Here is a 57,671-nt window from a genome sequence, read left to right as displayed (position 1 = left end):
CGAAGCTCTCGTTTTGAAGCTTCCCGTTTTTATATTTAAGCCGTACGGCGGGCAGGAACGCGAAAATGCGCGGTTTTTCAAACGAAGCGGTTTAGGCGATATCGCTCACGACATCCGGGAGTTAGGAGAAAAAATAGTCCGCTTTTTGCGTGACCCTGCCGCCTCGGATCGGATCAGAAACAACATGACTATCCTGCACAATGGGGAGGCGGCCGAACAAATCGTCGAAGATACGTTGTTAACGATTGAGGAGCAGCGCGATCTTCGCCGATCTCCGCATTTCACCGCAAGAAAATGATGCATCCAGTAACAACAAAAATGCCGGCAAGCAGTAACAAATAAAGGGTCCGCGGATATGCAGCGGGCTCTTTTGCCATGGATGAAGGGAAGATTTGGAGGCGGTCATTTTGTTTTAACAATCCTCCATAGGCTGCCGGTGTTTGGTTTCGGATGTCTCCCGGTTTGCAAGGTGCCCATGATTCCGAAATCAACAAGGTAAAGCTCATCCCCCGCAGCGTTAAATTTGACGTCAATCGGCCGTACAGGGCCTTTCGTTGCGAAGTCCCCTTGGGGATTCGTGAAGAAATCCGAGATTTGCCCCGTATCCAAATCCACCCTTACAACTTTAAAACCGGGAAGCTCCTCCGTTTTTTCAAATCCCGTTTCGCCAAATTGGGCGATGAATATTTCTCCTGGACGGCCAAAATCCGCATGGGTACAAAAATCAAATTTCATCGAGGCGCTGTGTGAATGGAGTCTGACGAGCGGTTGAGAAGAAAGAGGGGGGTGTTCCTTCAACAGAAAAGTTGGCTTTGCTTGTTCATCGGCATGAAAATGGGCAAGGGTCGCAGGCAGGCCGCTGAAAAAGTCAGGAAAACCGTACCAGCCATGCGGAGCGACCTCCCACACCTTATCCCAGTCCAACCGGATTTGCCGGCTGCCCCGCGGGTCCGCGCCGTGATCGATGGCAATCAATTTTTCGCTAAAAGGAGAGAATTTTTTTAATCCGAACGTATTCCGAAAACCGTCTGCGACAATACGCAAATTGCTGCCATCCGGATTGCAGCAATAGATAACCCCGTTGGATAGCAATTGGCCCCGGATCATTTCACCTGGGTAACTGGGTTCACCAAAAGGTTTATAAGCCCCCGTAACCGCCGCGCCCTGTTGTTCCGGCAACGGATTCCGGGAGACGAAGTTGGTTCCGGCTAACTCAATATCTCTGGCCGGCGTATCATGAAACCCGGGATGATGTTTCATTATCAGCATATCGTCGGGACCTACAACGGCAGAATTCGTAGCGGTTCCAACCGAGAAATATAACTTTCCGTCCGGTCCGAAGATCACATCTCCGGTAAAATGGTCGCCGCATGTTTTTAGTCCGGTAACGATGGTTTCCTTTGCGCCGTCTAACGATAGTCGGATAATCTGACCGCATCCAGCCGCATGCTCTTCCCCAATATCTCCCGCCGCTACATAGAGATACCCGTCATGCCAGGCGATCCCCGTCACGGGTCCGCCAAAACCGCCTGCAATTTCCGTAAAAGAGCCGTCCGGCTTCATTCGAACGACGCGCCCTTTTCCAGGTTGGGTTCCGTATGCAAAACCGGCCTCCGCCACGTAAATCGTCCCTTGCGAATCAAATGTCATGACCGTGGGAAAAGTTAAACCGGATGCCACGCGCTCTAGTCGATACCCCTTTTCAATGAGGTAATCCGGTTTTTCTGCATGTTGTTCCTCCTTCGGAGGGTTGGACAGGGCAAGTTTCAAACCAACGAGCGTATTCACCTGGGAGAGCTGGCTGTGGATAAGGTCATGGATTCCAAGGTTTTGGAAGGAAGCAGACAGGAAATATTCGGCATAACTCAAATATTCTTGCAACAATTGATATTCCCGGTCGTACAGTTCCTTCACGCACTCCTGATACGGCTTATATTTCACGTAGATGGTTGCCGGAGAAGTGGATATCCCGTTGGAAATCGCGATTGTCTTCAATAATGCCAATTGTTTTTCCTGCTCATTCAGCAGTTTATCAAAAACCGGTTGCAATGCCGGGATGGAATTGTTTTTCTGCAAGTACTGGTACAGGCAATAATGAATCCATTCCCACCGAAATTGTTGTTGCACCATTCCTTGAGGAATGTACTCGTTCATTCGTGAACCCCCTTTACGCCACGCTGATCGGCACAGCTGCCAGAAGTGATTTTCAATAAAAGAAAAGTAATATATATTCCATCAAGGATTTCATTAGAACAAAAAACGATTTACCGCTGCATGCCGTCGTTATTCCCGATTTAACAATTCCATTGCATTCTATTGATTTTCGTAAAATATTTCTATGAGATGATTGTTGGCGGAAAGGAAATCTCGATCAGATGTACAGCCAGAAACAATAGGGGAGAGAACAGATGAAAACAACAAAACCTTGGATCAGCGGCATGTTCGCGGCGGTCATGTTGACCGGAAGCTTGGCAGTCAGCCCGATCACCCATGCCGAAACGGACGGGGGACAAAATACGGTCAAAAACGTCATCATGGTCATTCCGGACGGAATGGGCAACAGCATCACAGGTCTGACCCGCTGGTATCAAAACGGAAAGCCGCTGGAAGTGGATTCGTACGTGAACGGGCTCGTCCGAACTTACGCCTCCAATTCGATCACAACCGACTCCGGCGCCGCGGCAACGGCTTATGCGACCGGACACAAAGCGGTTACCGAGTCTTTAAGCATTCTTCCGCATGAAGTGACGATGCCGGGTGTTCCGGCAACGAAGGCGGAGGATAAGAACAAACCGGTGCCTACCCTTTTGGAGGCGGCCAGACTAGCAGGGAAATCAACGGGGCTTGTCTTTACCTGCACGTTGGATGATGCCACGCCGGACGCTTTTGTCAGCCATGCCGTCAGCCGGAACGAATCGGAGAACATTACCAAGCAAATGGTATACAGCGGAGTCGACGTAGTGTTTGGCGGCGGATCGGCGCTGCTGAAACCGGAAGGGAAAGACGGAGGCGCGCGAAAGGACGGCGCCGACCTGACGAAAGCGCTCCAAGCTCAAGGTTATGATTATGTGACAAGCAAAACCGGAATGGATCAATCCAAGGCGAAGAAAATTTGGGGATTGTTCCAGCCTTGGAACCTGGAGGCCGATTTCGACCGCGATCCTAAACAGCAGCCCAGCTTGGCGGAAATGACCTCCAAATCATTGTCGATCCTGTCTTCGAATCCGAACGGATTTTTTCTGATGGTCGAAGCGAGCGACATCGATACCTATGGCCACGAAAATGATCCGGTCGGGATGGTAAGCGAAACCCTCGCTTATGATAAAGCTATGAAAGTCGCCATCGATTTTGCCAAAAAAGACGGTCACACGGCTGTCATTTCCATGGCCGATCACAATACGGGCGGGCTTTACCTGACAAATTACGATTCGGCCAAGCAGTTCAATGCGGTGATGCAGAAAGCAAAACATACGAATCATGCGATCCGGGAGAAAATCAAGAAAGACGGATCAAACCTCAAACAGGTGTTGGAGCAAGACTACGGCCTTACAGGATTGACCTCGCGGGAACTCGCCGAGATCAAAAAAGCCTGGAAACAGGAAGACGGCGACTTCTCCGGCGTGATCGGGCGCATGCTCGGGGAAAAAGCGGGAATCTCTTTTGCGAATGAAGACCATACGTCGGAAGAAGTCGTTCTGTACGCTTATCATCCGAACGGTTTTAAACCAACCGATTTTGCCAAGAGCGGCGTGCTTCAAAATACGGATATCAATAAATACGTTCAATTCATCATGGGATTTCATCTGGATGAGCTGGGCAAAAGCTTGTATGCCTCCGGCCACGACATTCGGGCGCTTGGGGCGACCGTGACGTTCGATAACTCCAATAAAGCGTTCCCGGTTGCAGTCGTGAAGAAAGGCGGAAAGCAGATCCGGCTTGCAGTCGACAAAAATTACGCGGTCGTAAACGGCCAGAAGAAAACGCTCAAGATCCCGACGCTGTTGATCGACAATCGTTTGTGGACGGACCGCGCCGTATTGGATTTGCTGAAATAATATGAATATAGTGTAATTTCGTATATAAAAAAGCTTAACCTCCTGTTGTGTGCAACAGGAGGTTTTTTATGAAATCATCGTGCGCGAAGCTTCTTCGGCCGCCCGATCGCTGGATAACGAAACAGCCATGTACTGAATCTATGAAAGATGAGGCCGGTCGTGTATCATTGGTTTGGAAACCGCGGCTGGACCGAGCATTTTGATGATAAAATAGGGGATCAGCAGCAGCAGCGCGATGGTGCCGTACAAGCTGATGGTGTAGCTGTCAGCATATGCGATGCCGAATCCCTTATAAAACAGGAAAGTCATAAGATGGATCGACATGTTCGTAAAACAAAAGGCGTAACTGCGGATCATCCAGTTTCTATGCGGGGTGATCCGTTTCTTTTTGATCTGGACCAGCGCCGTGGCGGTAATAAGCAGCCAAATGATGTTTAACACATTAAACCCCATGCTCGTTATTTTTCCTCCGGTGGCGTATGGCGCCATGTATCCCGAAGTGACCACGACGCCCAGCACGGACGCTAAGTAAACATAGCCGTTCAAGCGATGGAATTTGCGGCTTTTTTCAAAGATCCGGTTGGAAAAATTGACGAGCCCTGCCGCCATGGCGATGCAGGCAAACGCAACGTGGACGTACATCACGTTTAACCAGGCGGGAAGATGCAGTTCGCGTTTCAGGCCGGTTTTATGGCTTAAAAACGCCTCGGCGCGCGGATCGATAATATAATTGTTAACCAGCGCGTAAGCGATAAATAGAATGCTGACGCAAACCAATAGGACATATAGTTTGTTCCGTTTTTTCATTTTTCCAAAACCCCCATAGCTTCATGTGTTAACGATTGTGAGATGGAAACCCGCAAACGCTCTGCTTTACATACTGAATCTTAACAAACGAATATCTCAAATATAGGCGCTAAAAAGTCACAAAACAATAAACAATCGATCACAACCTGTTTTAAGGCACCGGTTTCGGCGGAAAAAATGCTAAACTAGAACAGCAAAGGTGGGATATTGATGAGTGCAGTCCATACGATACTGGTTGTGGATGATGACCCTAGCATCGTCGAGCTGTTGAGGGATTTTTTGGAGAACGAGCGGTTTCGCGTCATAACCGCTTGCGATACCGCTCAGGCATGGGCCATGTTTAAGGAAAACCCGGTTCATTGCATAGTTTTGGATATTATGATGCCGGGAGAAAACGGATTCGAGTTCTGCCGCCGGATTCGGTCGGAAAGCGACGTTCCGATCCTTTTCTTGAGCGCCCGCAGCGATGATGTGGACAAGATTCGGGGACTGACGCTCGGCGGCGACGATTATATCGTCAAAACCGCTTCGCCCGGAGAGATCGTCGCAAGAGTGAAAGCCGTCCTGCGGCGATCCGCTTCCCGGCAACCGATGGAGGAAAGGGTGCTGGATTTTGGCCGCATCCGCATCAATCTGTCCGCCAGAGAAGTGTCCGTGGATGGGAAAGCCGTCGTGCTTACGCCGAGGGAATACGAGCTGCTGCGATTATTCGCCGAGCACCCGAGACATGTGTTTTCATATGAACAATTGCTTGAGAAATTTTGGGACGGGGTAGGCGACCGGCATACGATTCGGGTCCATCTCAGCCGTCTCCGCGAAAAAATCGAATCCGATCCGAACCATCCGCAATATTTGGTCAATGTATGGGGAGTAGGGTACCGCTTTGAGGGAGGTTAACATGAGGACGCTTCGCATACGTACGTTTACCTTGCTTTGCTTCGTTCTCCTGCTTATACTGCCGTGGATTTTTTATGTCGCGGGACACTTTATGGAGACAAAAACGCTCCGCTTCTCCGAAAGCAGAGCGCAAAATGAGGTTTTGCAGCGGCAATTGTCCGGGATTTTGCACCAGATCGAAACGGGCGCGGACCAATGGAAGGACCCGAATTGGCAGCAACGGCTGAATGGCAGGCTTGAGCAAGCGAAGATTCATGTGGTGATCGCTTCCGCGGCGGATCGGGAAATCTACCGTTCGAGCCCGAAGCGCCCCGCTTTGTCTTCAACGGAACGGTATACGCTCCTCGAGAACGGTCGGGTGATCGGAAAGGTCGTCCTTTACCTGCCGAAATCCAGCGCGATGCCCATGATGGCGGCGTTTGCCGGACTTCTGTTGGCGTTTTTTATCATCGGGGTCGAAATGCGCAGATTCCTGCTCAAGCCGCTTGAGACCATGAGCCATTCGGCGCGGCAAATTGCCGAGGGGGATTGGGATGTAAAGCTGCCGGCTTCCAAGATTACGGAAATCGCGGAAGTCCGCGACGGGTTTGACGTGATGGTGAAGGGGCTACGGACATCGTACCGGAAACAGGCCGAGCTGGAAGAAGAACGCCGTTTCGTCATCGCGGCCGTCGCGCATGATTTACGGACGCCGCTGTTTGCTTTGCGAGGGTATTTGGACGGGTTGGAGCAAGGGATTGCGCGATCCCCGGAGAAAATTTCGAAATACGTGGCGGTGTGCAAGGAAAAATCGGCCCAGTTGGACCGGCTGGTCGAGGATCTGTTCACGTTTACAAAAATGGAGTATGTGGAGACGAAACTGCATCATCGGCCGATCGATTTTAGCCACATCCTACAAAGGTCGGCCGACAGTCTGAGCCCGCAAGCGCGGCAAAAACAGATCGCGATTTCGATTGAAGCCGCGGACGGATGTATCATAAGCGGCGACGAGCATTTGCTGGAGCGCGCCATGAACAATCTGCTTGATAACGCGGTAAGGCATACGCCGGCCCAAGGAAAAATAACGGTCGAATGTTATCAGGAAGGCCGCAGCATCAAGTTTGCCATCCGCGACACCGGAACGGGATTCACCCCAGAGGAGCTGGAGCGGGTATTTGATCCTCTATTCCGCGGCGAAACATCGAGAAACCGATCAACGGGAGGAAGCGGGTTAGGGCTCACCATTTCGCGAACGATCATCAGAAGGCATGGAGGGGAGCTTGCCGCAAGCAATCATCCGGAAGGCGGAGCGCTACTAGCGGGCTTTGTCCCTGCAGCCGATCCGGAATGAAAAAATGACTGGCTTCATTGTTTACGATAATTGTGCAGTCCATATGGATCAACCATCCGTGCCGGATCGATAAACGCCTTGCAAGAAGTGGCCCGTTATAGGACGAGCGTACGCATATTGAACTGCATCCATACCGGTTTTTGGATGCAGTTTTTTATTTTTTCATATGTTTGCTGGCCCTGTCCCGGATTTGCGATACGAAAAACGCGGCTTTTTTAGAAGAGTCCTTCGTTATAATTCGGCCGGGAGGAAAGTATAATCAAAACCAAAATGCCAATATCGGATATCGATCGGTCGTGGAGGTGCATAATGAAAATTCACAACGCCATTCGGTGGCAGGATAACATGTACTTATTCCAATTTCGCAGCGTATATACGGAACCCGTCGAGTATTTTCACGCCCATGAGGGATTGGAAATCTTGTACGTTCATGAAGGGGAGGGAACCTACGCCATCAACAACGAGATTTTCCCCCTGAAGCCGACGACGCTCATTCTCGTCAAACCGTTTCAGATGCACCGGATCAAAGTGCAGGTTCCTCCCGCTTATGTCCGGACTTTGTTGAAAATTAAAGGCACTGTCATGGACCGGTTTTCCAGCACGCTGCCGCAGCTTGCATCGGCCTTTGCGCCATTTTTGGAGCAAAAGCGGCCATGCCAGGTTTATTATTTATCGCCTGCGGCTGCTTCCTGTTTGGAAGAACAATTCATGCAGTTAAAGGAGACGCTGGCGATCGTTTCGCCCCATCTCAGAGCCGATGCCGTCACCTTGTTTTCGTTTCATCTCCTGCAATATTTCGTCAGCCGGATTTATTCGCCACCCCGAAGTGTTTTGCCGCAAACTTTGGCAGCCAATGATTCTACCGAACTGCTCGGCAGGATTGTGCAATGGATCGACAGCCGATGCGGCCTTCCCTTTACGTTGAATGATATGGCAGCCGATTTGCATTTCTCCCCGAATCATTTGTCCAAGACGTTCAAAGAACGGATGGGCCTTAGCATCACGGCCTATGCAAACGAAAAAAGGCTCGATGAGGCCCGGATGCTGTTGGTCAACACGTCGCTTGCGATCGAAGAAATCAGCAGAAGAGCCGGCTTCAAGTATCCGTCGTATTTTATTGCATTGTTCAAAGCCAAGTATGGCGCAACCCCTCGCCGGTATCGCATCCGAATGGAAAAGTGATATTTTTGCACCGCTTTTTGGCATGCCGTCTCGTTTATAATTAAAGCGCTTTAACGAAGGCGAGGATTTCCGAGGTGAAGGGGTTGGTGGGTTTTTATCATCGATACGAAAACACGGCAAGATCCTCGCTTGTCCGAAAGCGAAGCAGTTCACTTTTTCGGGGAGGTTTGAAATGCATGGTTAAAAAAACGTTCAAACTCGGCATGATTTCCCTATTTTGCTTGGCTCTTGTTTTGGTTTTCTATCCCGGCGGCATGGCGCATGCGGCTACCAAATCGGTTCCGGCCGGGGATGTCGCGACTTTGCGGAGTTACTTATCCAGCGCGAGCCCCGGCGATATCATCGAAGTTTCGGGCGTTTACAACGTCTCGAACGGAACCATTGCGACAGCTATCGGCGGGTCGGCGGGCAAATACATTACGATCCGCGGCACCGGCAGCGGCGCGACCTTCAATTTTATGGCTTCGGCCGGCAATGCGGCGTTTCATATCAAACACAATTATTACAAGCTGGAAAACGTGACGATCAACGCCAACTCCCAATCCAACAAAGGACTGCTGATCGAAGCTTCGCATGGATACGTGACGAACGTGACCGTTAAAAATACGAAGGGGGAAGGGTTCAAAATCCGCAAAAACAGCCAATATTGGCTCATTTCGAACAGTACGGCGCAAGGAACGGGGACGGGCGGCAAATTCGGCGAAGGCTTTTATGTCGGAGATGCCGATCAAAACTGGACGACAAGCCCGAATCCCGATGAAAGCGGGTATATCACCTTCTTGAACTGCAATGCCATCCGGACGGTCAACGACGGCTTCGACTTCAAGGAAGGCACGCATCACATCAAAGTGGTCGGCGCAAACATCGATTTTCAGAACACGGTGCCTGAGTCGTCGGTAGGGAACAACGGCATCTACATGCGCGCCAATCACGTGCAGATCATCAACACGACGGTCAAAAACAACGCGTCCACGGGTCAGGCTTTTCGGGCGAATAAAATGACGGCTTCGGACGGGGTCTCGTACGGCAGCGACCTGGAACTGAAAGGCGTGAACGTGTCCCAAATGTCGGGCGCCATGATTCATACGGGTTATACCTCTAACAAGCTTTATTCCGACTATACGATGTCCGGCGTTGCCGGCGGGCTGTACGCTCCGGGTTCCAAAACCGCGTCTTCGGCCGATCCCTCCGCGTTTGCCGAGATGACATGGACCGGCGAAGGCGGAGATCCGGTGTTGTGAAGCTATAGTTATGCCAAAGCCCCGGGCAAGGATGCCCGGGGCTACTGGTTCGCAGCAGCTACTGTATGGTTACGCCCGGAAGGCGGCCGGCAACCTCCCTGATGGAGGCGGCAGGATTGCCCTTGACGTACCGATCGAAAAATGCGACGGTAAGCGCGTTGATGGAGGCCTGCATCTGCCTCGGTTCGGCTCCTTTCGGGTGAAGCAGCGGCGAGAACAGATAAAAATCGGTGAAGCTCATATGGTTCGCATGGGCGAAAGTGACCGAATACGCTTCTCCCTCGGCGGCCCGCTTGCGCCGTGTTGCGGACTCGTCCCAAAATTGTTCGTAATCCTCCCGGCTGCGGCCGGATTTTTGAACCGCCTGATCCAGCGATTTTTCGAAGACGTTCCGGCTGACGCTCAGCTCCGCGTTCATCTGCAGATAGGGTTTGCCAAAACCACCCTCCGGCACAGGCTGGCCGTATAACGTTCCGTCCATGTTCAGGGCCGCTTTGACCCGATCATCCGCCATGAGCATTTGCGCGGCCGCGGCTCCGCCGAAGGAATGGCCGAACATGCCGACCTTGTCCAGATCGAGCCTGCCGGAAAACATCCCCTTCGGGTCCGCAGCGTTTAAACGTTCCAATTGATCCAGCACGAATTTGGCGTCTTGGACCCATACGTTGCTCTTATCCTTATAAGCCTCGAAGCCGGATAAATTTTCAAGCTGTAACATGGCCGTATGGTCCGGGAAAACGACGGCGGCCGCATCGTAGGCATGGTCGATGCCCACCACGACATATCCGCGGCTGGCAAGCTCCACGACCTGAAACGTGTTTTGGTTCCGGAAGCCGGTTAATCCGTGGGAAAACAACAGCACGGGGTAACGCTCCTGTTCCCCGGACAGCAACGCATTTTGCATCGCATCGGTGTGGACGTATTTGAGCTGGCCTAACAGGAACGGGGGAACGGTGATTGCCTGGCGCAAGCCGTCCAATACCTCCGGCAAATGCTCAATATAGGGCGTCGGACCGGTTCCGGTACCGGCTTTTGCCGGATACCAGATTTGAATCATGAGCTTTCTGCGATCGTCAGGATCGGCCGTGGCCGTTTCTTCCCTGTCGGGATCCTCTAATATTAGCGAGGTGGTTCCCACAGAGTACGGGCCTTGCGGTTCGGCGAAAGAGAATACCGGCAGAAGCGTCGGCAGCGCAACCGATACACCTGCATACACAAGGAACAAGAGCGCGGCGATTCCATGACGGATTCTTTTTGCTGGTCTATGCGGTTTTTCCGGTTGTTCATCTGTTCTTGCCTTCGACTGTCGAGATTTCTGCCGGCAGCGCAGAGCCAGAACCCCCGTGACTAAGCTTGCCGCATAGACCGGAATCGTCTGCCACCGGTAACCTTCCGTGATCATTTGAACCAAACTAAGAACTGTCGTTACAGCGGTTGCCCAGGCATACACATGAAACGGTCGTTCCCGTTTCCGGGCAAACAGGATACAGCCGAGAATCACCGCCATGTTCGCAATGTATAATGCCATTTCGTAGATTCGCATGTTTTTCCTCCTGACTATGATGTAACCTTAGCGTATCAATCGAAACTGTAGCAAATCTGTAGCCAACCTTACATAAACCTTACAATTAAAAATGGCTTCCCATAGACCGATCATTACAGTGTATATTTTTATATGAACAAGGCGGCCAAGCCTAAACAAACAATGGAGGAAAAAATCATATTGATGCATGAACGAAGGGACATCGAGGAACGTACGATTCTCGTCGCGGACGACGAGCCGGAAATCGCGGAACTGCTGAAACTGTTTCTTGAGCGTGAGCATTGCCGCGTGATCGTGGCGGGAACAGGACGGGAGGCATGGGGGATTATTCAACAAAAGCAGGTTGACTTGGCCGTGGTCGATATCATGATGCCGGAACTGGACGGTTATCAGCTGATCGGGCGGATTCGGGAGCAACATACGATCCCCGTCATTATTTTGTCGGCCAAAGGCGGGGACGCGGATAAGGTGACGGGGCTTGGGATCGGAGCGGACGATTACATCTCCAAGCCGTTCAGCCCGATCGAAGTGGTGGCGAGAATCAAAGCCCAGCTTCGACGTTATTATGAGCTGAGAGGGGCCGACGGCGACCGGGCTCGGGCGAAGCTCGCAACGGTCTGCGGTCCGCTGAAGCTGGATCACGAAGCCTGCACGCTGTACAAACGAGGCGAAGAGGTTGCGCTCGGACCGTTGGAATATAAGCTGCTCAAGCTGTTGATGGAATCGCCGGGAAGAATATTCACGAAACGGCAAATTTACGAGAATGTCTGGAACGAGCCTTATTTGGAGGACGGCAACACCGTCATGGTTCAGATCAGCAGGCTAAGGGAAAAACTTGAGGACGATCCGAGGGCTCCCCGGTTTCTCGTTACCATCAAAGGACTGGGATACAAACTTGATCCGAAGGACGTGTCGCCATGAGAAAAATGCGAAGCGTTCATGCGGGCTTAATGATAAATTACGTGCTTTTTTCCGTTATTCTCGGCATCATTGGTTTCCTGGTGTATAAAGGCATGTACGATGCACGGGACCAATACTTGAACCGGACGCTGCCCTTGGTAGAGGCGAACCATCTGATCCGGGACGATTGGGAAAAGATCCCTTATGATACCGTCCAATCCTTAGGCGGATATATTCAAGTGCTGGACCCTGATTTCAACGTCGTTTTTTCGCGCGGAAGCGGCATTGAAAAAGCCAAGTCCTCTTATACGGAGGAGGAAATATACGCGATGTTTTATGACGGAAACCGTTCGGCGTATCACTCTTTGGCGCCTATCGCTACGCCTTCCGGCGAGACATACCGACTGCTTGTCACGATACCTGGCGGAGCGGTTCAGAAGGAGAGTCGCTTGGCAAAGACGAACGCGGAGATTACCGGCGTATTTGTCGGTTTACTGCTGCGAGGATTGCTGTGGTTCGCCGCTGCGTTTTTGGTTAGCTTATGGCTTTACAGCCGGATCACGGCCAAACGAATTACCAAGCCGCTTGCGGCGGTCACCCGGGGACTCGATCGCATCGCGGAGGGCAAGGAAGATGGGCGGCTTTTTTATCGGGCCGATCGGGAGCTGATGGATCTTCAATTTCGTTTCAACCGCATGGCCGACAGGCTGAAGGAGGCTGAGGCGGCAAAACGCAAGCTTGAAGAAGGGCGCCGCCGGATGATGATGGATATTTCCCATGACCTGAAAACGCCGATTACGACGATCCAAGGTTATGCGGAAGTGCTTCGGCTTGGTATGGAAAAGGACGAACATCAACGGTACGATTTCGCAAACCGCATGTATACGAAAGCAAGGTTTATCGCTTCGCTTGTCGATGATTTGTTCGAGCTGACCAAGCTTGAAAGTTTGGAGCCGGCGTACGAGCGCAAGACCGAAGATTTGGCGGAGTTGTGCCGTACCGCGGCCGCCGATTTATACGATTCATTCGAGCAAAAAGGCATCGACTTCGATATCCGGATTCCGGAGACGCCGGTCCCGGTGCGCTGCCACGAGGGGCTGATGCGCAGAGCGGTCGCGAACCTGTTGTCCAATGCGCTGAAGTACAATCCGGGCGGTACCCGCGTATGGCTAACGCTTGAAACATCGGAAGAAAACGTGCGGGTGACGGTAGGAGATAACGGGCCGGGGATCGCGGAGGATGTGAAAGAAACCGTGTTCGAGCCGTTCGTCCGAGGCGACCGGGCCCGCCGGAGCGACGGCGGGAGCGGGTTAGGGCTTTCCATCGCGAAAGGCGCGGTCGAACGGCATGAAGGGCGCATCTGGCTCGATCCGGAAGCGAAAGGCACCGTCATTCACATCCTTTTGCCCACTCAAAATCGTAAAAGCCGCCAAGGTTGACCGACGATCGGAATGCTAACTTGAACAGTTCCAACGTATTCTGCCGGAAATTTTTTTCGGCAGTTTTTTCAATTTGTTCAAAACCTTTGGGTACTCCCGCGTATCTAAAAGATGTGCCAATGAACGACAGGTTAAATACGGTCAAAGGAGCAGAAAAGTGTGAACGTAAAACAAGAAGTGAAAAAAGCGAGGAAGGGGGACCATGAAGCATTCATCCGGCTTGTGCTTGACATCAAAATGAAGATGTACGGGCTGGCTTTCTCGATTCTCCGCAGCGACGAGGATTGTGCGGACGCTATTCAGGAGACGATCCTGAAAGCGTACAAATCGCTTCATACGCTGAAAAAAGCGGAGTTTTTTCAAACCTGGATCTGTAGAATACTGATCAACGAATGCCACCAGGTATTGAGAAACAAGAAACGGCTGGTCCCCGTGGACAACATGGAAGAGATGGATCAAGCGAAGCCCGCATCCGACTATGATTCGCTGGATATCCGGGATGCCGTCGAACAACTGGACGAGCCGCTGCAGACCGTCATCCAGCTGTTTTATTTTCGGGATATGCCGCTGTTGTCCGTAGCCGAATTGCTGGGCATCACGGAAAATGCGGTCAAAGGGCGACTGTTCAGGGCCCGCCGGAAGCTGCTTCAAATATTGGGCGATACGCCGGAGAGGAAGGAAAAGCATGGATCTGAACGATATCGAGATGAAGCTTAAGAACAGTCGGGTGACGATCCCTGACGAACTGCCGCAAATGGTGGGCGAGCGTATGGCTGCGGCGTTTGAGGAATTGCCGTCTTTACCCGTAAAGCGCAGGAACAAGTGGCTATACGTTTGCGGATCGGCCGCCGCCGCCTTTGCGGTGTGCCTTGCTTTGCTCGGTTCCGCGTTTGTTTCGCCTGCTATGGCCAAATCGCTGAAAGGGATTCCCTTTATTCAGGATTTATTCCAATTAACTCACCATATCGGTTTGCAAACCGCCGACGAAAAAGGCATGATGGATGAGCCGAACGCAAGCGTGACGCATCACGGGGTGACGCTTCGGATTCCGAAGCTGGTTTATTCCGGATCAAATATCTATTTCGTGCTGGAACAGGATACCGACGACCACCTTTTTACCAATCGAGATTACAGCGTCAACGGCAAGGTCAATGGGGAAATCGTCGATATGACCGTAAGCCAAGGGACGATGAAGAATTGGGGGCGTACTGGAACTCCTTCGGCCTCGGTGGTGACGATCAGCCATCAGGAATTCAGTTCCAAGGACCACACCCCTTACCGATTCCCGGACGAATTTACGCTAAACCTGGAAATCACTCTGGCGGGGATGGAGAAGGATCCGTTCATTTTTGACATTCCCGTCAAGAAAAACGAAGCGGCGACCAAAATCGTAACCTCGAACGATCCGCCGAAGGAATGGAAGCAATTCAAAATTTCGCTGGGCAAAATCGAACTTACGCCGGTGATGACCAAACTGACGATCAACGAAGATTATGCGAAGCAAGATCTGACCCAGCGGAGAGAGAGACTTGGATACGTCCTTGAGGATCAGGACGGCAATCAGTTGGATTGGGCCGGCGGCGGATATGGAGGCGGCATTCCGGGCACGACCATGGCGGCAATGAACATGGATATGGACCCGTTTGAACGGATGCCCAAACAAATCAAAATCAAGCCGTACCTTATTTCGCATGAAACGCGCAAAAAGATGTTCATCCCGGAGCTGGAGATGACGGTGCCGGTCGACGAATAATGAGGTTCGGAAGCGGCAAAAGCCTTTAGATTGTAAGGGGAGTTATTAAAAGGGAAGGAATCGTTTCTGCTGCATAACATTTTCGGTACCTGTTCCATCTAATCTTATAGAGGGCCCTCAAACAAAACGATACAGGCAACGTTTAGGAGGAACTATAAGATGAAACCGATATATAAAGTGATGAGCGCCGCCGTCTTGGCCGGCTGCGTATTGGGAGGGGCCGCATGGGGGACAGCTTATGCAGCCCAGGTTCAGGCACCCAAATCTGTTTCCGGTACCGCAACTCAGCAAGACATTTCCCTTCGCATCGCCAAGGCGACATACGACGGCAACGTCGTTCGGCTGGAAGTCGAACGTAACGGAAAGGGCCTTGTCGGAGGCATTACCGATTGGAAATGGGATGATCAAAAACAAGACAGCGTTCGGGAAAAAGGAGCGATTACATCCATAGAGCTCTTTATTAACGGTATCTCCGCAAATGTATACGGCGGGTCCAAGTTATGGGAGCGCCCAAACATTTCGTGGGTGCCGGGTTCCAATCCGGACAAGATGCTGATCACGATGACCGATGCGAGTTATCTGGGAGAGAAAGCCAGTCTGAAGGCTTTGCCGGACAACTTTAAACTCACGGCGAAGATTACGCTGAAAGGCGTAAACCAACCTTATACGCTGAACGTTCCTATACAAAAAAATGCAGGCTCGGTGATCAAACTGAATCCGAACATGACGAAAAAATCGGGTAAAGTCTCCATCACATTAAAAAAAGCTAACGTGACTTCGTATTCCACGAGACTGCAGCTGATCGTTACAGGGGTGGACGCGAACACGACGATGCTGTACGATTTCTATGACGATCAAGGCCGTAAAATCGAGCCGTTATCGGGTGGAAGAGCTACCGACGAAAACGGGGCCAAGGGGGTCATGTACCACGACTTTTTCCTGAATACGCAGGGGAAAAACATCAAGTCCATTACGATTAAACCGGGCAAACCCGTGTTTGAGGAGCCTGGCGTCACATCCGGTCGATTCAAGGTAGATGATCATGGTGAAGTGGTTATGGAATACATGAAAGATCTCGAAATGACCGTAAAGATAAAATAGAAGCGGCAAAATAATAAGTTTTTTTCTACACTGTTTTAGGGTTCAATGAAATCGGAAAAATCGCGGTCCCTTTCCGGCAGGCATGGTTCGCCGGGAAGGGATTCTTCGTTTTGGCGCAATGATCAGATAACATTTCACGCCTCCGGACCATCTAATCCATAGAGGGCCCTTAAAAGGAGATGAAAGCAACGTGGCAACCATGGCACTTGAAGTCAAGAAGGCGCAGAAGGGAGATCTGGATGCGTTCGTCCAAATCATGCGTGATCTGGAGCCCCGGCTGTACAGCTTGGCAAAGTCCATTTTAAGAAGAGACGAAGACTGCGCGGATGCGATGCAGGAGGCAACGCTTAAAGCCTATAAGTCGCTGTCGACATTAAAAAAACCTGAATATTTCAAAACATGGATGATCCGGATTCTCATCAACGAATGCAATCAATTGCTCCGAAACAGGCAGCGGATCGTAGTGATGGACGAGGTCCCGGAAGCGAAAACCTCAGAAGCATATTATGGCAGCTATCAGAAGATGGATATTCAGGAGGCGGTAAACCGGTTGGACGAATCGCTCCGAATCGTCATTCACCTGTTTTATTATGAGGATCTTCCGATAAAGCATATTTCGGAAATTCTCGGCATTTCGAACGGTGCTGTCCGGGCACGCCTGCACCGGGCAAGGGGCATTTTGGCGGATCAAATGAAAAACGGAAAGGAGGGGGATTTATCGTATGAGCCTGTTTGATTTGGAACGTGAACTGACGCAGTCCGGCAAGAAGCAAATCGCCTCGGAGGTTCCGGAGCTGATACGTCGCAAGCAGGATGAGATCTACGCCGCTTTGGCCGAATTGGAGGAGGGCACCCGGCCTGAAAGGGATCGTCAGCGAAAGAAAGCCGGCAAAATCATAGCAGCGGCGTCGGCTGCCGCCTTGATCGCGGTTATGGGAAGCGGCTTCGTTTCCCCGGCGATGGCTCAAACGATGAAGCAGATCCCCGTCGTCGGCGGCATTTTTAAGCTTGCGGATGAATTGGGTTTACGAACGGCGGAAGAACAGGGGCTTGTATCGAATCCCGAGGCTTACGACGAACAGGACGGAACGGTTCTCAAAATACGCGAGGTCGTATTCGACGGAACGCTTTTGTCGTTTTCCCTTCAACGGGAGGGCGGAGATTTTCACGGGGGGATAAACGATTATAAAGAAGTTCGTTCGGGCGGCGAATCAAATATCGTCCACGAAAAGGGAGCGATCAAAGATGTCGAAATGTTCGTGGACGGCGTTGCGATGAAGGATTTTCCGGGAGCGTCCCGACCGGATTTGACATGGGTACAGTCAGCTGACGACGATGCGGTGTTGTTCCATGTCTTTAATAACGGCAATGGATCGACCGCGAATTCCGCGCATTTGCCGGACGAGTTTTCGCTCACATTGAAGATTACGTTGGAAGGCTTCAAGGATCCTTTTGCAATCTCGCTCCCGGTCCAAAAACAGGCGGATCGCGTGACGGTTTCGTCCGGCGAAAAGAAAGCGTGGAACGGACTATCCATGACGGTAAAAGAATTGGAGTTTTCGCCGGTTACTACGATCCTGAGGCTTGAAGTCCATGCCGACCATGAATTGACCGATGCCGAGAAGGGAACCCTGCTCTTTGAAGTCGTAGGAAAAAACGGGGAAAAAGGAAATCAAATCGGCGGCAAAGGGATTTATCCGGACCCCAAAACGGAAACGATCGATATCGTGCTGGATCGCTTCAAGGAAGCGCCGGATTCCGTCACCATCAAGCCGTACATGCCCATCTTTGCAAATCCTGCGGCGACCACGGGCAGGTTTGCGCTTGATGAAAACGGAGAAATTCGTAAAAGTTTTATGCAGGAATTGAGCATAACCGTTCCAATCGATCGGTCGCGAATCGACAAATTGTATAACCTTCAATGAATGATTGCCATCCTCTGAACCCCAGCCGGAAAAGGTTCCGCTCAGATGTTTTCCGGAGCCGGGTGTTTCAGAGGATTTTTTGCGTCGGCACGGGCAGCTATTTTGCGCGCAAATACCGTTTGTCCTTTAAGAACAACCACCAGAACAAGACAAATACCGGCAGCAAAATGACGGTTCCGAAGCCGTACCCCCACAGCAGAGACACAAACATGGCATGGTTGGTAAAACCCGCCTCTACGGTTAAATCCGGGTATATAATATACGGCAAATGCGCCCTGCCATAAGCATAGCTGGCCAAGGCGAACTGCACGATGACGGCGACGACCGAAAGCCGAAGCCAACCTTTCCGCCCGTTTTTTCTGCGGATCCACAAGGCACTGTACCCAATGGCGAATGCAATGACGGAAAGCAAGAACCAGACCGATTGTCCCTGCATCCTTTCCACGATCCACAGCGCTTCCGGAACCATCGTGAAGGTTGCCAGGACGGCCATCGCAAGGGCAAGCGGACCGAGGACGATCGCGATGGAGCGGTAATGCAGCGAAACTTGTTCGTCCCCCGCTTCCCGCCCGTAGTCGGAGAGGAACAAGGCGGACAGAAACAGCTCGGTCAGGATGCCGAAGCCGACATGCGCGTACAACGTTGGGCTGAGCAGCAATTTCCCGAATTCAAGCTGTGGAAAACCTTGCTTCATATGAATAAACCCGCCGAGCGAGATCGGCAGCACACTAACCAGCAGCCCGGGAATGAGCAGACCGGTGATGCCCGAAACGACTCGGAGCGCCAGCTCATGTTTCTGGACCGAATACGAATAGACGATAAACGCGCTTCGGAACAGCAGCAGCACCAGCACCAGGCTGACCGGCACGAGGAGGAGCGTTCCCAAGACGAAGGCGGCGCGGGGAAAAAATCCGACAAGCGCGACGACCATCAACACGAGGAAGACGTTCGTTACTTCCCAGGAAGGCGACAGAAAACGGTTGGCGATATCGGCCGCCTGCGGATTGCGTTTGCTGAAGATCATCGACCAAAAACCTGCGCCGAAGTCGATCGATCCCGCGATGGAATAAATGAAGATAAAACACCAAAGAATGGTGATCGCTAACGTCGTATCGCTCATAAGCTTCTCCCTTCGGCATTTCGGCCGTCCGGCATGTCCAGATTGACCGGATGCCGCTTAAAATAATAGAACATGACCACGGCCGTGACCACCAGCAAAAAAGCGTACAGTCCGATAAAAAGGACAAACAGCGAGCCCAGATGCTGCGCCCTTGTTGCGGCGGACGCCGTCGTCTGGACATGGTAAATCGTCCACGGCTGCCGGCCTGTGCAGCTGAACACCCAGCCCGTCTCAATGCCGACCATCGACAACGGACCAGCTAGCAGCAGCGAATATAACAGCCATCTGGGATACGGGCGTTTGAAAATAAGGCGAAGCGCCACCGTGAAAGCGGATATCGCAATGAGCAGCATGCCGATGCCGACCATCAGGTCAAAAAGCATGTGTATGATCAACGGAGGCCACTCTTCCTCCGGGAAATCATTTAATCCTTTGACGACGGTATCGAACCGGTTGCCGGCAAGAAAGCTGAGCGCCCATGGAATCTCGATCGCCCCTTTGATGCTGCGTGTTTCTTTATCCGTGACGCCGCCGATGGCCAGCGGGGCATAAGCTTTGGTTTCGAATAGCCCTTCGGCCGCCGCCAGCTTTTCCGGCTGATGCGCGTGCAGCATTTGAGCCGTTTCGTGGCCGCTGAACGCCGTCAGCAGCGAAATGATGCCGCCCACCAGCAGCGACAGAAACAAGCTCTTTTGGTGATACGACCGTTCCCGTTCCGAAGATTGGCGTCTCAGCAGCTTAAACGCGGCTACGGAAGCAACGGCGAATGCGCCGGTCATGTAAGCCGACAACAAAACATGCGTCGCCGTGGTCGGCAAACTCGGGTTGAACACGGCCGCCCAAGGATGGACGTCCACCACGCGGCCGTTTTCCATCCGAAAGCCGCTGGGAGTATTCATCCAGGCATGGGCATCCGTAATAAGCACCGCCGACATGCTGGATCCGATGGCGACGAATATGACGCTTAAGATCCGAACCGTCGGGGGCAGCCGATCTGCCGCGTATACATAGATGGACATGAACAAGGCTTCCAGAAAAAACGCCCAAATCTCGATCTGAAAGGGGAGGGCGATGACTTGGCCGACAATTTCCATGAAACCGGGCCACAACAGGGAGAGCATGACCCCTACAAGGGTTCCCGACGGTATGGCGACGCCGAGCAAAATGGCAAGGCCTTTCGTCCAGCGTTTGGCCAGCGTGGCATAATCCTTGTCTTTTTTGAATTGGTACAAAATTTCGGCGATGACAATCATGAAGGGGATGCCTACCCCGAGCGTCGCAAAGATGATATGAAACGCCATGGACGATCCGAACAACGACCGAGCCAGCACAACGTTATCCATGGGATGCCTCCGTTCTGAATACGAAATCCCGTATAGTGTGATCTGAATATATCCAAAGTATTCCTTAACTACGGAAAAATGGAGATTGGATCGCGGCGCCGCAATGCCCGAATAGAATTTTGATTGCCTGAATGCCCATACGCGTTTGCCGATAAACCCATAAAATACATTGTATTTAAATTCAAGGAGGAATATCTGATGAGCGAAGTCAAAGGACATGGTTATGGCCCCGCTTATGGTTATGGTCACGGTTATGGATTATTTGGAGGAGGAGTAGGAGCGATTCTCGTCCTGTTCATCCTTTTGGTCATCATCACCAGATCTTTCGTATGGTAAGCAGAATAGATGAATGAGAGTCCGTTTTCCTGACCGTACAGGTCAGGTTTATTTTTGTTAAGATAAAATGTCAGGTCATGACCTATGTTGAAATCTTGTAAAAGGAATCCGATGCGTATATAATAGACATTGCAGATCTATAATAAAAAAGGAGGAAGCGAACATACAGTTTTCCAAAAGCACAGATTACGCCCTGCATGCTCTTATACATTTGGCGAACTCTGAGCGCCGGCAAAACATTGGAATCAAGGAATTGTCTTCAACGCTTGGCGTTTCCGAAAGCTACCTGTCCAAAATTATGTCCAAGCTGAGGCAGGACGGCATCGTACGCGCCGTGTCGGGAGTGAACGGCGGTTATGAACTGGCCCGGCCGGCAGAGCAGATTACGTTTCTCGACGTCATCCAAGTCATTGAAGGCAGGCAGGAGCTTTTCGAATGTTCGAACTTGAACTCGGAGCAGCATCTATTGTTGGCCGAAGAGAACCCGCAGGAACACGATTCCCAAAGAAAATGCGAATGTTTGGTCAAAAAGGTCATGGACGGCGCCGAACGGCAGCTGAATGAATATTTGCGCGAGCATTCGATTCAGACCGTGCTTGACATGGCTTCCCATCGTTGTATGGATGCTGGGGACAAGAAGTGAACAGCTTCTTGTATTTTAATTATGGATATTGAAGATCTACGGAGGTGTTTTTAATCGATGGAAAAACAAATTCTCGATGTAGCGATTATTGGCGGGGGTCCGGCTGGCTTGAATGCCGCTCTTATGCTGGGGCGGGCGAGGAAAAATGTGGCGGTGATTGACGATGGCCGTGCCCGCAATGCGGTAACCCGCGAAACCCATGGGTTTCTCACCCGTGACGGGGTAAGCCCGGGCGAGTTCCGGCGGATCGCGAAGAAGGAAATCGGAGCTTACCCGTCCGTCTCTTTTGTGGAGGACACGGCTGTATCGATCGAAGGCGCGGACGGCAGGTTTGCCATCTCGACAGCGCAAGGAAACAGTTTTGTCAGCAGGAAGGTGCTGTTTGCCGTCGGAATGAAGGATCGGCCGCTGGACATTCCGGGCTTGGCGGAGACTTACGGAAAAAGCGCCTTCGTCTGTCCTTATTGCGACGGTTGGGAACTGCGGGACCAGCAGCTTGTCGTCATTGCGAAAGGGGAAGGGGCGATGCATTTCGCTCCGTTGCTATCCGGATGGACGAAACGGTTTACCATCTGCACGAACGGCCCCGACGAGTTGTCGGAGGAGCAGCGCGAGGAGCTTCGCAGGCACGGCATCCCCGTTTTTGAATCGCCGATCCGCTCCATTGAATCGAACGCAGGAATCGTATATCAGGTCGTGCTCGAAGACGGGACGACCATTCCTTGCAGGGGAATCTTTTTTCAATCGGAGTTGGTGACTGGGTCTGATTTGCCTCGATCCATCGGATGCAGCATCACGGAAATGGGAGCGGTCGTCGTCGACCAGTTCGGCAAAACGAACGTTCCGGGCGTCTACAGTGCCGGCGATGCCGCCTCGCGTCAGTATCAGGCCGTTGCGGCCGCAGCCATGGGAGCATTTACCGCCGCCGCCATAAACAACGAGTTGAATTTGGAAGCATGGAAGCGTGAGGGATGAATCCCGCGCATGCCAGCATGGTTCTCACGCGGCTTAGCGTTTAACCCTAATCACGGCTTTTAATAAAAAACTGCCCGATTCCCGAAGCATTGACCGGAAAAGGGCAGTTTCTGTTTTATCATGCGTAATCGAACGTGAGCTTGCAAGCAACGTTTAATACTTGATTTATTTAGCGTCACCGTTCGTAAAATAAAGCGTCTGCGGCCCGGCCGCGCCGCCGGTTAGGCTGAGTTCGGCCGCCACGGTTTTGCCTTTTTTGTTGACCGTGAACTCGGTAAATTTCCAAGCATTCTGGTAATTCACGTACGGCGACTGCAGCAGGTACTTGCCCCAGCCGATGACATAATGGCCCGCGCCGCCGGAGGGGTTATCGTAAACCGAAATGACCCGCTTTGCGTCCGTTTCGTTATGAATGGCTACGTTCAGACGGTACATCACGCCATAGTTTCCGTTGTTGATGGCGCTTCCGCCGTCGATCGCGTTCCAGCCTTCCTCGTATTCGCCGGGCATGCTGTCGCTCCATGGGCCGGAGGCGGCCGATGAAATGCGGATCAGCGAATTGCCGTCGGAAGTATTGTATTCCAGCGTGCCGGTCCGGTCCATGTGCGGAAAGGTGCCGCGAACATGCATATCCTTCGGCAGGATCGGAACGTCGATCGGGTTTGCCGGTTGTTCTTTATAGCCCAGCGTCGTAACCGTGACCGTGGCGTCTTTATGGCCTTTTTGCGTATAAGCGGAAAAATTGGCGATGCCGCTTGCGGTATGTGTGTGTTCCGTCAGGGCGGTCAAGTAATAGCTCTCGCCCGGCTGCAAAATCGCTTCCTTCTTCTGAGCTGCGCGGTTGTTCATAAATCCGGCAAGCGCTGTTTGTCCGGCGACGTCGGGATAATAGTCCGTGGCCAGTCCGATTCCGTTCGAAAACAGCATGACGGGCTCATCGGACTCGTTGGTCACCGCCACTGCCACGGTTAACGGCTCCCCGGTCATGTTTTGATGATGCCAAAAGACTCGGAATGAACCGGTGACCGAATCCCGATAATACGCGCCTTCCGTTTTCGGAGATTCCGGAGAGTCGCTCAGGATCAGGGGACCGCCGGTTCCCGTCAGCACCGGTTTGACCATCGGAACGGCGGGTTTCAGCGATTCGATCGGCACAAGCTCCGCTTCGTCGGCAGATGCCGCGACCGATCCGGAGCATAGCAGGGTGCCAAGCAGTCCAACGAGAAGCAGGCATTTCGTTTTTTTCATCTCATTTTCCCTCCTGAATTTGTGGTGATATCCTTCCAGGTGGCGATCATGCGATGTGTTTTTCGGATGGTTAACATGTTCGTTGGCACGGGGCAGATTCCTTTTTTTCGTTCTGCGGCTAAAGGATCATTTATTGAAACGAATATTCATTGAATCGGCAGGTACTTTTGGCGGATAAAAAAGAAACCAAAGCCCCACAAGGTTTCGGTTTCTTTCAAGGCGCCCGCAGCTGCAGGCCGTATCCCGTCTTGTTTTTCTTTGCCTTCATAGATCCATTTCCATAGCTGCGATGTTTTAAGATCAAAAAAAGTCCTTGATATTCAAGGACTTGGAGTGATGGTAACGGGGGGGGGGTTGCACGGGAGTTTTAGGTTTATTCCTCCTCCGGTCTTTTTACTTGCAATGGGGGAGGGATCAGCCAGCCTTTTTCCTTGCTCATATGCAGGATGCGAAGCCCGATCGCTGCCTTGGTCGCATGGTATTTCATGAACAATGCCCCGATATCTTCCCTGATGCATTGGCCGATGACGGAACTGCACGCTACAAGGCACGCCGCCGTTTCAACGGCGATTTTAGCCGCAATTTCCTGATCGGCAAATCTGGCGCCGACCGGAATATCCTCGAGTTTAACCTCTGGCCTTTCGGGCAAAACCGGCGCGGGAGCGATACCGTTATCGGTCAGAAGCGCGTCGCATTCCTTGATTTCCAGTTTGGCTTGATCGATCAATTCTTTCAAAACCTTTTTTAGATCCTTGTCTCCGGCATGATTGAGGTAAGCCTGGTAACAGGAAACGGTACCCTTAGCCATTTTCGATGTTTCCCAAACGCTGAATATTTCTCCATAATGCATCGGTTCGTCTTTCGGATTTCCACTCAGAATGCCCATTATGAATCCCCTTTGGTTTGCAGATTTTGTTATGATTATTTGCCGATTGCTGGGGGTTTATGTGGAGATGAAGGATTTGGAACGGAAAAGTGGTGTTTAATGTAAAATTTTGGCCGGATGAACCCAATCATGAATGCAGCCGGGTAAAGATATCGTTTCAGGGGGATGATAACGCAGTTCGATGTTTTTCAAAGAGGGGATATGTTATGGCGCAAACGAAAAAGTCGAAGGCGTACGAAGGGAATGGAAAAACAGACGACAAGCTGAAATGGTGGCAGCTCTCGCTGTTGGGGGTAGCGTGCACGGTGGGCACGGGCTTTTTTCTAGGCTCCCATATCGCCATTCAGATTGGGGGACCTTCGGCTCTTGCGGCATACGCTTTGGCGGCTTTCGGCGCCTATTTGGTGTACGACATGCTCTCCCGAATGACGGCGGAGGACCCGATGGAGGGTTCGTTTCGCTCGTATGCCCGGAAAGCTTTCGGACGTTGGGCAGGCTTCAGCAGCGGTTGGGTTTACTGGTCCTCGGAGCTGCTGATTATGGGGAGCCAGTTGACGGCGCTGGCTTTGTTTTCGGGATTCTGGTTCCCGCAAGTGCCGATGTGGTGTTTTGCCGCCGGATACGGGGTCCTCGGATTGATCGTCATTTTCGTTGGGACCAAAGGGTTTGAACGGATGGAGAGCGTTTTGGCGGTGATGAAAGTTGCCGCGATTTTCATGTTTCTGATCATTGCCGTTTTGGCCGTTAGCGGGGTGCTTAAAACTTCCGCCCATGGTCCGGCGATACCGAAAGACTGGCTTCCTAACGGTTTCATCGGCTTCTGGGCGGCTCTGATTTTTGCTTTTTACGGTTATGGGGGATTGGAAGCCTTAGGGCTGATGACGATGAGGTTAAGGGAACCTAAGGATGCCCCGAAGGCCGGGAAGGTGATGCTGCTTTTGCTGATGTCCATTTACGTTTTGTCGATCGGGTTGGCGTTGATTCTTGAGCCCTGGAAATCGTATGGGGTTGAAAAGAGCCCGTTTGTGGTTGCTCTCGTTGATTACAAGCTGCCTTTTGTGCCGCATTTGTTTAATGCCGTCCTGATCATTGCCGGATTCTCTACCATGACCGCGTCGCTGTTTGCGGTAACCACGATGATCGTCACGCTTGCAAAAGACGGGGATGCGCCGCGATTATTCGTCAAAGGCAAGAAAAAGGAAGGTAAAAAACCGCTGCCGGCCATCGGCCTGACGGCGGCAGGGCTGCTTGCTTCCGTCGTTTTTTCCCTCTTGATGCCAAAAGGCGTCTACGAATACGTCACCACGGCCGCAGGGATGATGCTTTTATATAACTGGCTGTTTATTTTGCTGACGTCAGGGAAGCTGTTAAAGCTCACGCTTTGGGGCAAAGCCAAGAGATATATGGGCATGGCGCTTGTCGGCTTCACGTTGGTCGGAACTCTATTTCACGGCATCAGCCGGCCCGGTTTTTTTATTAGTCTCGGTTTTATCGTTACCATCGGCTGCGTCACGCTTGTAATGCGTCATTTTTGGAAGTCTGACGAACCGCAGGCGGATTCGCCGAATGCAGTCACGGAACACGGAATGCCGATCAGCGCCCGGACAAAATGCGGCATGCCTCGTACCCGAAATAAAGGCCGAATCCGATAAGGGATAACCCCGAGATGACGGAAATGAAAGTAATGATTCGTCCGGTAAGCATTTTTCTGAACATGCTGGCAACCAAAGCCATCGCCGCGTCCCACAGCAGGATGCCGGTCATGATGGCACAACTGTATAGAAGCACCTCTTTGGCGTTGTACTTGGCGATCATGTCGGCCAATACCGAGCCGTAGATGCCCATCCAAAACAAGATCGACAGCGGATTGGAGATGGACATGATAAAGCCGGCGCTGAATGATTTCATATGGGATTCCTGGCTGTTTCGCATTTCCGGAGACGTTTTGCCGGCCGTAAACAGGCTTTCCACTCCGATGTAGGTGAGAATGAAAAAACCGAAAAGGAGCAGAAACGTTTTCATAAAAGGGACGCTCAAAAAATGAATCACCCCGAAATACACCAGCAGCATAAAGATCCCGTCCGCCGCCATTGCCCCAAGCCCGACCAGCCATGCATGGAAAAAACCTCCCCGAAGCCCCCTGTCCATTTGGGCGGCGTTGACGGGACCGATCGGAGCCGCAAGCGAAAGGCCGAGCAGGAAGTGGCTGATCCAAACATTCACTTTCGTTTACCCCCTCATTAAAGACCTCTTTAATATTCTATGAAGAAGAAGGACTTGTACAACTAAAAAATGATTATTAGATCACGCCGCGGAGAAGCTCGCCAGCGGATAAACAGATTTCTGAGGAATGATCAAAAAATGGAGCGGGAAAGACGGGGCGGATGGGCAGCAAAGTTTAAAAAATGCCGAAGAAAAGCGACCGTTTTGCCCGTCGAGAACGGTTACGGTCGCTTTGTTTGTCGGGATTATATTGACCTTATGGCGCTTTGAATTAACGACATGGCAATTCGCTGTTGTGGTTCATCCCCGCCTTTCCGGCATTGCCCTCATGATACGGCTTGCCTGATTCCGGGCTCTCGGCGGGTACGTTTCACGCCAATCAAAACCATGCCGGCGATCACGCCCAAACCTCCGATCCACTGCGGCAATCCTGCCGGTTCCTTTAAAAAACAAACCGATAAAATGAGAGCGGTAAAAGGCATCATGCCGGAAAAGGCTGCGGCCGTGGAGGCGTCGGAACGCCGAATTCCGGCATACCAGCACACGAATGCCAGGGCTGTGATTGCAGGCCCATACCATACTAAAGCCAGCCATCCGCTCCATCCGATGCCGACCAATGAGGGCAGGGGACGTTCCAGCAAGCATGGGATAAGGCTTAACAGGAACGCGATGGCCGAAACTAAAGCCGTTTGAACGACGGGATGGATGGATTCGGCTTTGCCTTCTTCATTTTGGACGGCTGCCGCCCTCGAAAGGACGTTGAACACGGATTCGCATCCGGCCGCGCAGAGGACCAGAATGTTTCCGGGCAGATGCGCCCAAGTGAATTGGTATCCGGGCAAAAACAGCCCTTGAATCAGCAGGATTCCGCAAATCGTGCTGAGTACTCCGGCGATTTGGTTGCCTTTCATTTTTTCGCGCAAAAAGACCATGGCAAGCGTCACTGTAATCGCAGGAGTGACTCCGGTCAGTATTCCGGCTTCCGCAGAGCTCGTCAGGTTCAGCCCGTACAACAGGAACATGCGGAAGAGGAAGACGCCAAACAAGGCTTGACAGAACAACAGCAGCCATTCCTTTAAAGACAAAACACGAATCGTTTGCAGCAGTTTGCGCGAGCAAAACGGAATCATCGAAAGCAGGGACAGCAATAATCCCATGGACGTAATCGTAAACGTTCCGAGCCTTCCGTTGACGAAAGACGCAGCAATGACGGAGGTGCCGGCCAGTCCGAATGCGCATGCCAAACATAAGTATCCTTTTAATCGTTCCATTATTTCACTTCCTCCGGTGGTGTGGATTCGAAATGATTGTTACAATCGTATTGCAATCCACAAACAGGGAAAAGAACCAGTTGAACTTCATTTGTTACGATCCAGTGGGAGGACTTATGTGGGGAATTCATTTGAATCGCGAAAGCGAAATTCCGTTGAAACGGCAATTGTATCAAAGCTTGAGCGAACGGATCATGGCCGGAATCCTTAAAGCGGGCGAATCGCTTCCTTCGACGCGGGCGTTGGCTCAAGAGCTGAACGTTTCCCGAAATACGGTTAACGAAGCATATGATATGCTGGTTACCGAAGGATATGCGGAAACGCGGCAGGGAGCGGCCACGCGAATCGCCGGGGGGCTTGTTCTGGATAAGCGCCCCCAAAGCAAAGCCCAGCGGCTGGAAACGCCGCCGATCCCTTCATTTTTGGCGGATTTCAGGACGGGACAGCCGGATTTGCGCCAATTTCCGCGATATGCCTGGCAGCGGTTATCGCATCAAGCTTTAGGCGAAATGCCCGTCGATCTGCTTGGATATACCGGTCCGCAGGGTTTGCCGCGGCTGCGCCGGGAGATTGCCGCCTGGCTCATGCGGAGCAAAGGGCTTGTGGTTAAACCCGAGGATATTTTTATTACTGCAGGGGCGACGCAAGCGCTGCACTTGATCGCGGATCTTTTGTACGACAATGGCAAAGAAATATTGGTAGAAGATCCATGCAACATCGAAATGATTCAGACATTCATCGGAAAAGGATATGCCGTCAAGCCCGTTCCCGTTGACGAATATGGGCTTCAGACCGATGGATTGGCCGCAAAATACGGCAGTCCGGTTTACGTTACGCCTTCGCATCAATTTCCGCTGGGGGCGATTCTTCCTGCGGCAAGGCGCGCGGCGTTGATCCGATTTGCCCGGCACAACGGCAGCTTTGTCATCGAAGACGATTATGACAGCGAATTCAGGTACGTCGGCGAGCCGGCATCGCCCCTTTATGCCATGGATCCGGATCGGGTCATCTATATCGGCACGTTCAGCAAGGTTCTGTTCCCGGCGCTTCGCATCGGTTACGTGATTTTGCCGAGGGAGCTTCAAAGTGCTTGGAGCAGGTTGCGGACGTATACGGACGTTCAAAATCCTCCTTTTGAACAAGCCGTTTTGGCACAATTTTTGCATACCCGAAAATTTGATCGCCATATCGTAAAAATGAGCAAATTGTACCGGGAACGGCGTCAGGTCCTTTTGGATTCGCTTCAAGCCGGCTTCGGGGAGAAACTGCGCACATGGGGGGACGCGGCGGGGCTGCATTTGGCCGTCGAATTCCCGGGGCAGACATTTGACGAACATTTTCGGCAAGAGGCCCGACGGAACCGAATCCGGGTAACTCCCGTGGAGTATCATTGCGTTCGAAAAGGAAGGCATAACAGCAAGCTGTTGTTTGGCTACGGCCATCTGGAACCGGATCAGATCCGGGAGGGAATCCTTTTGCTTAAGGCCTTTTTGCATGAAAATGGAAAATGAGCATTGAAGCGCGTATTACATCCGAATCACCGTTTATGGTCCGACCCAAATACGAAGCAGAGAATCGATGTTACAGCGAGAGATACATCGAATACAGGGATTGTAAGCGATGCCACGAAGGCCTTTTGCGCGTTTTCAACCCTAAATTTGCTTCTTTGCCTCTTTACAGCAAATGTCCCGAAGGAGTAAGATTTCATTCGTAATCATGAACATGTAAACCTGATTTGAAATATTCCTTAATCGCTTAATCCTGAAACCAGGAGCGGGGGAACCATCGGGATGAAGGGAGCACTTCGTCGCTTCGTCCCAGGGGTGAATCACTTGATGATGCATCGATTCGAGTGTAGGGATACTTTCGGTCCCGAATCCGTCAGCTAACCTCGTAAGCGTTATGAAAGAGGATTTGTCGCGCGTTTTATGAAGCCGCGGGAAAGTCCGACTTTTCTGCGGCTTTTTTTGGTGCGCAAAATTTGGCGAAATGGGTAACAATAAGGATACATCCATGATCATTCAACTTACACAGTGGCGGTGAAATCATTTATGGCGGCATTGAAAAGGCTCCTTATCGGACGGCCTCTTAAGTCCACGGAATTGGGGGAGCAAAAGCTAAACAAAAAGAAGGCCCTTGCCATACTATCTTCGGATGCGTTATCATCGGTCGCCTATGGTCCGGAGCAAATTCTGTTGGTGCTGATCACGGTCAGCTCGGCGGCATTATGGTATTCGATCCCGATCGGCATCGGGGTTCTCGTATTATTATCGGCACTCATTTTATCCTACCGTCAAATCATTTTCGCTTATCCGCACGGCGGGGGAGCCTATGTCGTTTCCAAGCAAAATTTGGGGCTTTACCCTGGACTGATCGCCGGCGGATCTTTGCTGGTGGATTACATTTTGACGGTGGCGGTCAGCGTGTCGGCAGGGACGGATGCCATCACGTCGGCCTTTCCGGTGCTGCATGAGTACAAGGTAGCGATCGCCGTTACGTTCGTTATCCTGATCACTCTTTTGAACCTTAGGGGCGTTACCGAGTCGGCAACCATCCTGGCGTACCCGGTCTATTTATTTGCCGTTGCGCTTTTCATTTTGATCGGCGTCGGGCTGTACAATATCGTTTCCGGCCATGTTTCGCCTCATTTGCATACGCCGATCGGCACGCCGGTGGCGGGCATCAGCCTGTTTCTGCTGTTAAAAGCTTTTGCGTCGGGAAGCTCGGCGCTGACGGGCGTTGAGGCGATATCCAACGCGATACCTAACTTCAAGCATCCCGCACCGAACAATGCCGCGAAAACGTTAATGGCGATGGGGATCCTGCTGGCTCTGCTGTTCTCGGGCATCGTGTTCCTCGCTTACTACTTGGGGATTTCGCCGAATGCCAAAGAAACGGTCGTATCCCAAATTGCCGAAGAAACCTTCGGACGCAATTTTGTGTATTTCTTTATTCAAGGAACGACGGCTTTGATCCTGATCTTGGCCGCGAATACGGGCTATTCCGCTTTCCCGCTTCTTGCCGTGAATCTGGCCAAAGACCGGTTCATCCCCAGAATGTTTACCGTAAGGGGCGACCGTCTTGGTTACTCCAACGGAATCATCATACTCGGCCTGCTCTCGATCGTCCTGATCATTGCCTTTCATGGGCAAACGGAGCATTTGATTCCGCTTTATGCCGTAGGGGTGTTCATCCCGTTCACGCTGTCGCAGACCGGCATGATCGTGAAATGGGTGAGGGAGAAGCCGGCCGGCTGGATGACGAAACTAACGATCAACACCATCGGCGCGCTGATCAGCTTCACGGTTTCGGTGATGTTTTTTGTAACCAAGTTCCCGCAAATTTGGCCGGTTTTAATATTTTTGCCGTTGATCGTTTACCTGTTTCACCGGATCAACAAGCATTACGAGGCGGTTGGGGAGCAGCTGCGGCTTTCCACTTGCGAACCGGCGGTACCGATCGAAGGGAACGTCGTCATTCTTCCCGTATCCGGCATCACGCACGTTGTTGAGCATTCCTTGAATTATGCGGAATCGCTGTCTGCGGACCAGATCATTGCCGTTTACATTCCTTTCGAGCGGGAAGAGGAAGTCCGGTTCGAGGAAAAATGGAACAAGTGGCGTCCCGATGTTCGCCTGGTAACGCTGCATTCCCCTTACCGGAGCATCATTCAGCCGCTCAGCAAATTCATCGATACGGTCCATCGGAAGGCGAGCGAGTCCAATTATCAGGTGACGGTCATCATTCCCCAATTCATTCCGAAACGAAGCTGGCAGAATCTGCTGCATAACCAGACGAGTTTAATGATCCGTACCTATTTGCTGTATCGCAAGGACGTCATTGTGACAACCGTACCGTATCATCTGAAAAAATAAAGAATGAAGCGGCGGCCCAAAATATGTAGAGGCATCAGCTGAAAGTTTACAACAAAAAAGGATCCCGGCGAGTACACTCGTCCGCGATCCTTTTTGTCGTGAATGGCTGCAGCTTCGTTTTGTTTTCCGCTAGGACTCCACCATCTCGCCGCCGCCCACGTGAAGAATTTGGCCCGATACGTACGAAGCGTCGTCGGAGGCCAAATACACATAGGCGGGAGCCAGCTCAAAAGGCTGGCCCGCTCGTTTCATCGGCACCTCGGTGCCGAAGTGTTTGACCCGGTCCGGTGTAAAAGAAGCCGGGATCAGCGGGGTCCAAATCGGTCCGGGGGCGACGCCGTTCACGCGAATTTTTTGGTCGGTTAAATTTAAGGATAACGAGCGCGTAAAAGAAACGATGGCTCCTTTGGTCGAAGAGTAATCGATCAAAGTTTTTTCTCCCCGGTATGCGGTTACGGATGCCGTATTAATGATCGAACTTCCTTCTTTCATATAAGGCAGCGCCGCCTTGGTCAAATGGAAAAACGAAAAAATATTGGTTCGAAAGGTAAACTCAAGCTGTTCCTTCGAAATGTCAAGGATGCTGTTCTGTGGAAATTGAACCCCATGGTTGTTGACTAAAACGTCGATCCTTCCAAATGTCTCCACCGCTTTTGCGATGGCATACCTGCATGCCTCTTCTTCCTTCAAATCGGCGGAAATCAAAAGGCATCGCCTTCCGGTGCTCTCGATTCTTTTTTTCGTCTCCGCTGCGTCCTGATGTTCGTCAAAATAAACGACAGCCACATCGGCGCCTTCCTTTGCAAACGCGATGGAGACCGCACGTCCAATCCCGCTGTCACCGCCGGTAACGACTGCGATTTTGTTCGCGAGTTTTCCCGATCCCCTGTAATTCGGGTTTTCAGCGATGGGTTGGGGAACCATGAGGTACTCGAAACCCGGCTGCCGACGCTGCTGCTGCGGCGGGAACGTAATCGGAATCTGTTTGCACTGTACTTCGGAACCGTAGTACGGATAGGATGGGTACATTTGGCAATCCCCCTTGCGATACGTTTTTTATCCGATGCAATGTCCCGATTTTCATTGAAATCATTATGCCGAACCGCTTGGTCATTATGTGCAAAGAATGATCCTCTCGGATTTATTTTTAAGAAACACTTGAATCAAATGTACCTCTTAGATATAATACAAGACATAACAAATAAAAGCGTTTTCAAATGGAGGTGGATCCATGGATATTGCGGGGATGAACATTACGTATAGGCATTTTTCGTTTGGGCATTTTCTCGATTCCATGTCGGAGCTTGGGGTGGATCGCATCGAGTTGTGGGCGGGCGAACCCCATTTCTACGCGTATCGGGGAGGACTCGGCCAATTACGGCGAATCAGGCAAGAACTCAGGTCGAGGCACATGAAAGTGATCTGTTATACGCCCGAACAATGCGTTTATCCGTACAATCTGGCTTCCTCGGACCCTGATCTGCGGCAAAAAAGCGTGGATTATTTTATGGAAAACCTGTATGCCGCGCTGGAACTGGATTGCAGCATGATGCTGGTCACGTCCGGGATTGGGGATTTTCATGTTTCCCAAGACGAATCCTGGAAGTATTCGGCCGACTCGATCGGCAGACTGGCCCGGGCAGCCGAGAAGGAAGGAGCAACGCTCGCTTTGGAGCCTCTAACCCGCTTCGAATCGAACCTGATGACCGACGTTAAGGGGATCCGGAAAATGATGGATGAAGTCCGGTCCCCGGCGCTCCGGGGAATGATCGATGCCGTGGCGATGCAGCTGGCCGGCGAAACGCCGGGGGATTATTTCTCCACGCTGCCGGAACTATGCCATTTCCATCTGATCGATGGAGACGGAACGTCGGACGCCCATCTGGCGTTGGACGATGGGAGATTGGATTGGAGGGAGTATCTGGCTGAGCTTCAAAGCCATGGTTACCAAGGGGCATGCACGCTTGAAATTATGGGATTGCATTATTATCAACATCCGCACGACGTTGTCAAAGATTCCATCAGGAAAATAAGGGAACTGAACATCTTATCATCTTGATTTGGAGGAACTTACGATGAGCAATGGCACTCTTACAAGAAAGCTGGGTTTTTGGTCAGCCTTGGCCCTTGCCGTGGGAACGACCATCGGCTCCGGGATCTTCGTCTCCACGGGAGATGTGGCCAGAGCGGCAGGCCTGCCCTCGGTATCGATTCTGGCCTGGATTATCGGCGGCGTGATTGCCATTCCGCAGGTCATGGTATTGGCCGAGCTGTCCACAGCCTACCCCGAAAATGGAAGCGGTTACGTATATCTGAACAAGGCGGGCTGGCGTCCGCTCGCCTTCCTGTACGGCTGGGCCACGTTTTGGGCATTGGATCCGCCGTCCATCTCGATTATGGCGCTGGCCATTGTGACGTACCTCGCCAGCTTTTTCCCGTTCTTCACGGGAATTCCCGGCAAACTGCTGGGCATCGCGATTATTCTGTTCATCACCTCCATCCACTACCGAAGCGTGAAGGAGGGGGGGCGTTTTCAAATTGTGATTACTTTCATCAAGATCATTCCGTTTCTTATCGTCATTGGGCTGGGCTTCATGTACATGAACTACGACCACTTCTCCTATACGCCCGTTAAGGGATCCGGCAGCGGCAGCTTCATCGGCGGCATTTCGGCGACGACCTGGGCTTATACGGGGATGGCTTCGATCTGTTTTATGGCGGGGGAAATCCGGAATCCGGGCAAAGTGTTGCCGAAGGCGTTGATCAGCTCCGTCCTGATCGTCCTTGGATTGTATACGCTGCTTTCGGTCTGCATTACGGGTCTTATGCCTTTTGACAAACTGATGGGTTCAAGTTCGGCCGTTTCCGATGCCGTCAGCTATATCCCGGGTCTCTCCGGCATAGCGTCCCCTTTCGTGGCGATCACTGCGATCATCGTTATTCTCGGTTCCTTGAGCTCCTGCATCATGTTCCAACCCCGCTTGGAATATGCGATGGCCAAGGACGGGTTGTTCTTTCAAAGGTTTGCCAAGGTGCATCCCAAACATGAAACGCCGAGCTTTTCGATTCTGGCCCAAGTAACGTATGCCTGCATTCTCGTCTTTTTCAGCGATTTGACCGCGCTGTTGGGTTATTTTACGCTGATCCAGCTTGTCATTAACATTTTGGACTTTGCGGCGATCTATAAATGCCGGAAGAGAGAGGATTATAAGCCGATCTATCGAATGCCTGTTTGGAGAATCACGACGATTTTGGCGATCCTCGGAGCGGGGTGGCTGGCATGGGGCACCTTCACCTGGGCTCCGCTGGAAGGGATGATTGCGGCATTGGTCGTGATCGCAACCGGTCTGCCCGTCTATTATTATTGGGAAAAGAAATACGGACGGCATAAGAATCAACGCAATAACCCCGATATTGTCGCTTAAAGGGGAAACAAAAAATGATTGTAAAATATGTATTGTTTGAATATAATACAAGACATAACAAATAAAAACCGGAGCTGTCCATCGCTTTGGTCAGGAGGGAATGGAAACAATGTTTAATTTTGACGAAGAGCTTTTCCTAAAACTGGTTGAAAAAGAAGGATTGGCATATCGGAACCGGATCGAGGAAATCGTCGACGGGATCTGCCGCAAAGGGTACAGCAACATCTTTATGATTGGCGCAGGCGGCACCATCGCCATGATGTACCCTTACGAATATATCCTGAAATCGAACTCCAAGATCGACGTGCACGCCGAAATCGCCGCCGAATTTCTGGTCATGAACAACAGGCATTTCAGCAAAGATTCGGTGTGCATCTTCACCTCGGTATCCGGAACGACGAAGGAAACGATCGAAGCGATCGAATACTGCAAAAAGCGGGGCGCAACGACCCTTGCCCTGGTGGCCGAGCCGGATACGCCGATTACGAAGCTTGTCGATCACTGCATCACCACCGGATCGGAAAAGCACTCCTTTGATACGTTCTTCATGCTGCTGTACATGGTCGTGTTCCGGTTCATGCATAACAATAACGAGTTCCCTCAATACGAGCGGTTCACGAAAGAAGTCGCCCTGCTGCCGCGTGCCATCCTCGATGCCGTCAAAGCATTTGACAAAAAAGCCGAGGCTTTCGCGATCGAACATAAAGATACGAATTATCACATGATGGTCGGTTCCGGGAACCTGTGGGGCAACACGTACTCCTATGCCATGTGCGTGCTGGAGGAGATGCAGTGGATCCCCGCCAAATCCATTCATGCAGCCGAGTTTTTCCACGGAACGCTCGAGCTTGTGGTGGAAGACACGAGCGTGATTTTGCTGAAAGGCGAAGATGAAACGAGACCGCTTGCGGATCGCGTTGAACGTTTTGCAGAGAAGGTGACCAAACGGCTGACGGTCATCGATACCAAGGATTTTGCGATGGAAGGAATCAGCGAAGAGTTCAGGAAGCATTTTGCCGTAAGCATCAACTGGGCGTTGCTCAGCCGAATCAGCGTCTACCTCGAACGCGAAAGAAATCATCCGCTGACCCTCAGAAGATACTACCGCAAAATGGAATATTAATATATGTACGGGGAGTGCTGCGTTGTTGCCCGCAGTACTCTTTCTTGAACACGGGGAAGGTGGGGGAAAATGCGAATCGTTACCGTCGGAGACAATTGCATGGATGTCTATCAATCGACCGGAAAAGCTTATCCTGGCGGGAATGCGGTGAATGTGGCCGTCTATTTGGCCGAGTTGGGCGCAGATACGGCGTATATCGGCTGGGTCGGTACCGACCGGCATGGCGGGACCATGGTTCAGGCCATTCAGGAAAAAGGCGTGGATACCTCCAGGGTTTCGGTAAAAGAGGGCAGAACGGCGGTTACCTTTGTCGAAATGGCAGGCAATGAAAGGAAGCTGGGAGATTACGAGGAAGGCGTGATGGCCGGATTCTCCTTAAGTCCCGAGGATCTTCGTTTTACGGAGTCGTTTCATCTCGTGCACTCTGCAATATGGGGACATGCCGACGCTTGTTTTGCGTATTTTAAGGAAAAGGGACTGCTTACCTCCTTCGACTTTGCCGATAAGCTGGATCATGAACTGTTGACGACGTTGACGCCATACGTGGATTATCCGTTTTTATCCTATACGCAGGATGACGGCTATATCCGCGGCTTAATGAAAAAGATCAAGGACCGCGGGGCCAAAATGGTTGTCGCCACCCTTGGAGAAAACGGGTCGTTGGCCTATGACGGCAAAACGTTTTATAAACACGGAATCGTTGAGGTTGAGGTCGTAGACACGCTGGGGGCGGGCGATTCTTTTATCGCCGGGTTTATTTACGGCGCGTTGAAAGGGTTTTCGGTCGAAGCTTGCCTGGAGCAAGGCGCGCAAAGGGCCGCGAAAACGATAAGCTATTTTGCCGCATGGTGACTGGACGCAACCATCAATGTATAATAAAGGGATAAAGAATACGATCATTGATGGATAAGGATGAATGTTCGATGAATTTAAATCCTTCAACGCCTCAGCCGCTGTACATGCAGATCAGGCAAATGTTGAAAAACGATATTCAGCAGGGACGTTACAAGCCGGATGAGCAGATCCCCACGGAAGCCGAACTCTGCGATATTTATAACGTAAGCCGGATTACGATCCGCAAAGCGATCGAGGAGCTGGTCCGGGAAGGGGCACTTACCCGGATACCGCGGCGGGGGACGTTTGTGGCCTCCAACAAGTTTCACAACGAACTGCTGTCTGTAAGCGGATTCTCGGAGTTTAGCCATCAGCTCGGCATGATTCCGAATTCCCGCATTTTAAAGAGCGACGTCATCGAGGCGACGGAGGAGATCGCCGGGTATCTTCGCATCGAGGCGGGAAGCCCCGTGCTGGAATTGGAGCGGCTCATGTATGTCAATGACCGTCCGCTGTTTTACGACATCGCGCATTATTCGCTTACCCGGTTTCCCGATCTTGAGAAAAAGATCGCCATGAACGAATCGACCTACAAAATTTTGGCGGCGGATTACGGCACGGAAATCGTGAGCAATGATAAGGAGATCGATGTCATCAGCGCGACCAAGGATACCGCAAAATTGTTGGAATGCGATGTCGGGGCGAATTTGTTTCGGATTTTGAAGGTCGCATTTGACGCCCATGACGAGCCCGTGCATCTTTCCACATTTATGTGCGAAACCAATCGGGTTACCCTGACGGTTCACCGGGCCAAGCAGGCGCATGGAGCCGAGCCCTTTTGACGGTCGAAACGGAATATGCGGCTTCAATGAAGTTTTGATGGAGCCGGCCGGGTTGAAGTTTGATGTATGAATTGAATGAGTTGGGCCAGACCAGGCAGGGGGCGTCTTTTGGGACGCCCCTTTTTTTCTTGAAGTTCAAGCCGAATGTTTTGGGTCCAAAAAAATAAAACGTTTGGAGGTTTGCTTGCCGTCTATAAGACAGATCAGCATTTCGCTGAAAGCTTGATTATTGGGAGGGCATCATGGAAGAACACAATCTGGCCGTGGCTGCTTGCAGGGGAGATGAAGAAGCCTTCTTCAACTTTCTGTCGCTGCACAAACGAAAACTCTACGGCGTTGCATTCAGCTATATGCACAACGAAGCGGATGCGCTGGATATGCTGCAGGAAGCCGCGTACAAGGGGTGGTCGAAATGCCGGACGTTAAAAGACCCCGACGCCATGCTGCCTTGGGTGATCCGGATCGTCATCCATTGCTGCATCGAAGAATTGAGGAGGCAAAAACGCAGACAGCGCATCGTCCTGGAACAATCCGGCACGTATACCCCTGAAATGGTTAGCGTTGCAAAGCTCGATATGGAAAAGGCGCTGAACCGCCTAAAGCCCAAGTACAAAAATGTGATCATACTCAGATACTACAACGATATGACCGTACCGGAAATTGCGCAGATTCTCGGGAGGGCGGAGGGAACCGTCAAAACGTGGCTGCATCAAGGACTCAAGCAACTGCGCTGGAAAATCAATTATGGAGGTGAATTGCAGCATGACCAATCATGAGGACTGGATGATCGAGATGGGCGGACAGGAGGTACGGCAGGCGGTAGGCATGGCGTCGGATCGCATGCTGGACGAAGCGCTGCGAAAAGGAATCCGGCGGGCGGCGGCAGAACAAACGGGTCCAATGTCCCGATTCCGGACTGCGAAGCGGGTCCGCGTTGCCTCCGCGGTCCTGGCTGTCCTGCTGGTCGGTGGGGCGGGCGCGGCTGCCGGCTATAAGCTGTACCCGGTTCCGGCGGCAGGGGAATCGCAGACGAACGTACAGATCCCTGCTTATGTCGAGAAGATGTTCGACAAATCCGATAATTTTCTTGTCATGCTGAAGCAAGCCGCCGAACACGGATTGTATCACAAGCTGAATCAATCCGTCTCTACGGGAGGTTATACACTCAATATTGAGGGGATGGTTTCGGACAGCAGAAGAATCATCCTGTTTTACACGACGGAGAACGGCAATGAATCTCTTCCTTTGCGACTAAGCTACAACCATCCTCCGCAGCTGCTGGATGGGCAGGGGCGGCCGCTTGAGGGTTCGTTCACATGGGCCACCTACGCCAAGCTGCCCAAGGATCAGCCGCTGACAAAAGGGATCATGATATTTGATTTTAAAGAGAGCGGGCAGATGCCGGAAAAATTGCAGATCCAAACGACATGGTCCCAGTTAAAACCTAAAGGAAGCAATGTCAGCATAAAAACGGAAAGCCTCATTATACCCGTTACGATACAAAACGGCCCGCACGCAAGGGATATTGAAGAGCACCCGATTCATGTGGATATTTCGCAGAGCGGACAACAGATTACTTTTACCAAAATGATTCAAAGTCCTTTGAGAACGGACCTGGAGTTCGACTTGAAAAGCAGCAACGGCAAGAAATTGGAAAAGATCGAAGCCACACTGAACCTTGCTTCAGAGGAAAAGCAGGCGAAGCATCGGCAGAATTATGATACGATGTTAAGATTTGATCGAACGCTGGTGACGCCTGAAGGCGGAGCCGTTTATCTGACCAGCAGTTTTTACTCGGAGCACAGGGAGCTCTGGCTGAAATTTTATCATGCGAGTTTCGAACCCGATCATGAAGTGGAGATTGCCATCGATCCGAAGCAAGGCGCTTTAGTGCAGACGCCGGATTCGCAAATCTCCTTAAAGCAAGAACCGGAGAAAAGTTCGGATCAAAAACTGGCCCTTCGCTTGATGTATGGTTCGCAGCAACCGGTTCAGGACGGATATTTCGAACTGAAGGATACCTTTACGGATGCTGACGGCCAGCCTCATCCTTTCGTTCAGGAGTATCAAGCCGCCGAAGGGACATATCTCTCCATTCCAAATTACCAAAAATACCCTGGCCCCTTTACATTCGAAATCGTAAAATATTGGGGGAACGTCCTTGAAATGCATGAGGAAAAGGAGCAGCGCATCCGTTAGTTTCGAACATGAAACGAGACAAGCGGGGATACTAAGTAGAATACGAGGTTAGTGACACATGAAGATCCGAACGATGGACGATAAAGATATGGATGCCGTGATCGGCATATGGCTGGCCGCCTCCAAGGAGGCCCACCATTTTATTGAACCCGGCTACTGGGAGGCCAAGCAGCAGGACATGCGAAACGTGTATTTGCCTATGGCCGAAACCTATGTGTTGGAAGAGATGGGCCAACCCGTTGGCTTCATTTCGACGGTTCAGGATTACTTGGCCGCTTTATTCGTACACCCTGACCATCAGGGCAAAGGATACGGCCGGGCTCTCCTTCAATTCGTGAAGGAACGGAGCGAAGAACTGAAGCTTAAGGTATACAAAGACAACGATAACGCCTACCGCTTTTATTGCCGCCATGGCTTTACCGTCATGGAGGAAGCCGCCGACGAGGACACGGGGCATGCAGAATTCGTCATGTCCTGGAGCCGGCGGTAAGCTTCATATTCTGGTACTTGAATGCTTGATAGATACAAGGCGATCGTTCTTCAATTAACAAGCCTGCCAACAAATAAGAAGAAACTGAATATCTTCGTAATACGGCGAAAAAAAAGCGTTTCTCGTAACGAGAACGCTTTTTTTCATGCTTATCCAATCGATTCCGCCCGGCAAGGGACCCCCGACGGGCAATGTGTCCACACGGGGATTAATTCCGGATTCCGTTTGCCGGCAAGGCTTGAAGGGAATAGAATTTTCCTTTTTTATTGATTTTTCCGATAATGGTGGTTGCGCCTTTTTTAGTGAACGTATATTCATTTTTGTTTATCTTCACGGTATATCCGTTCATTTGAATCCCGAAGATCGATTTGACCTTGGATTTGACGGCGGCAAGGGCCTGATTTTTGCTGAGCACCGGCTTGGCGAACGATTTGGCGTAGTCCTGGTCGTTGGCCCAATCCTGTCCGTACAGATTTTCAACCTCCCACACCTTTCCGGTCTTGACTCCGATGACCACCCGATTGTTGGCTTCATCGTCCCGGTAATTCCATACAAAATCCTTGTCCGCTTGTTTTTGCCGAACCGCATAATCAAACGGCTTGACGGTGCCGATTCCAAGCGACTTGAGGGAGCGGTTTGCTTTGTTGTTGAGCTCCGCTTTCATTGACGTCAAAGAATACATGATGCTGGCCGTTATTTCGCCGTTTTTATCCAGATCGATGTACAAGCTTTGTTTGTTTCCCCAGAGGACCCAGTAGTTCCGGGGAGCGTTGTCCTGATAAGGGGAGTATACGCGCCAAATGGCTTCCGTCTTAAACTTGTGATCGGCATCGAAGGTTTTCAGGAAAGCAGCCGCTTTATTGGAGAATGCCGCACCCAATATGGCATTCGTATTCGAGGATTTGTAAATAATGCTAGTCGATTCCACGCGTTTTTTTGCCGGATTGTACTGCTGAATAATCTCCGCGTTTATCGGGCCGCTGAGGTTTCCGTTGACAAACAGGGGCTGTCCTTCCGCATCCGTATCGACGCTTGTAAATTCAATTTTGGCGCCCGCTGCGAGCTTATTCAGAACTTTCGTCAATTGCTCCTTAATTGCAGGATCCAGGTTGACGGTCGATGATTGTTCAACTTGAGTTGAAGCAGGCATGGATTGAGGTGCCGCATAGATTGGCGCGGCGGACAGCAGCAGCGAAAGGGCGGCGGCAGATAAGGCGATGTTTTTCCATTTTTTCATAAATCGTTTCCCTCCTATGTCTGATAACAATGTTGTTTAGGCATTCCATGAATTAGACGTGGTTGAAAATGAAAAGGTTTCAAGAGTTGTTATATTTTGCGTTTCATTTGTCGTTGTCGGGTTAACTCAGATAAAGGGATGCAGCTGATTCGCGTAAAAAGCAAGCTCGCTTTCAGATTCCAGATCCCGAATCAACGCCCGCAGCAGAAACGTCCTTGGATGATCTTTTGCGGATTCTTCCCGAAGCATGGCCGCAACTTCCGCCAATTCCTTTTTTCTCTGGTTCGGTACGGCGATATCCGGAATAATGGAAGAAATTCTCTCGATCAGTTCGTCTTTTCTCCCTTGCCTTGAATCCAACACGTTTTTCAGGTCGATCCGGGAATACTCCGTCATAAGCTCGTCCGTAAGGAGAGAAGGCGCGGATCTTTTTGCCAATCCCTCCACAAGATCGTCCATCCGTTCAGCGATGAACAAGGCCAGCTCTTTTTTGCCGATCGGCTTGCCCTCAAACAGCAGGTGAAACGTATATTCCCGGATTAACCCGCTTAGCAGCGCGGTGGCATCCCATTTCCATTTATCGATCGCAGGCCCATAGTGCCTGATCAGCATGTCTTGATAATAAAGAAACATGCTTCTTCTCATTCGGGTCAGAACGCTTTCGATTTTATCGTTGTTGACCGGTGGAAGTTCGTTATGGTCCCTGGATATGTAGTAGCCGTGTTTCACGTAAAAGTCGAACTGGTACGCGATTTCCTCCAGGTAGGTTTCTCTTTTGGGCAACTGCATGATTCGGATTCGATCCACCGCGTCGACCATGTCCTCTTGACGTTTCTCCAGAATGCTGATGTACAGCTCTTCCTTGGAGCTGAAATGTTTGTACAGGGAACCCTTGGCGATGCTGCAATCATCCGCGATATCCTGTATGGAAGTCGCCTGATATCCCTTTTCGGCAAAAAGCCGGATCGCCGACTGCAAAATTTTTTCCTTTAAAACGCTCATCCATGCCGCCTCCTTCGTGACGTCAAACATGATGACGGTATCTTTATGCTCCCAACGGCAGCTCCGTCATCGCTCTGTTATGAACCAAATCGGATCTATCTTACCGCTTTTTGCCCATGCCATCCACAATCTTTGCGTCACATCCAGGCAGGGAGGCCGGGAACCTGATCTTTAAAATACGGCGTGGTAAAGCAGATACAGATGCAGCAGCGCCAAGAAATAGATTCCCCAAGCCGTCTTAAACTCGAATTTGTGCAAAATGAGCGCAACGGCCATCAGCACCGGAAACAGAAACAGCCCGAGGTATTTATTTACGAACCGATCCGCATGACCTCCGCTAAAATGGATGGGGATATAAAGGGGACAAAATCCCATTGCGGCAATGGACAATAAAAAAGCTAGAATGACGATCACGGTCAATGTTTTGAAATCCAAAAGCGGGCTCATGATATTTTCCTCCTGATAATTGATGCTGCCCGGTAAACGATAAGGCCATTGCAATATTGCAATCCAAGGTGAAGCCGGACTTACGGCATTGGGATGGATGCTTTAGAGTTCTGCGTCGTCGGTCAGGACGGAGCCTGCCATTTCCGTCTTGGCAAGCTTGGGCTTGCGGATGAAGAAGCTGAGCAAAAGCCCCGCGCATGCGATGCATGCAGCCGCAAAAAAGGTTTCCGCGAAGGAGGTTATGCCTGCTTCCAATGGGCTTTTTTCTACGGATATCTGATTCAAGTTCGCCGTCATGCGGGAGGACAAATAACCGGTAAAACCCGCGATGGCAAGCGAAGTGACGACCTGCTGCGATGCGCTCGTAAGCGGCGTGACCCGGCTGACCAAATGAGGCGGCGTGGCATTAAGCACATGCGTGTTTAACGACATCATGGACAATCCCATGCCGGAGCCGAGGAAAAACAAGGTTGCCATCATATACGCCAGCGGAGTATCGGGACGCAGGAACGACATCGCAAACAATCCCGACGAAATCAAGATCATTCCGGCAATGAGCGGCGGACGAGCTCCGACTTTGTCGAACATCCGCCCGGCCAAAGGCATGAAAATCATCGAACCGGCAGCCTGCGGCAATAGAATGAGTCCGGTGGCGAGCGGCGAGTAATGTTTAACCTGCTGGAGCAGGAGCGGAAAAAGCAGCACCGTACCGAACAAAGCCGTTTGCATGATCCATGATGCCGCGATGCCGCGGGTGAAATCCGACGATTTGAACACTCTCAGCTCCAGCAAGGGCTGCTTTTTCATCAGGCACGAAATGATAAAACATGCCAAGGCGGCTCCGCCGATGATCAGGCCGGACAAAGTTCGGGTCGAGGTCCAGCTTACGCTTCCTTCGCTGATGCCGAACGTGATCAAAGCAAAAGCGAATGGACCCAGTATCATGCCCGCGATATCCAGGGCGGGTGCTTCATGCTTCGGAAAAGAAGGCAGGAATTTGTTCCCGATGACGATTCCGACGATCCCGACCGGCAGATTGATCAAAAAGATCCATTGCCAGCTTGCGTATTCGACCAGCCATCCCGATAGAACGGGACCGAGAGCCGGAGCAAGCAGCATCGGAATGCCGAACATTCCGATAATCGATCCCCTTTTTTCCGGCGGGGCGATACGGTAAACCATGGCCATCCCGATGGGGGACACCATGCCGCCCCCAAGGCCCTGCAGAATCCGGAAAAATATGAGCTGCTGCGGGGTATGGGCAATAGCACACAGGACCGAACCGGCGGTAAACAGGCCGATGGAGACGAGAAATACCCGTTTCGCTCCCAATTTATCCGACATCCAGCCGGCCAGGGGAATGACGGCGGACAAGGATAACGTGTAGGCGGTCACGGACCATTGAAGAATCCGCAGCGAACTGTCGAAATAATCGACCAGCGTGGGAATGGCGATATTTACGACCGTGCTGTCCAATATGACCATGAAGGTGCCGATAACTACGGCGAGAAGCGAGGCAACGATCTTCTTCATCGAAAAGCTCTCCTGTTCGCGAAGGGTCTGCGCTGCGAGATGATTTGACATACGTTCTCCCTGCTTTCTTAAAAAGTAAATAATCGACCGGATCCAACCTCTTTCCCCTTTAAGCAAGCCGAATCCGACCTGGAATGACCTATGGGTTTTTATAAAAACCATATAGTCATTACAAATACATCATATCGAGGCAGAACGTTTGTGTCAAATATCAATAAAACGGTGTAAAGCCTCCACAAGCATTTCGGCATATGGAATGAATAAGGTTGGCGATATGGCCAAAATCGTAACATTGTACCCCAAAAACATGCCGATTGTCGGTTCCATACCAAAAAGGCGCATATTACACTGTTAAGCGAAAGCCCTCTGAACAAACACGAGTAGGAGATCATGGATGAGCGAATATGGAATATACGGAACGTTGAATGATGATTTGTTGACGGCGGCCTATACGGAAGCCCTTGCTTTATGGAAAAGCGCCGCCGAAATTGAAATAGAATTTCTTCATGCTTTGTATAAGGAAATTTGCCGAAGGAAGCTGGATCAGGTTCTGGCAGCTCCTCCGATGAAATAAAGAATAAGCGCAAGGGTCTGGAATGTTTGAACCAGGCTTCCGCATGAATGAGCCCTTTGAGGGCTCTTTTTTTTTGGCCATCCCGCGATTCGCAATCCTCCGTCATAACTTTCTGCACCTATCGTAAGATCTTCCACCCGCAGCAGATTCGACCGAGGTTAACATCTGTGAATTGTTCCCCAAGGATCGGCTTTTTGTCGGTTCTTGGCCGGCGCAAGTCCATGTAAAGTAAGGGATGAAGAAAGCACTTACACCAAGTTGAAAGGGCTTTCCGAACCCAATACTTTGCAAGAAAGGGATGGTCAAATATGAAGATGAAAAAGAAATTCACGGGCGTTCTGGCGGCCGGGTTGACGCTGGCGCTGGTCATGTCGGGATGTTCATCCGGCACAAAAGACGGAGGGAAGGACACGTCGGCTGCGGATAAGCCGAAAACGGAAAGTGCAGGCGGCAGCCCCGTCGAGATTACGTTCTGGAATATGTTCGGCGGCGGGGAAGGCGACTTCGTGGATCAGATCATCAAGGGCTTTAATGATTCCCAAAAAGAAGTTACCGTGAAGCAGCTGCGTCTCGAGTCCAACGAGTATTACGCGAAATTGGGAACGGCACTGTCCTCTTCCAAAGGACCGGACGTTGCCGTGGCGCACGTGGACCGGATTTCTCCTTTCGTTAAAGCGAAGCAAATCGTTCCCGTGGACGAACTCGCAGGCAAGGTCGGCTTCGATCTGAAGCAAATTACCGAGTCCAATCTGGAGAGCGTTACCTATGACGGCAAACCATACGCCGTGCCGCTGGATACGCACTTCCATATGTTCTATTACAATAAGGATATTTTGAAAAAAGCGGGACTGCTGAATGAAGACGGAACGCCGAAGCTTGGCGAAATGACGCCGGAAGGATTCGAAAAGACGTTGGCGGATATCCATGCGAAAGTGCCGGACGTGCAGGCGCTTGCCGTGAATACGCCGTATTTCCAAGAACCGTTCCTGAACCTGTACTACGAAGCGGGCGGAGACATCCTTAATGCGGACATGACCAAAGCCGCCATCAATAATGATAAAGCGCTGAAGGTTTTGAACTTCTACATGGATCTCTATAAGAACAAGTACAGCGACCTAAACGACAAAAATCCTTGGGATACGTTCCTTAACGGCAAAGCCGCGTTCTGGTTCGGCGGTGTCTGGGAAGCCGGATTGCTGCTTGGAGATCCATCGAAGAATATCGGCGCCATGCCGCTTCCGCCGATCTTTGGCAGCCAAACGCATTGGGCGAGCTCCCACACCCTTGTCATTCCTTCGTACGTGTCGCCTGAGAAACAGGAAGCCGCAGCCAAATTCATGAAATACTTCTCCGAAGTCGGCGGCAAAACATGGGGACAGGCCGGGCATGTACCGGCGAACAGCAACGTGACGGCTAGCGAAGAGTACAAAAAACTTCCGTACCGCAGCGAATTCATTGAAGCGCAGAAGACGGTAAAATTCGCACCGCCGACGGACAAATACACGACGATCATCACGACGATTTCGGAATCGCTGCAGAATATCATTTTCGGCAACGAGACGCCGGAAGACGGACTCGCAAACATGGAGAAACAGATCAACGAAGTGCTCGATAACTAGAATCGTTAAAGGAGAGAAAGCCGTGTGACCCGCGTGGTCCCGGAGCTTTCTCTCCATTTAAAGATCAGAAGCTACAGCCAAGGAGAATGACCAATGGAGACGAAGTTGAGAGAAGGCAAGGGGTCCGCTGCTCTGCGCAGGTCAGAGCCTTTGCGTTTGCGTACTGAACTGAAAGCCATCATATACCTGATTCCGTTCCTGGTTCCTTTCGCCGTGTTTTATCTATGGCCGGTGCTGCGGGGGGCATGGATGAGCCTCCATGTGTGGGGCATCCAGGGGATGGAAAAGTATGTGGCTTTCGCCAATTACAAGAAGATTTTGACCAATTCGGATTTCTATACGTATTTGTGGCACTCTTTATATTTCGTGCTGCTGTGCGCGCCGACCGTGATTATTTTGGGGCTTGTGCTGGCGCTGATCATTAACCAGAACATCTGGCTGCGGACCTTGATCCGTTCGGTTTATTTTCTGCCGTACGTATTGTCCGTCTCGGTAATCAGCTTTATCTGGCTCCGCCTGTTTGACGCAAAAAACGGGCCGGTCAATGCATTCCTGCATTTGCTGGGCCTTCCGCAAGACATCCACTGGCTTACGGATCATCGGTTCGTGTGGTGGGCCATTACGATCGCGACCGACTGGTGGACCGTCGGCTTTGTCATGGTGCTGTTTCTTGCGGGCTTGCAGGAAATTCCGGCCGACCAATACGAAGCGGCCAAAATTGACGGCGCAAATGCGTGGAAGAGATTTCTGCACATTACGCTGCCGGGATTATCCAGAGTTTTGAAAATCCAAATCTTTTACCAAATTATCAGCTGCCTGAAGCTCTTCGGACAGGTGCAAATCATGACCGGCGGCGGGCCGGGGGATTCCACGAATACGATGATACGCTATATTTACGTGACCGGATTCAAAAAGGACATGTTCGGCCTGGCTTCCGCGCAGTCCATCATCTTCTGCATCATCATGCTGCTGATTGCCGTCATTCAATTTAAAATCACCGATCGCAGCAACGGATGAGGAGGGAAGAACATGAATAAGATCCTTTTAAACTTGATCGCTATCGTACTTGCGCTTTTATTTATATTCCCGCTGTTCTGGATGCTTCTCGTTTCTTTAAAACCTGACGGGGTGAGCGTTTATACGCTTGCGGACTGGGTGAACTGGTCCGACCTGAACATCGACAACTATGTCAAAGTCGTCCGCGATTCGCATATTTTGCGCTGGACCTGGAACAGCGTCGTCATCGGCGTTTTGACGACCGTCATCTCGATTCTGATCAGCTCGCTGGCGGCGTTCGCTTTCTCGAAGCTGCCCTTCCGGACCCGGGGGATATTCTATCTCGTCATCGTTTCGGGCCTGCTGATTCCGACGGAGGCGATTTTGATCCCGCTTTATGAAACATCGCTTCATTTGAAGCTGATCGATAACATGTGGGCGATCATTTTGCCGGGACTGACGAACCCGATCGGCATTTTGCTGTTAAAGCAGTTCATGGACGGCGTGCCGAAGGATTATATCGAAGCTGCGCAAATCGACGGCAGCCGCAACTTCCGTTTATGGTGGAGCATTTGCCTTCCGCTGACGCGTTCGGCGATGGTGTCGGTAGGCATCTTCTTCTTTATCCTTTCCTGGAACAATTTCCTGTGGCCGTACCTTTCGATTACGTCGGAAGAAAATATGATTCTCTCGGCAGGGCTTCCCACTTTTTTGTCGAATAATACAATGTCGTTGAACTTGATCATGACGGCAAGCGCCATCGCGGCGATTCCGACGATAATCGTGTTTATTCTGCTTCAGCGCCACATTGTCCAAGGCGTGTCGATGTCGGGCGTGAAGGGATAAGCCGACACCGGCAGATTTCTGCTAAAGAAAGGGCTGCGCGCATGACCCATCCGCCTGTAGAACGATCAAAGCGGTCCTGGATTCGGGTTCGATCTTGGCCGCATATATGGAAAAGCAGCATACGTTATAAATGGATGCTGCTTTTATTTCTGTTCTCCTTGACGCCGCTGGTCGTCATGGGGATTATTTCTTTTTCCATCTCCAAATCGACGATCAACGATAAAGTCACCGAATACTCCGAGCATTTATTGAATCAAACCGCCGACAATTTGGATACGCGGCTTGGTATATATAAGGACATGATGATGCAGGTGCTGAACAACAACGAGATCGTGGGCATGCTGCGGGCACTTGATCAATCGGATCCCGCCCGGTACGATGTGGATAGCCTGTCGCTTACGACGAAGCTGTCGACCATTGTCGCGATTAATCAGGACGTGCAGTCGATATCCTTCGTATCCGGAAAGCATTACATTAAAGGGATTTACCGTTGGAGCAAACGGACCCCGAAAGAAGTGGCACCATTCCTGCATACGCTGGAAGACGGCAGCAATTTCCGGTGGTATCCCACCCGCTACGGAACGTATGTCGACAGCCTGAATACCCAGAGCACGCATGTCTTTTCCTTGGCCAAGCAGCTGTACAAAACGTCGGACGACAGCCCGCTCGGCATCGTGGCCGTCCTGGATATCCGGGAAGACGTGATCAAAGAGCTCGTATCGAAAGCCGTGAACAACAACCGGGATTTGCAAAGCTTCGTCGTAGACGGCCGCGGAAACTTGGTTACATATCCCGATAATCAATGGATCGGTAAAAACGTAAGCGAAGTGCTCGGCCAAAGCGGTTATGAGAAAATTATCGGCTCAGGTTCGGGGGAGCAGCGTTTTCCGCTGATCCATAAAGGCAATCATCTCATCGTCAACGTAAAAAAGCTCCATACCAATGACTGGATGGTCGTCAACGTCATTTCCAAAGCGGCGCTCTACCAGGATTCGAGCCGCCTGCTGCAAGTCATTTTAATCATCGCCGTGGTTTGCATCGCCTTTTCGATCGTGACCGCGATTTTGCTGGCCAACTCGATCACGAACCCGATTCTGAAAATGATCCGTCTCATGCGGCAGGTGATGTCAGGGGAATTGAGCGTCCGTTATAAAGCGAAGCGCCGCCACGACGAATTCGATGTTTTGGGCAACAATTTCAACTATATGGTGACTCGCATCGATGAGCTGTTAAAGGCCGTTTATGCAGAGCAGGACCAAAAGCGAATCGCGGAGCTGAAAGCTTTGCAAGCGCAAATCAACCCGCATTTCCTGTACAATACGCTCGATATCATCAAATGGACGGCGCTCATCCAGAAGGCGAACAATGCCGCGGAAATGGTAAGCCTGCTGTCGCGGCTGCTCCGGATCAGCCTTGGCAAAGGGGAGGAGACCGTGACCGTCGAAGAAGAAATCGAGCATGTCCAATGTTATTTGGGCATCCAGAAGTTCCGTTTCAACTTCAACATCGAGACCGTGGTTGAGATGGACCAAGATGTAAAATCGCTGCGAACGCCAAAGCTGATCCTGCAGCCCATTGTCGAAAATGCGATCATGCATGCTTTCGGTGAACGGGAATCGGGAGGCAAGATCCACATTCGCTGCTTCAAGGTGCCCGGCGAAGGCTTGCGGTTCGAGGTGGAGGATAACGGCAAAGGAATGGAGTCGGCCTTGGCGCGCAGTTTGCTGACAGAGCAAGGTTTCGGAGGAGAAAAATCGGGCGGCATAGGATTGGCCAACGTGGACGAGAGAATCAAGCTCATCTGCGGAAAAATGTACGGCATCGAAATCCGGAGCGAGCCCGGAATCGGAACCGTCATTCGGATCCGGCTTCCGCTGATGACATAGAGGGGGGATGCCGCGTGTATCGCGTCATGATTGTCGAAGATGAATTTATCGTCAGATATGGGATCCGTTCCATGATCGATTGGGAGAAAATCGGACTGCAGCTGGCGGGCGAAGCCGCCAACGGCAAAGAAGCGCTGGAGCTGATGGAGGCGGGGATGCCCGACATTCTGATCACGGACATTAAAATGCCGGTCATGGATGGAATCGAGCTGATCGCCAAGGTGCGCGCCGCCTCTCCGGAAATCAAGATCATCATTTTAAGCAACCTTGAAGATTTTCAATATGCCAAGGAAGCGATCAAGCATGGCGTGTCCGAATATTTGATCAAATCGGATATGATGCCCCGGGATTTTGAGCAGTCGCTGCTCGCATTAAAAGAAAACCTGGATGCGGTCCGAAAGGGGCGGGTTGCGGAAGGAAAATCGGCTTCGCCTGAGCCGGTATACAAAGAAAAGTTCCTGCTCGACATCATCGAGGGGCATATGTGGGAAGAGAATCGAGAAGAACAAGCCGAAACATTGGGCATGGCACGGCTTCATTCCGCATATTTGATGCACGTCAGCCTGAATGCCGCGGAGCATGGATACACGGAAAGGCAATCCTCGATCCGGCGCGCGGCGGAGCAATTGCGGCGTGAAGATCATTGGAGGTACGAGCTTTTCCCGGACAAACAGGGCGACATGAATATGTTATGGACACAAGCTTTAGGAGAGAGGGAACCAAGCGACGGCATGGCACCGCTGTTGGACCTGGCTAACGACTTGATTCTCCGGCTGTCGGAGGCGCACGGGCTTCGGGCAACGATCGGGATCAGCGGCCGGTTCTCGGATTGGGCCGGCATGAAGGAAGCCTACGCGCAAGCCGTTCATGCCGCCAAACAAAAGATGTTTCTCGGCAGCGGACGCGTGATCGTGCACGGAAGCGACGACATGCGGGAGCCTGAATCGCAGGCGGAGCATTTCAAAATCAGCACGCATCAGATCCAATCCATGGTATATGCGTTTCAAACCAAAGAATTAATGGATGATTTGGAGGATGTGTTCGAACAGCTTGCGGCCCGCCGGGACGTGGAGCTGGTGCAGATCGTCTCGCTTGAGCTGCTTATGGTCCTGACGACGTTGTGGCAGGAGGTGTCCAATGATCCCCAGCAGGTGCTTCAGCTGAAAAAGCAATATTTCGACGAACTGTCGAAGCTGGAAACGTTGGAACAGAGCAGAGCTTGGTTCATCCAGTCGTTTGAGGCGCTGATGCGGCACATGAACGGGATGTATCACAACGACCGCAACAGCATTATCAAGGCGACCCAGTATATCCAGCAGTTTTACCATCAGGAGATTTCGCTTCAATCGATCAGCAGCTTGGTCCATTTAAGCAAAAATTATTTTGCCAATTTGTTCAAGAAGGAGGTCGGCGAAAGCTTTCTGGAATACCTGACGCGGATCCGGATCGAAAAAGCCAAGTCGCTGCTGACGGGTGAACTGAAAGCCGGAGACGTTGGCAGCCTGGTGGGGATCCATGACCCGAAATATTTTTCGAAGGTATTCAAAAAAATCACCGGAGTGTCGCCGTCGGAATACCGCCAATGGATACGCGAACACGGAGGGAATCTGTCGGTGTAAGTCCTGCAAACGCTTACTGAGGTATTGAAAATGGTGTGGAAAAGGGGGAAAGCGGCTTTGGGAATCAAGGGTTCGATTTTGCCGATGGTCATGCTGTGTGCGCTTCTGCTGTCAGGCTGTGCATCTGCTTCCGATGGCCGGGCTGATATCGATCGGAATGCGGCGCCGGTGGAAGTGTCATTTTGGAATCCCTTCGGCGGCGGGGAGGGCGAATACGTGGAGCGGATCATTAAGGATTATAACGCTTCGCAAAGCAAGGTGTTCGTGAAGCAGCTGCGGCTCGAATCCAACGAATATTACGTCAGGCTCAGCACCGCGCTTTCGTTAGGCAAGGGACCGGACGTGGCCGTAGCCCATGCGGATCGCTTGTCCCCGTTCATAAAGGCCAAACAGATCATGCCGCTTGACGATTTGGCGGACCGGGCCGGATTCGATTATAACGGGATCGAGGAAACGAACCGCCGGAGCGTAAGCTACGATGGGAAACGCTTCGCCGTGCCGCTGGATACTCATTTTCATATGCTTTATTACAATAAAGATATTTTGTCCGAAGCCGGATTGTTGGATCAGGACGGCACGCCTTTGCTGGGCGAAGCCACGCCGGAGGGCTTTATGAGATTTTTGGAGCAGATTAAGGAGCGGGTTCCCGGCGTGCAGCCGATGGCGGTCAATACGCCTTATTTCCAGGAATCGTTTCTGGATTTGTATTATGAAGCGGGCGGGGAACTGCTGCGCCCCGATTTGAGCAAAGCAGCTATACATAACGAAAAAGCGGTACGTGTCCTGGCTTTTTACCGGCAATTATTCGACAGGAAGCTAAGCGATTTGAATGATCAGACGCCCTGGGATTCTTTTGATCTTGGACGGGCGGGTTTGTGGTTTGGAGGCATATGGGAAGCGGGACACCATCTGGGCAACCCTTCTTTGCACGTCGGAATCATGCCGCTGCCCCCAATCTTTGGCAGCAGCGTCCATTGGGGAAGCTCGCATACCTTGATCATACCGGCGTACGTCACGGAGCAGAAGCAAAATGCGGCTATGGACTTCATCAAGTATTTTTCGGAGGTTGGCGGAGCGATCTGGGGCCAGGCGGGGCATGTACCCGCAAACCAAGCCATCGTGCAAAGCGCGGCCTATCAGGCGCTTCCTTACCGCAAGCTGTTCGTCGTATCGCGGGATCAAGTGAAATTCGCGCCCAAAACGGATAAATACGCGGCGCTGTACACCACTCTTTCCGAGGATCTGCAGAACATCGTGCAAAACGGCATCGACCCCGACAAAGGATTGGCGGAGCTGGAGAAAAAGCTGGATCTTATTTTGGCGAATTAATCATCAAGCTCTACCTGTTCGTAAAAGTGGCCGCACGGCCGCTTTTATTCTTTGGGGATGAACGCTGTCGGTTGCTGCCAAGAAAAATCGTCAATCATGGCCTGCGCCGGAGCCGCATTTTCCATCCCGCGCCGCGTATGTTGAAATGCCCATGATGTTCGTAGAAATGCACATGCTGGCCCCATTTTGGAACTGCTATATTGAAAGAAGCCGGAGGTGTTGGCCGATGAAGCTGCAGAACCCGTTAACGAAAATGAACGTCAAGCAGCAGATGATTTTGCTGTTTCTTGTGCTTGTGATTCCGCTTTTCATTCTGAACAGCTACGGCAACGGCAAGGCAGGACAAGTTTTGAAACGGCATGTCACCAATGCGTACATAGAACTGAACAAACAAAACTTCAAGCTGATCAGCAGGGATATCGAAACGATCAACAAAGTGACGTCCACCGTTTTGCAAAATTCCATGATCCAGCAGCTCAGCATGGCAGGCGACGAGGCGATCCTTGCCAGGGTGAAAAATTACGAAAAAATCGGAACGATGCTCAACACCTATTCGCAGGAGACCGACGAGCGGGAGCCGCTGTATTATTCGCTTTACGTGTACGATCCGGACAACGCTTATTTTTTTGCCCCGTATTACCCGGAGTCGAAAAAGTCGGGCGTATATTTTTTCTCGAACGAGAAGGAAAAGCCGGAATGGTTCGATGAAGCCGTCTCCCGCAAGGGGAACGGTTATTTGAGGCTGACGGACCATCTCTCGCCGCCCGCCAAGGGGCAGAAAGATCAGGAAACGCTGATGTATGTGCGGGCGATCAACAACATCTACAAAGGCGGAACGATCGGCGTGCTTGCCGTAACGAACGTGGATGCACGCATCGGCGAATCCTTGAAGACGGTGTCGCTGCCGGAGGGCGAGATCTATTTTACGGATTGGAAAAACCATATTTTGACGTCGACGGAAAACGGGAAAACGGGCGTGCTTGATCTTCCGCCGGAGCTCGATCCCGGCAATTCCGCCATCGGCGTCAAGGACGTGATTACCAAGGATTTTATTTATGTGGCGGATTACAATTACGTGCTGCAGCAGAAGCTGATCTACAAAGTGCCCGTCAAAGCGCTGCTTCAGCAGCAAAACGAGATCAAGCGCGTCATTTTGCTGATTTCGATCGCTTATTTTATCGTCGGTCTGATCATTATTTTGTATTTCTGGCGATCGTTGATGACGCCGCTGCAAAAGCTGGTGTTTTTCGTCCGCAGGTACGAACCCGGCCACATCGTGCCGCAAACCCCGCTGCGGAAACGAAACGACGAGGTCAGCGTGCTGATCTCGACGATCTACGACATGGCGCGTAGATTGAACGATCTCATTCATTATCAATACACGATGGACCTGAAGCAGAAAGAAGCGCAGCTTTCGCTCCTGTACCAGCAGATCAATCCGCATTTGCTGTACAATACGCTGGAAAGCATTTATTGGAAAAGCACGATGGAAGGGAATACGACTTCCGCCGAAATGATCAAGGACCTGTCCAAGCTGATGAAAATCAGCCTGAGCCGCGGACGCGAGCTGATTACGCTGGAGGAGGAGCTGGAGCATGCCACGGCTTACATCAAGCTGCAGCAGAACCGTTACGATTACGTCTTCCGCGTGAAAATAGACGTGCCGGAGCATTTGTATTCGGTCAACATTCCGAAAATCACGCTCCAGCCTTTGATCGAAAACGCAATCATTCATGGCATTAAAAATATGGGCGAGGATGGGGAAATCCGCATTGTGGCCGAAGAAAACCAAGGCGTGCTGCACATTCGCATCTCGGATAACGGCTTCAAGCCCGTGGATTACGAAGCAATCCGCAAGGTGCTCAGCGACGAATCGCCGAATCCGGCCAAAGGTTACGGCATCCGCAATATCCATCAACGCCTGCAGCTGCATTTCGGACCCGCGTACGGACTGGCTTACGAGGCACGGGACGGCGGAGGCACGACGGTAACGGTTTCGTTGCTGATTACTCGCCGGGACGATTAAAGGAGGAACAAAAGGAATGTACAACATTTTAGTCGTTGATGACGAACCGCTCATTTGTAAAGGGCTGGCCGGGCTTTTAAACGCATCGGGCCTCGGCATCGGCAAAATCATGACGGCGGAGAGCGGAGAAGAAGCGCTGGACTACATCCGCCTGGAGGAAATCGATCTGCTGATCACGGATATCCAAATGGGGGAGATGAGCGGCATCGAGCTGATGCATCAAGCCAAAATCGTCAAGCCATGGGTGCAGACGATCATCATTTCGGCGCACGAGACGTTTCAATACGCGCAGATGGCCATCCGCCTGGGCGCCCGCGATTATTTGATCAAACCGCTGAACAGCGATCAGTTTCTCGACTCGGTGCGCAGCGTGCTGCTCAAGATGGATAAGCCGCTGCCGCGCACGGAAGAGGCGCTTGCGGGCGGTCACGGGGATTTTCGCATGGAGGAGCCGCTGCCGGAATCCGTCGATTCGCTGAACCGTTTGCTGGAGGTAGCGGTCGACCATCCCGATGAACCGCATCGGGAGCAGTCTTTTTACGAAAGCATCGGCATTGCGGGACCTTATTTTGCCGTTATCAAGGTAAGGCTTGCTTTAGGGAGGGCTGCCGGAGAAATGGCTTTCCCCGAAAAGGATATTCCGCTCATGCAATATGCTTCGCTTAACATCATCAAGGAGCTCCTGGATCATGAGCTGAATGCACAGGTGTTTTATGCGCCCGACCGCAGCATCAACATCCTGGCGCAGTGGAGCGAGGAGACGTATGCAGAGCAAACGAACCGGATCAATCAGCTGGAGATGATCGGCCGAAGCATGCATCACCATATCGGCAAGTATTTGAAAATCGGCTGCACGGTCGGCATCAGCCAGATCCTGAAAGGGCTGCAGTTCGTTAACGTGCTCAGCCGTCAGGCCGACAAAGCGATGTTGTGGGCGCGCGAGCACGGCGATTACCATGTTTTTTATTACGGCGATTTCAGCTGGCATAACTACGCACGCGACCCGAACGCCGATGAGCTGTCCAGCCAGAGCAACCGCATCGTGGAGCAGGCCAAGGCCTACATCGAGGAAAACTACAGCCAAAAAGGACTCACGATCCAAGAGGTTGCGAGGCGCAACCATGTCAGCCCGAACTATTTGAGCTACCTGTTCAAGAAAATAACCGGCTTCAATCTGTGGGAATATGTAGTCAAGCTGCGGATGGAAGAAAGCCGGAATCTGCTGCTGCACACCGATCTGCGCCGCTACGAAATCGCCGACCGGGTCGGCTACGAATCCCCCGAGCACTTCAGCAAAATTTTCAAAAAATACTACGGCGTCAGCCCGAGCGACCTGAAAAAATAGAGGCCGTAAGATCGGCCATAATTCACATAGAACTAGACATGTTACCGGGCGTCCCCCTTTTCTACAATGAAATAAGTTAGAAATCAACAAGGAATGAGGGAGAACAATGGGGGAGCCAGGAGCAGTGCTGCAGCCGGCCATCAAGAACAAATCGCCCAAAAGAAGAGGGTTGTTTAAAAAGCACTTTTGGGGATACATGTTTCTGC

General features: G+C 51.5%; 51 protein-coding genes and 1 riboswitch (2 of these 52 running past the window's edge). Of the genes, 37 read left to right on the top strand and 14 right to left on the bottom strand.

Going from position 1 to position 57,671, the window contains the following annotated elements; all coding sequences use genetic code 11:
* Positions 1-298, top strand: partial view of an MGDG synthase family glycosyltransferase gene (locus GQY55_RS21850; RefSeq protein ID WP_236575782.1) — the 3' end only. It extends 920 nt beyond the left edge of the window; 298 of the gene's 1,218 nt are visible here — the last part of the coding sequence; the start codon falls outside the window, past its left edge; it ends in the stop codon at positions 296-298.
* Positions 299-402: 104 nt separating this feature from the next.
* On the opposite strand, the gene GQY55_RS21845 is transcribed toward GQY55_RS21850, so the two are convergent.
* Positions 403-2,154 carry a PQQ-dependent sugar dehydrogenase gene (locus GQY55_RS21845; protein ID WP_160044028.1) on the bottom strand — a complete coding sequence of 584 codons (1,752 nt, stop codon included), beginning with the start codon at positions 2,152-2,154 and terminating at the stop codon, positions 403-405.
* Between the two features lie 254 nt (positions 2,155-2,408).
* Here GQY55_RS21845 and GQY55_RS21840 point away from each other — a divergent pair, with 254 nt between their 5' ends.
* The gene (locus tag GQY55_RS21840; RefSeq protein WP_160044027.1) at positions 2,409-4,055 is read left to right on the top strand and encodes an alkaline phosphatase; all 1,647 of its coding nucleotides are present in this window, start codon (positions 2,409-2,411) and stop codon (positions 4,053-4,055) included.
* Between the two features lie 138 nt (positions 4,056-4,193).
* Here the strand turns inward: GQY55_RS21840 and GQY55_RS21835 are convergent, their stop codons facing one another.
* On the bottom strand, positions 4,194-4,862 hold the full coding sequence (locus GQY55_RS21835) for a DUF2306 domain-containing protein (protein ID WP_160044026.1): 669 nt from the start codon (positions 4,860-4,862) through the stop codon (positions 4,194-4,196).
* Positions 4,863-5,072: 210 nt separating this feature from the next.
* On the opposite strand from GQY55_RS21835, the gene GQY55_RS21830 reads away from it, so the two are divergent.
* From GQY55_RS21830 to GQY55_RS21815, 4 genes are all read left to right on the top strand, one after another.
* Positions 5,073-5,759, top strand: coding sequence for a response regulator transcription factor (locus GQY55_RS21830; RefSeq protein WP_160044025.1), 687 nt, complete (start codon positions 5,073-5,075; stop codon positions 5,757-5,759).
* A 1-nt stretch (position 5,760) separates the two neighbouring features.
* Positions 5,761-7,089 (top strand): sensor histidine kinase, encoded by a 1,329-nt coding sequence (locus GQY55_RS21825; protein ID WP_160044024.1) that lies wholly within the window; start codon positions 5,761-5,763, stop codon positions 7,087-7,089.
* A gap of 309 nt (positions 7,090-7,398) precedes the next feature.
* Positions 7,399-8,271, top strand: a complete 873-nt coding sequence (locus GQY55_RS21820) for an AraC family transcriptional regulator (RefSeq protein ID WP_160044023.1) — start codon at positions 7,399-7,401, stop codon at positions 8,269-8,271.
* A 176-nt stretch (positions 8,272-8,447) separates the two neighbouring features.
* Entirely contained in the window at positions 8,448-9,512 is a 1,065-nt protein-coding gene (locus GQY55_RS21815) for a hypothetical protein (protein ID WP_160044022.1), read from the top strand.
* A 58-nt stretch (positions 9,513-9,570) separates the two neighbouring features.
* On the opposite strand, the gene GQY55_RS21810 is transcribed toward GQY55_RS21815, so the two are convergent.
* On the bottom strand, positions 9,571-11,055 hold the full coding sequence (locus GQY55_RS21810; protein WP_160044021.1) for an alpha/beta hydrolase family protein: 1,485 nt from the start codon (positions 11,053-11,055) through the stop codon (positions 9,571-9,573).
* 183 nt (positions 11,056-11,238) lie between these two features.
* Here GQY55_RS21810 and GQY55_RS21805 point away from each other — a divergent pair, with 183 nt between their 5' ends.
* The 7 genes from GQY55_RS21805 (at position 11,239) to GQY55_RS21775 (ending at position 18,173) form a co-directional block, all read left to right on the top strand.
* Positions 11,239-11,976 (top strand): response regulator transcription factor, encoded by a 738-nt coding sequence (locus GQY55_RS21805; RefSeq protein ID WP_201452209.1) that lies wholly within the window; start codon positions 11,239-11,241, stop codon positions 11,974-11,976.
* Entirely contained in the window at positions 11,973-13,394 is a 1,422-nt protein-coding gene (locus tag GQY55_RS21800; protein WP_160044020.1) for a sensor histidine kinase, read from the top strand. The genes GQY55_RS21805 and GQY55_RS21800 overlap by 4 nt, the downstream gene beginning before the upstream one ends.
* Before the next feature lie 159 nt (positions 13,395-13,553).
* Complete coding sequence (locus tag GQY55_RS21795; protein WP_160044019.1) at positions 13,554-14,111, top strand: sigma-70 family RNA polymerase sigma factor; 558 nt, start codon at positions 13,554-13,556, stop codon at positions 14,109-14,111.
* Positions 14,080-15,147, top strand: coding sequence for a DUF4179 domain-containing protein (locus GQY55_RS21790; RefSeq protein ID WP_160044018.1), 1,068 nt, complete (start codon positions 14,080-14,082; stop codon positions 15,145-15,147). The genes GQY55_RS21795 and GQY55_RS21790 overlap by 32 nt, the downstream gene beginning before the upstream one ends.
* Positions 15,148-15,306: 159 nt before the next feature.
* Positions 15,307-16,248, top strand: coding sequence for a DUF5643 domain-containing protein (locus tag GQY55_RS21785; RefSeq protein WP_160044017.1), 942 nt, complete (start codon positions 15,307-15,309; stop codon positions 16,246-16,248).
* A gap of 199 nt (positions 16,249-16,447) precedes the next feature.
* Positions 16,448-16,984 (top strand): RNA polymerase sigma factor, encoded by a 537-nt coding sequence (locus GQY55_RS21780; protein ID WP_160044048.1) that lies wholly within the window; start codon positions 16,448-16,450, stop codon positions 16,982-16,984.
* The gene (locus tag GQY55_RS21775; protein ID WP_160044016.1) at positions 16,971-18,173 is read left to right on the top strand and encodes a DUF4179 domain-containing protein; all 1,203 of its coding nucleotides are present in this window, start codon (positions 16,971-16,973) and stop codon (positions 18,171-18,173) included. Before GQY55_RS21780 ends, GQY55_RS21775 begins: the two co-directional genes overlap by 14 nt.
* A 97-nt stretch (positions 18,174-18,270) precedes the next feature.
* Here the strand turns inward: GQY55_RS21775 and GQY55_RS21770 are convergent, their stop codons facing one another.
* Positions 18,271-19,293 carry a cytochrome d ubiquinol oxidase subunit II gene (locus GQY55_RS21770; protein WP_160044015.1) on the bottom strand — a complete coding sequence of 341 codons (1,023 nt, stop codon included), beginning with the start codon at positions 19,291-19,293 and terminating at the stop codon, positions 18,271-18,273.
* Positions 19,290-20,636, bottom strand: coding sequence for a cytochrome ubiquinol oxidase subunit I (locus GQY55_RS21765; protein ID WP_160044014.1), 1,347 nt, complete (start codon positions 20,634-20,636; stop codon positions 19,290-19,292). Before GQY55_RS21765 ends, GQY55_RS21770 begins: the two co-directional genes overlap by 4 nt.
* A gap of 198 nt (positions 20,637-20,834) precedes the next feature.
* Between GQY55_RS21765 and GQY55_RS21760 the strand changes: the two genes are divergently transcribed.
* The 3 genes from GQY55_RS21760 (at position 20,835) to GQY55_RS21750 (ending at position 22,590) form a co-directional block, all read left to right on the top strand.
* A complete protein-coding gene (locus GQY55_RS21760; RefSeq protein ID WP_160044013.1) occupies positions 20,835-20,972 on the top strand; it encodes a sporulation protein YjcZ in 138 nt (45 codons plus the stop codon).
* Positions 20,973-21,135: 163 nt separating this feature from the next.
* Entirely contained in the window at positions 21,136-21,615 is a 480-nt protein-coding gene (locus GQY55_RS21755) for an RrF2 family transcriptional regulator (RefSeq protein WP_160044047.1), read from the top strand.
* 57 nt (positions 21,616-21,672) lie between these two features.
* Positions 21,673-22,590, top strand: coding sequence for an NAD(P)/FAD-dependent oxidoreductase (locus GQY55_RS21750; RefSeq protein WP_160044012.1), 918 nt, complete (start codon positions 21,673-21,675; stop codon positions 22,588-22,590).
* 165 nt (positions 22,591-22,755) lie between these two features.
* Here the strand turns inward: GQY55_RS21750 and GQY55_RS21745 are convergent, their stop codons facing one another.
* Together GQY55_RS21745 and GQY55_RS21740 are read right to left on the bottom strand one after the other, a co-directional pair.
* Positions 22,756-23,838: a hypothetical protein gene (locus GQY55_RS21745; RefSeq protein ID WP_160044011.1), complete on the bottom strand. Its 1,083-nt coding sequence runs from the start codon at positions 23,836-23,838 to the stop codon at positions 22,756-22,758.
* A 373-nt stretch (positions 23,839-24,211) separates the two neighbouring features.
* Positions 24,212-24,724, bottom strand: a complete 513-nt coding sequence (locus GQY55_RS21740) for a DUF3231 family protein (protein ID WP_160044010.1) — start codon at positions 24,722-24,724, stop codon at positions 24,212-24,214.
* A 206-nt stretch (positions 24,725-24,930) separates the two neighbouring features.
* Between GQY55_RS21740 and GQY55_RS21735 the strand changes: the two genes are divergently transcribed.
* Complete coding sequence (locus GQY55_RS21735; protein ID WP_160044009.1) at positions 24,931-26,376, top strand: amino acid permease; 1,446 nt, start codon at positions 24,931-24,933, stop codon at positions 26,374-26,376.
* Here the strand turns inward: GQY55_RS21735 and GQY55_RS21730 are convergent.
* Complete coding sequence (locus GQY55_RS21730; RefSeq protein WP_160044008.1) at positions 26,318-26,947, bottom strand: LysE family transporter; 630 nt, start codon at positions 26,945-26,947, stop codon at positions 26,318-26,320. The two genes, GQY55_RS21735 and GQY55_RS21730, sit on opposite strands and share 59 nt — an antisense overlap.
* Positions 26,948-27,273: 326 nt before the next feature.
* Positions 27,274-28,218: a DMT family transporter gene (locus GQY55_RS21725; protein WP_160044007.1), complete on the bottom strand. Its 945-nt coding sequence runs from the start codon at positions 28,216-28,218 to the stop codon at positions 27,274-27,276.
* Between the two features lie 116 nt (positions 28,219-28,334).
* Here GQY55_RS21725 and pdxR point away from each other — a divergent pair, with 116 nt between their 5' ends.
* Positions 28,335-29,729 (top strand): MocR-like pyridoxine biosynthesis transcription factor PdxR, encoded by a 1,395-nt coding sequence (gene pdxR / locus GQY55_RS21720; protein WP_160044006.1) that lies wholly within the window; start codon positions 28,335-28,337, stop codon positions 29,727-29,729.
* A 231-nt stretch (positions 29,730-29,960) separates the two neighbouring features.
* A riboswitch (cyclic di-AMP (ydaO/yuaA leader) is annotated at positions 29,961-30,134 on the top strand.
* A gap of 135 nt (positions 30,135-30,269) precedes the next feature.
* Complete coding sequence (locus GQY55_RS21715; protein WP_160044005.1) at positions 30,270-32,093, top strand: APC family permease; 1,824 nt, start codon at positions 30,270-30,272, stop codon at positions 32,091-32,093.
* A 129-nt stretch (positions 32,094-32,222) separates the two neighbouring features.
* Here the strand turns inward: GQY55_RS21715 and GQY55_RS21710 are convergent, their stop codons facing one another.
* A complete protein-coding gene (locus tag GQY55_RS21710; RefSeq protein ID WP_160044004.1) occupies positions 32,223-33,122 on the bottom strand; it encodes an SDR family oxidoreductase in 900 nt (299 codons plus the stop codon).
* Positions 33,123-33,324: 202 nt separating this feature from the next.
* Here GQY55_RS21710 and GQY55_RS21705 point away from each other — a divergent pair, with 202 nt between their 5' ends.
* The 8 genes from GQY55_RS21705 to GQY55_RS21670 all read left to right on the top strand — a co-directional run bounded on the left by GQY55_RS21705 (position 33,325) and on the right by GQY55_RS21670 (position 41,006).
* Positions 33,325-34,152 carry a sugar phosphate isomerase/epimerase family protein gene (locus GQY55_RS21705; protein ID WP_160044003.1) on the top strand — a complete coding sequence of 276 codons (828 nt, stop codon included), beginning with the start codon at positions 33,325-33,327 and terminating at the stop codon, positions 34,150-34,152.
* Between the two features lie 16 nt (positions 34,153-34,168).
* On the top strand, positions 34,169-35,518 hold the full coding sequence (locus tag GQY55_RS21700; RefSeq protein WP_160044002.1) for an amino acid permease: 1,350 nt from the start codon (positions 34,169-34,171) through the stop codon (positions 35,516-35,518).
* Between the two features lie 109 nt (positions 35,519-35,627).
* The gene (locus GQY55_RS21695) at positions 35,628-36,641 is read left to right on the top strand and encodes an SIS domain-containing protein (protein ID WP_160044001.1); all 1,014 of its coding nucleotides are present in this window, start codon (positions 35,628-35,630) and stop codon (positions 36,639-36,641) included.
* 69 nt (positions 36,642-36,710) lie between these two features.
* On the top strand, positions 36,711-37,493 hold the full coding sequence (gene frlD / locus GQY55_RS21690; RefSeq protein WP_160044000.1) for a fructoselysine 6-kinase: 783 nt from the start codon (positions 36,711-36,713) through the stop codon (positions 37,491-37,493).
* A 71-nt stretch (positions 37,494-37,564) separates the two neighbouring features.
* Positions 37,565-38,317, top strand: a complete 753-nt coding sequence (locus GQY55_RS21685) for a GntR family transcriptional regulator (RefSeq protein ID WP_160043999.1) — start codon at positions 37,565-37,567, stop codon at positions 38,315-38,317.
* 242 nt (positions 38,318-38,559) lie between these two features.
* A complete protein-coding gene (locus GQY55_RS21680; protein WP_201452207.1) occupies positions 38,560-39,093 on the top strand; it encodes a sigma-70 family RNA polymerase sigma factor in 534 nt (177 codons plus the stop codon).
* Positions 39,080-40,516 carry a DUF4179 domain-containing protein gene (locus GQY55_RS21675; protein WP_160043998.1) on the top strand — a complete coding sequence of 479 codons (1,437 nt, stop codon included), beginning with the start codon at positions 39,080-39,082 and terminating at the stop codon, positions 40,514-40,516. Before GQY55_RS21680 ends, GQY55_RS21675 begins: the two co-directional genes overlap by 14 nt.
* Before the next feature lie 58 nt (positions 40,517-40,574).
* On the top strand, positions 40,575-41,006 hold the full coding sequence (locus GQY55_RS21670; protein WP_160043997.1) for an N-acetyltransferase: 432 nt from the start codon (positions 40,575-40,577) through the stop codon (positions 41,004-41,006).
* A gap of 208 nt (positions 41,007-41,214) precedes the next feature.
* Here GQY55_RS21670 and GQY55_RS21665 read toward each other — a convergent pair whose 3' ends face one another.
* The 4 genes from GQY55_RS21665 to GQY55_RS21650 all read right to left on the bottom strand — a co-directional run bounded on the left by GQY55_RS21665 (position 41,215) and on the right by GQY55_RS21650 (position 45,276).
* Complete coding sequence (locus GQY55_RS21665) at positions 41,215-42,243, bottom strand: hypothetical protein (RefSeq protein ID WP_160043996.1); 1,029 nt, start codon at positions 42,241-42,243, stop codon at positions 41,215-41,217.
* 126 nt (positions 42,244-42,369) lie between these two features.
* Positions 42,370-43,245 carry a TetR/AcrR family transcriptional regulator gene (locus tag GQY55_RS21660; protein ID WP_160043995.1) on the bottom strand — a complete coding sequence of 292 codons (876 nt, stop codon included), beginning with the start codon at positions 43,243-43,245 and terminating at the stop codon, positions 42,370-42,372.
* A 171-nt stretch (positions 43,246-43,416) separates the two neighbouring features.
* Positions 43,417-43,692: a DUF1648 domain-containing protein gene (locus GQY55_RS21655; protein ID WP_160043994.1), complete on the bottom strand. Its 276-nt coding sequence runs from the start codon at positions 43,690-43,692 to the stop codon at positions 43,417-43,419.
* A gap of 102 nt (positions 43,693-43,794) precedes the next feature.
* The gene (locus tag GQY55_RS21650) at positions 43,795-45,276 is read right to left on the bottom strand and encodes a DHA2 family efflux MFS transporter permease subunit (protein ID WP_160043993.1); all 1,482 of its coding nucleotides are present in this window, start codon (positions 45,274-45,276) and stop codon (positions 43,795-43,797) included.
* A 343-nt stretch (positions 45,277-45,619) separates the two neighbouring features.
* Here GQY55_RS21650 and GQY55_RS21645 point away from each other — a divergent pair, with 343 nt between their 5' ends.
* The 10 genes from GQY55_RS21645 to GQY55_RS21600 all read left to right on the top strand — a co-directional run.
* Positions 45,620-45,799 carry a hypothetical protein gene (locus GQY55_RS21645; protein WP_160043992.1) on the top strand — a complete coding sequence of 60 codons (180 nt, stop codon included), beginning with the start codon at positions 45,620-45,622 and terminating at the stop codon, positions 45,797-45,799.
* Positions 45,800-46,107: 308 nt separating this feature from the next.
* Positions 46,108-47,418, top strand: coding sequence for an ABC transporter substrate-binding protein (locus GQY55_RS21640; protein ID WP_160043991.1), 1,311 nt, complete (start codon positions 46,108-46,110; stop codon positions 47,416-47,418).
* A gap of 93 nt (positions 47,419-47,511) precedes the next feature.
* A complete protein-coding gene (locus GQY55_RS21635; RefSeq protein WP_160043990.1) occupies positions 47,512-48,435 on the top strand; it encodes a carbohydrate ABC transporter permease in 924 nt (307 codons plus the stop codon).
* 12 nt (positions 48,436-48,447) lie between these two features.
* Positions 48,448-49,260 (top strand): carbohydrate ABC transporter permease, encoded by an 813-nt coding sequence (locus tag GQY55_RS21630; RefSeq protein ID WP_160043989.1) that lies wholly within the window; start codon positions 48,448-48,450, stop codon positions 49,258-49,260.
* Between the two features lie 134 nt (positions 49,261-49,394).
* Positions 49,395-51,146, top strand: coding sequence for a cache domain-containing sensor histidine kinase (locus GQY55_RS21625; RefSeq protein ID WP_160043988.1), 1,752 nt, complete (start codon positions 49,395-49,397; stop codon positions 51,144-51,146).
* A 14-nt stretch (positions 51,147-51,160) separates the two neighbouring features.
* Positions 51,161-52,765, top strand: coding sequence for a response regulator (locus tag GQY55_RS21620; RefSeq protein ID WP_160043987.1), 1,605 nt, complete (start codon positions 51,161-51,163; stop codon positions 52,763-52,765).
* Positions 52,766-52,822: 57 nt separating this feature from the next.
* Positions 52,823-54,094: an ABC transporter substrate-binding protein gene (locus tag GQY55_RS21615; protein WP_236575780.1), complete on the top strand. Its 1,272-nt coding sequence runs from the start codon at positions 52,823-52,825 to the stop codon at positions 54,092-54,094.
* Between the two features lie 226 nt (positions 54,095-54,320).
* A complete protein-coding gene (locus tag GQY55_RS21610) occupies positions 54,321-56,120 on the top strand; it encodes a cache domain-containing sensor histidine kinase (RefSeq protein WP_236575779.1) in 1,800 nt (599 codons plus the stop codon).
* 16 nt (positions 56,121-56,136) lie between these two features.
* Positions 56,137-57,465, top strand: a complete 1,329-nt coding sequence (locus GQY55_RS21605) for a response regulator (RefSeq protein ID WP_160043986.1) — start codon at positions 56,137-56,139, stop codon at positions 57,463-57,465.
* A 106-nt stretch (positions 57,466-57,571) separates the two neighbouring features.
* Positions 57,572-57,671, top strand: the beginning of a protein-coding gene (locus GQY55_RS21600; protein ID WP_160043985.1) for a carbohydrate ABC transporter permease. The gene runs 818 nt beyond the window's last position; the window shows 100 of its 918 coding nt (coding positions 1-100); the start codon lies at positions 57,572-57,574; its stop codon lies beyond the right edge, outside the window.

The organism is Paenibacillus sp. USDA918EY, assembly GCF_009870825.1.
GTDB classification, from domain to species: Bacteria; Bacillota; Bacilli; order Paenibacillales; family Paenibacillaceae; genus Paenibacillus_AQ; species Paenibacillus_AQ albilobatus.
The sequence above is the reverse complement of the archived record's forward strand: the minus strand, read 5'-3'. Positions and strand labels throughout refer to the sequence as shown.

Coding starts and splice junctions, on each gene's coding strand:
- GQY55_RS21845 (WP_160044028.1), bottom strand. CDS start 2,154: ATGAACGAGTACATTCCTCAAGGAATGGTGCAACAACAATTTCGGTGG.
- GQY55_RS21840 (WP_160044027.1), top strand. CDS start 2,409: ATGAAAACAACAAAACCTTGGATCAGCGGCATGTTCGCGGCGGTCATG.
- GQY55_RS21835 (WP_160044026.1), bottom strand. CDS start 4,862: ATGAAAAAACGGAACAAACTATATGTCCTATTGGTTTGCGTCAGCATT.
- GQY55_RS21830 (WP_160044025.1), top strand. CDS start 5,073: ATGAGTGCAGTCCATACGATACTGGTTGTGGATGATGACCCTAGCATC.
- GQY55_RS21825 (WP_160044024.1), top strand. CDS start 5,761: ATGAGGACGCTTCGCATACGTACGTTTACCTTGCTTTGCTTCGTTCTC.
- GQY55_RS21820 (WP_160044023.1), top strand. CDS start 7,399: ATGAAAATTCACAACGCCATTCGGTGGCAGGATAACATGTACTTATTC.
- GQY55_RS21815 (WP_160044022.1), top strand. CDS start 8,448: ATGGTTAAAAAAACGTTCAAACTCGGCATGATTTCCCTATTTTGCTTG.
- GQY55_RS21810 (WP_160044021.1), bottom strand. CDS start 11,055: ATGCGAATCTACGAAATGGCATTATACATTGCGAACATGGCGGTGATT.
- GQY55_RS21805 (WP_201452209.1), top strand. CDS start 11,239: ATGCATGAACGAAGGGACATCGAGGAACGTACGATTCTCGTCGCGGAC.
- GQY55_RS21800 (WP_160044020.1), top strand. CDS start 11,973: ATGAGAAAAATGCGAAGCGTTCATGCGGGCTTAATGATAAATTACGTG.
- GQY55_RS21790 (WP_160044018.1), top strand. CDS start 14,080: ATGGATCTGAACGATATCGAGATGAAGCTTAAGAACAGTCGGGTGACG.
- GQY55_RS21785 (WP_160044017.1), top strand. CDS start 15,307: ATGAAACCGATATATAAAGTGATGAGCGCCGCCGTCTTGGCCGGCTGC.
- GQY55_RS21780 (WP_160044048.1), top strand. CDS start 16,448: ATGGCACTTGAAGTCAAGAAGGCGCAGAAGGGAGATCTGGATGCGTTC.
- GQY55_RS21775 (WP_160044016.1), top strand. CDS start 16,971: ATGAGCCTGTTTGATTTGGAACGTGAACTGACGCAGTCCGGCAAGAAG.
- GQY55_RS21770 (WP_160044015.1), bottom strand. CDS start 19,293: ATGAGCGATACGACGTTAGCGATCACCATTCTTTGGTGTTTTATCTTC.
- GQY55_RS21765 (WP_160044014.1), bottom strand. CDS start 20,636: ATGGATAACGTTGTGCTGGCTCGGTCGTTGTTCGGATCGTCCATGGCG.
- GQY55_RS21760 (WP_160044013.1), top strand. CDS start 20,835: ATGAGCGAAGTCAAAGGACATGGTTATGGCCCCGCTTATGGTTATGGT.
- GQY55_RS21750 (WP_160044012.1), top strand. CDS start 21,673: ATGGAAAAACAAATTCTCGATGTAGCGATTATTGGCGGGGGTCCGGCT.
- GQY55_RS21745 (WP_160044011.1), bottom strand. CDS start 23,838: ATGAAAAAAACGAAATGCCTGCTTCTCGTTGGACTGCTTGGCACCCTG.
- GQY55_RS21740 (WP_160044010.1), bottom strand. CDS start 24,724: ATGGGCATTCTGAGTGGAAATCCGAAAGACGAACCGATGCATTATGGA.
- GQY55_RS21735 (WP_160044009.1), top strand. CDS start 24,931: ATGGCGCAAACGAAAAAGTCGAAGGCGTACGAAGGGAATGGAAAAACA.
- GQY55_RS21725 (WP_160044007.1), bottom strand. CDS start 28,218: ATGGAACGATTAAAAGGATACTTATGTTTGGCATGCGCATTCGGACTG.
- pdxR (WP_160044006.1), top strand. CDS start 28,335: ATGTGGGGAATTCATTTGAATCGCGAAAGCGAAATTCCGTTGAAACGG.
- GQY55_RS21715 (WP_160044005.1), top strand. CDS start 30,270: ATGGCGGCATTGAAAAGGCTCCTTATCGGACGGCCTCTTAAGTCCACG.
- GQY55_RS21710 (WP_160044004.1), bottom strand. CDS start 33,122: ATGTACCCATCCTATCCGTACTACGGTTCCGAAGTACAGTGCAAACAG.
- GQY55_RS21705 (WP_160044003.1), top strand. CDS start 33,325: ATGGATATTGCGGGGATGAACATTACGTATAGGCATTTTTCGTTTGGG.
- GQY55_RS21700 (WP_160044002.1), top strand. CDS start 34,169: ATGAGCAATGGCACTCTTACAAGAAAGCTGGGTTTTTGGTCAGCCTTG.
- GQY55_RS21695 (WP_160044001.1), top strand. CDS start 35,628: ATGTTTAATTTTGACGAAGAGCTTTTCCTAAAACTGGTTGAAAAAGAA.
- frlD (WP_160044000.1), top strand. CDS start 36,711: ATGCGAATCGTTACCGTCGGAGACAATTGCATGGATGTCTATCAATCG.
- GQY55_RS21685 (WP_160043999.1), top strand. CDS start 37,565: ATGAATTTAAATCCTTCAACGCCTCAGCCGCTGTACATGCAGATCAGG.
- GQY55_RS21680 (WP_201452207.1), top strand. CDS start 38,560: ATGGAAGAACACAATCTGGCCGTGGCTGCTTGCAGGGGAGATGAAGAA.
- GQY55_RS21675 (WP_160043998.1), top strand. CDS start 39,080: ATGACCAATCATGAGGACTGGATGATCGAGATGGGCGGACAGGAGGTA.
- GQY55_RS21670 (WP_160043997.1), top strand. CDS start 40,575: ATGAAGATCCGAACGATGGACGATAAAGATATGGATGCCGTGATCGGC.
- GQY55_RS21665 (WP_160043996.1), bottom strand. CDS start 42,243: ATGAAAAAATGGAAAAACATCGCCTTATCTGCCGCCGCCCTTTCGCTG.
- GQY55_RS21660 (WP_160043995.1), bottom strand. CDS start 43,245: ATGAGCGTTTTAAAGGAAAAAATTTTGCAGTCGGCGATCCGGCTTTTT.
- GQY55_RS21655 (WP_160043994.1), bottom strand. CDS start 43,692: ATGAGCCCGCTTTTGGATTTCAAAACATTGACCGTGATCGTCATTCTA.
- GQY55_RS21650 (WP_160043993.1), bottom strand. CDS start 45,276: ATGTCAAATCATCTCGCAGCGCAGACCCTTCGCGAACAGGAGAGCTTT.
- GQY55_RS21645 (WP_160043992.1), top strand. CDS start 45,620: ATGAGCGAATATGGAATATACGGAACGTTGAATGATGATTTGTTGACG.
- GQY55_RS21640 (WP_160043991.1), top strand. CDS start 46,108: ATGAAGATGAAAAAGAAATTCACGGGCGTTCTGGCGGCCGGGTTGACG.
- GQY55_RS21635 (WP_160043990.1), top strand. CDS start 47,512: ATGGAGACGAAGTTGAGAGAAGGCAAGGGGTCCGCTGCTCTGCGCAGG.
- GQY55_RS21630 (WP_160043989.1), top strand. CDS start 48,448: ATGAATAAGATCCTTTTAAACTTGATCGCTATCGTACTTGCGCTTTTA.
- GQY55_RS21625 (WP_160043988.1), top strand. CDS start 49,395: ATGCTGCTTTTATTTCTGTTCTCCTTGACGCCGCTGGTCGTCATGGGG.
- GQY55_RS21610 (WP_236575779.1), top strand. CDS start 54,321: ATGAAGCTGCAGAACCCGTTAACGAAAATGAACGTCAAGCAGCAGATG.
- GQY55_RS21605 (WP_160043986.1), top strand. CDS start 56,137: ATGTACAACATTTTAGTCGTTGATGACGAACCGCTCATTTGTAAAGGG.